This window comes from Roseateles sp. UC29_93, assembly GCF_042695725.1.
Taxonomy (GTDB): Bacteria; Pseudomonadota; Gammaproteobacteria; order Burkholderiales; family Burkholderiaceae_C; genus Roseateles; species Roseateles noduli_A.
In genome coordinates, this window is sequence record NZ_CP170545.1 from 6,230,720 (window position 1) to 6,286,128 (window position 55,409).

Consider the following 55,409-nt stretch of genomic DNA (forward strand, 5'->3'; position numbering starts at 1 on the left):
CCAGGTAACGTCGCGCCAGTTCGACCTCCTGGTCCAGCCGCACCCCTTCGGCGGTCGGCCCCGCGTCCGCGAGCGCCACCCGGAACAGCTCGGCCAGATCCTCCAGCACCTCCTCGGCGCGGTTCGGATCGACGCGCACCAGCGCGATCGCGGTGTTCAGCGTGTTGAACAGAAAGTGCGGCCGGATGCGCGATTGCAGTTCCACCAGCCGCGCCAGCGCGTCGGCCGGCGCCTGCGCGCGCTCGCGCAGCTTGAGCCAGCCCAGCAGCACCCCCCGCCGCCATCGCCCCCCGCCAGCACCGCCGCGGTGCGCTGCAAGGTGCCCAGCATGCCGATGTCCACGGCCTCCAACAGGAGCGCACCACCGTGTGCGCAGATCGCGCCGAGCCCGATCGGCAGCGTCCATTGCGCCCACTCGGGCAAGCGCGCCAGCACGCGCTTGGCCGCGCACACGATCAGCAGCCAGGCCAGCACGCCGCTCAGCGCCGCGACGGAGGCCCCGCCCATCGACCAGGTCCATTGCGCCACGGTCTCCGAGGTCATCGCCAGCCCCAGCGACAGCACCAGCTGCACGCCCAGCACCGCGCGCAACACCAGGCCGACATGGCAGACGTCGAAGCGCCGCTGCGCGTCGATCAGGCGCGGCGGCTCGGCCGCCCGCGCGTCCAGGCGGGTTTCCTCCCAGGCGGGCTGCATCGGCATCGGCCGGCTGTCCAGCGGTTGCGTGCTCATGGGTTGGGTGGACGGCGCCAGCGCGTCCATCGCCTCCGGCGACGGCTGGGTCGACCGCCACGGGTCCTTCCCGGGCGAGCTCCCGTTCCTTGCCTTCGTGGCCATCGGATCCTCCCGTCCCCGCACTGTCCTGTCCTCTGACTGCAGCCCCTCGGGCGCCACGGCGGCGCCCCTTTAGAATCGGCGGCTCATTCTCACCCAGGCGTCCGCCCGCTTCCCATGCGGATACGCCCGGGGCGCCGCGAAGTCGTAACGCCTTGCAAGCCGATGTCCTCCTCCCCCACTGACTCCTCGTCCACCCCGCCGGTCGCCGACAACCAGCTCGCCAACAAGACACAGGCCTGGTCCGCCCTGTTCTCCGAGCCCGTGAGCGAGCTGGTCAAGCGCTACACCGCCAGCGTCGACTTCGACAAGCGCCTGTGGGCCGCCGACATCCAGGGCTCGCTGGCCCATGCGGACATGCTGGCCGCGCAAGGGATCATCGGCGCCGAGGACCTGGCCGCGATCCAGAAGGGCATGGCGCAGATCCGCGAGGAGATTGCCTCCGGCCGCTTCGAATGGAAGCTGGACCTGGAAGACGTCCACCTGAACATCGAGGCCCGCCTGACCGAGCTGGTCGGGCTGGCCGGCAAGCGCCTGCACACCGGACGCAGCCGCAACGACCAGGTCGCCACCGACGTGCGCCTGTGGCTGCGCGGCGAGATGGACACGCTGGTCGGCCTGCTCGCCGAGCTGCAGCGCGTGCTGGTCGACCAGGCCGAGCGCCACGCCGACGTGATCCTGCCGGGCTTCACCCATCTGCAGGTCGCGCAGCCGGTGGCCTTCGGTCATCACATGCTGGCCTACGTCGAGATGTTCGCCCGCGATGTCGAGCGGCTGCTCGATGCCCGCAAGCGCGTGAACCGGCTGCCGCTGGGCGCCGCCGCGCTGGCCGGCACGAGCTACCCGCTGGACCGCGAGCGCGTCGCGCGCACGCTGGGCATGGAAGGCGTCGCGCAGAACAGCCTGGACGCCGTCAGCGACCGCGACTTCGCGATCGAGTTCAGCGCCGCGGCCGCGCTGATCATGGTGCACATCTCGCGCCTGTCGGAGGAGCTGATCCTCTGGATGAGCCAGGCCTTCGGCTTCATCGCGCTGCCGGACCGCTTCTGCACCGGGTCGAGCATCATGCCGCAGAAGAAGAACCCGGACGTGCCCGAGCTGGCGCGCGGCAAGAGCGGCCGCGTGGTGGGCCACCTGATGGGCCTGATCACGCTGATGAAGGGCCAGCCGCTGGCCTACAACAAGGACAACCAGGAAGACAAGGAGCCGCTGTTCGACACCGTCGACACGCTGAGCGACACGCTGCGGATCTTCGCGGAGATGATGGCCGGCCTGACGGTCAAGGCCGACGCGATGGAGCGCGCCGCGCTCAAGGGCTACGCGACGGCGACCGACCTGGCGGACTACCTGGTCAAGCAGGGCCTGGCCTTCCGCGACGCGCACGAGATCGTCGCGCACGCGGTGAAGACGGCGCAGGCGCAGGGCATCGACCTGTCGGCGCTGCCGCTGGAGTCGCTCCGGCAATTCGATCCGCGCATCGGCGAGGACGTCTACGAGGTGCTGTCGCTGCAGGGCTCGCTGAACGCGCGCAACATCCTCGGCGGCACGGCGCCGGCGCAGGTGCGCGCGCAGGTGGCGCACCACCGCGCGCGCCTGGCGACCACCGATGTGAAGGCTTGAGCATGAGCGCGCTGGCCTGGACCGACGAGCTCGTGCTGAATCAGCCGGAGCTCGACCACACGCACGAGGAATTCGTCGCGCTGCTGAACCGCTATGCCGACACGCTCGATCGTGGCGAGGACGCGCTGCCGGCGTTCAAGGAACTGCTGGCCCACACGGAAGAGCACTTCGCGATGGAGGAACGCTGGATGGCGGCGACCGGCTTCGAGCCGGAGAACTGCCACAGCAGCCAGCACGCGATGGTGCTGAACGTGATGCGCGAGGTCGTGCGCTACGCCGAGGACCTGGGCGACCGCGAGCCGCTGGCGATCGTGCGCACCGAGCTGTCGCAGTGGTTCCCCGGTCACGCCGAGATGATGGACGCGGCGCTGGTCTACACGATGGAACAGCGCGGCTTCGATCCGACGACCGGCGAATGCCGCGACCCGATCCGGGCCGCGGGAAGTGCCGAGGCCAAGGCCGCAGACACCGTGTCGGCCTGCGGGTCGACGAGCTGCGGACATTGACGCCTGCGTCATCGGCCATCGTCGTGTGATCGACGAGGCCCTGGGCGGGTGCCGGACAGGCGCCCGCCCTGCTGACAGCGAGTGTCAGCCGACACGCTCACAATCCCTCGCATGGCCGAGCCGACGCCAGCGTTGCCCGATCGCCTGATCGCCCATCTGGACATGGACGCGTTCTACGCGTCCGTGGAGCTGCTGCGTTATCCGGAGCTCAAGGGTCTGCCGGTGGTGGTCGGCGGCCGGCGCGCCCACACGCCGCAGGAGCGTCCCGACGGCACGCGCGAGTTCTTCAAGCTCGCCGACTACACCGGGCGCGGCGTCGTGACCACGTCGACCTACGCGGCGCGTGACCTGGGCGTGTTCTCCGCGATGGGGCTGATGAAGGCGGCGCTGCGCGCGCCGCAGGCGATCCTGCTGCCGGCGGACTTCGATTCCTACCGGCACTTCTCGCGGCTGTTCAAGGCGGCGGTGCGCGAGATCGCGCCGGTGATCGAGGACCGCGGCATCGACGAGATCTACATCGACCTCACCGACGTGCCCGGCGCGCGCGACGCGGTCGGGCACGACCCGCTGGGCGGCGTGCGGGGGATCGCGCGGGAGATCAAGAATTCGGTGCAGCGCGCGACCGGGCTGACCTGCTCGATCGGGGTGACGCCGAACAAGCTGCTGTCCAAGATCGCCTCGGAGCTCGACAAGCCCGACGGCCTGACGCTGATCATGATGGAGGACCTGCCGACGAAGATCTGGCCGCTGCCGGTCCGGCGCATCAACGGCATCGGACCGAAGGCCGGCGCGAAGCTGGAGAGCCTGGAGATCCACACGATCGGCGAGCTCGCGGCCGCGGCGCCGGAGCTGCTGCTGCAGCATTTCGGCGCGGGCTACAGCGCATGGCTGCACCAGGCGGCCTGGGGCCTCGACGAGCGGCCGGTAGTGACCTACAGCGAGCCGGTGTCCATCAGCCGCGAAACGACCTTCGAGCGCGACCTGCATGCCAAGCGCGACCGGCCGGAGCTGTCGCGGATCTTCACCGCGCTGTGCGAGCAGCTGGCATCGGACCTGCAGCGCAAGGGCTACCTGGGGCGCACGATCGGCATCAAGCTGCGCTTCGAAGGCTTCCGCACGGTGACGCGCGACCTGACCCTCGACGCGCCGGTGCAGGATGCGGCCTCGATCCGGCACGCGGCGGGGCTGTGCCTCAAGCGCGTGGACCTGAGCCAACGGCTGCGGCTGCTCGGCGTGCGGGTCGGCAAGCTCAGCCGGCCGGGCGATGTCGAACCGAAGACGCGGGGGCGAGCCGCGCCCGCACCGAAGGACGACTCGCCCGCGAGACCGAAGCCGGAGAACCTGACACTGTTCAGTTGAGGCGCAGTGCGACGCCAGAGTCACCCACCCATGCGCTCGGTCATGAGGATGTGGAAGAGGACGAACGGAAGTTGATATTTCGCAAGACTTGCGTCGACGCCTCCCCCATGCGACCGCGTGCTTGCATTTTGATACGCCCATGGACGCGCACAGTGATCGCTCCAGCAGTCATGAAGAGCGATCCATGCGCAGCCCACTTCCTTCAATTTCCAGCCATTTCCACTTCGAGGGAAAGTCCACCTACGACCGTTGGTTCGGCGTGATCCGAACCACCTTGGGAGGTGGCGGTTTCCTGAGCGTCTGCAGCGGCTTGTTCTTCCCCCAGGGCGTCTACCGAGACCTCGCGGCGATCGCGATCGCCGCAGTGATCACGCTCTGGTTGGACCGCAATGAGCGGAATCGTTGATATGAGAACGGAGCATCAGCAATGCCCGATTTCATCGACGCCTCCATCCACGACGTCCTTTGCGTGGCGATCGCCGCCTTGGCCACCGCCTGGGTCCGCCTTCTGGGAAAGGGATCCGCCGATCGCCCCATCGTGCGTGACCTCTGGGATGGACTCTCGCTCTATCCTTGTCTCTTGATGTCGACGGCCGTGTTGTCGACATCCGCCGTCAGCGCACTGATGACCACCAATCGCGTCTTCATCACCGTCGCCGGCCTTGTCGCTCTGGATGCGGCCATCAGGAGATTGGTGGGAACATCGTCTGTCGGATCAGGCAGTAGGCAAACGCCAGAGCCAGATGCCGACCGCCAGGCAGCAGACGGCGGGTAACCAGGGAACGACCGGCATGACGAGGGCCGAAATGATCGAGCTGATCGCCATCATTCCCCAGGCCATCTGCTTGGCCCGGAGGGGCACCGCACGATTGGCGCGCCACTGGACGATCATCGGCCCGAAACGGGGATGGCCGACCAGCCACGCCTCGCAGCGCGCAGACCCGCGCGCGAAGCAGAACGCGGCCAGCAGCACGAACGGGGTCGTCGGCAAGAGCGGCAGGAAGATGCCGATCACGCCCAGCACCAGGCTCACCGCACCGCCCACCATCCACGGCAGACGGCGCCACAGGGAAGCCTGTTCCAACACACGCACGGTCGCATCATCGACCGCGGCCCCGTAGGCGGCGTCGTAGGCCTCAGGGCGGAGCCCATCGCGAGCTTCGTGGCGGCCCTCGTCGGCAACCGCAGTCAGGCGTCTATCGGGAACTTCGGACATCGCGCCACTGTAGCCGTGCTGTGCGGCGCCGCGGGCGCCCGACATCCGTCGCCCTTGAGGGCCTGGGGTTCCGGACCGCTCCGGACGCTACAGTCGCGCCCATGAGCGACTCCTCGCGCCTCGCCCCTGACGAGCCCCTGGCCGACACCTTGCGCCTGCCCTCGATCGACGGCCTGCTGGCCTTCGAGGCCGTCGCGCGGCTCGGCAGCCTGGAGCGCGCCGCCGAGGGGCTGCACGTCAGCGCAAGCGCCGTCGGCAAGCGCATCGCGACGCTGGAGGAACGTCTCGGCCAGCCGCTGCTGACGCGCAACCCGCTGCGCCTGACCGCCGCGGGCAAGGAGTACCTCGCCCAGGTCCGGACCGCGCTCTCGCTGCTGGCCGCCGTGCCGCTGCACCGGCGCGAGCAGCAGCGTGTCGTCCGGCTCAGCATCTCCAGCCCCCCGACCTTCGCCCGCCAAGTGCTGGTCCCCGCCCTGCCCGGCTTCGAGGCCGAGCATCCGGACATCGAGCTCGAACTGCTGTTGTCCACCCCGTTCCTGGACCAGCCCGCGCCTCCCGCCGAGGTCGAGATCTTCGCCGGCACCGTCCCGGCGGGCGGCGATGTCCTGCTGGTCGACGTCATCACGCCGATGGCCGCGCCGTCGCTGCTCGCGCGTCTGCCCGCCATCCACGCGCCGGCCGACCTGGCCTCGGCCCCGCTGCTGCGCACGCCGCTGCAGCCCTGGCAGCCGTGGCTGCGCGCCGCCGGCCTCGACTGGCCCGAGCCCGCGCAGGGCACGCGCTTCGTCGACCTGGGCCTCACGCTGGAAGCCGCCGCCTGCGGCCAGGGCGTCGTGCTCGGCCGGCCGAGCCTGGCCGCGACCTACCTGCGCAGCGGCGCGCTCAAGCGCCTGTTCGATCTCGCCGTCCCGGCGGCGATGCCGTATGGCTTGGTGAGGCACGCGGACGGCGACGCGGCGCGTTCCTTCGCACGCTGGCTTGTCCAGCATTGCCGGTCGCTGAGCGCTGACGGGGGCACCGACGGGGGCGCCGGTGCGCACGCGGGCTCGGGCGCCGTCTGACCCGCACCGCCCCGGGAACGCCCTGAGTCCGTCGGAACGATCCTCCGACCCGGCCCGCGAAACTTTCCGGTCATGGTCCGCGCGGCTCGCCTAGCATGCGGCGCATGAACGTCATCACCTGCATCGAAGACCTGCGCGTACTCGCGCAGCGCCGTGTCCCGCGGATGTTCTACGACTACGCGGATTCCGGGGTCCTGGACCGAGAGCACCTACCGCGCCAACGAATCGGACTTCCAGTCCATCAAGCTGCGCCAGCGCGTCGCCGTGAACATGGACAACCGCAGCACGGCGACCACCATGCTCGGCCGCCCCGTCGCGATGCCCGTCGCGATCGCGCCGACCGGCATGACCGGCATGCAGCACGCCGACGGCGAGATCCTCGGCGCGCAGGCCGCCGAGGCTTTCGGCGTGCCCTTCACGCTGTCGACGATGAGCATCTGCTCGATCGAGGACGTGGCGGCCCACACGACCGCGCCCTTCTGGTTCCAGCTCTACGTGATGAAGGACAAGGGCTTCATCCACAGCCTGATCGATCGCGCCAAGGCCGCCAAGTGCGAGGCGCTGGTGCTGACGCTGGACCTGCAGATCCTCGGCCAGCGCCACAAGGACCTGAAGAACGGCCTGTCCGCGCCGCCCAAGCTGACGCTGCCCAACCTGATCAACATGGCGACCAAGCCGCGCTGGTGCCTGGGCATGCTGGGCACGCCGCGGCGGCAGTTCGGCAACATCGTCGGCCACGTGAAGGGCGTCGGCGACATGAGCTCGCTGTCCGAATGGACCGCCAAGCAATTCGACCCGCAGCTGAGCTGGAGCGACGTGCAATGGATCCGCGACCGCTGGGGCGGCAAGCTGATCATCAAGGGCATCATCGACGAGGAGGACGCGAAGCTGGCCGCGGCCACCGGCGCCGACGCGCTCATCGTCAGCAATCACGGCGGACGCCAGCTCGATGGCGCGGAGTCCAGCATCCGCGCGCTGCCGCGCATCGTCGACGCCGTGGGCGACCGCATCGAAGTGCACCTGGACGGCGGCATCCGCTCGGGCCAGGACGTGCTCAAGGCTTGGGCCCTGGGCGCGCGCGGCACCTACATCGGCCGGGCGTTCCTGTACGGCCTCGGTGCGATGGGCCGCCCCGGCGTGACCCGGGCGCTGGAGATCATCCACCGGGAACTCGAGCTCACGATGGCCTTCTGCGGCCACCGCGAACTGCGCAACGCGGGTCGCGACATCCTGCTGCCGGGCACGTTCCCGCAGTAAGCGTCCGAATGCAAACGCCCCGCGCGAGGCGGGGCGTTGATCGGAGCGACCGCGAGGATCGCTCAGCCGGAAGACCGCGCCATCACAGCGCGTTCATTTCCTTCAGCAGGCGGTCCGCCTTGTCGACGACCTTCATCTGCCACAGCATGTAGCGCGCATCCAGGCAGATGCTGCGGTTCATGTGGTCGTTGAAGTCCCAGTCGGAGATCACCGCGTCCAGCGTGCCGTCGAACAGCAGGCCGACGAGTTCGCCGTTGCCGTTCAGCACCGGTGAGCCGGAGTTGCCCCCGGTCGTGTCCAGCGTCGCCAGGAAGTTCACCGGCACCGAGTCCAGCGCCTTCACGCCGTACTTGTCGAACTGGCGCGCCTTGATCGCGGCGAGCTGCTCGGCGGGCGCATTGAACTCGCCCGTGCCGGTGTGCTTGGCCACGATGCCGCGCAGCGTCGTGAACGCGGTCCAGGTCGTGCCGTCCACGCCCGGCGTGCGGCCCTTCACCTGACCGAAGGCCACGCGCAGCGTGCTGTTGGCGTCCGGATAGACCGGCTGGCCGCGGCTGGCCTTGAAGTCGATCTCGGCCTGCATCGTCGCGGCATAGGCCTGCTGCAGCTTGCCGGCCAGTTCCTTGTCGCGGTTCTCGCGCGCTTCCTCGTCGGCGTGCAGCGCCACGGCGGCCTTGACCAGCGTGTCGGCGCTCGCCTCGAAGGCGGCGGCATCCCGCGACAGCCAGGCGGTGCGCTCGGCCTTGTCGGTCAGCTTCGTGCCCGCGTACAGCGCATCGACGCGCGCCGTCACGGCCGCCGCATCCATGCCGGCACGCACGCCCAGCGCGTTCAGGAACGCAGCGTTCAGTTGATCCGCCGGCAGGGCCAGGTATTGCGTCAGGAAGTGGCTGACCACCTTCTTCTCGGTGATCTCGTCGAAGCGGCGGTCCACCGTTTCCACGGCCTGCTTGCGACGCAGTTGGTCGCGGTCCTGGTAACCGGCCTTGCGCTCCGCATCGGGCTTCTTGCGCTGCAACGACTGCTCGTACAGGTCGCTCGCGCTCTTGACCAGCGAGGGCGTCGCGTAGCTCAGCAGGAACTCCCGGCGCACGATGGCCTGACGCTCGGCGATCAGGCGCTCCACCTCGACCAGCGACGGACCGTAGGCGGCGCGGCGCTTGGCGTCGGCGTTCACCCAGGTCTTCATCGCGTCGAAGGCCGCCTGCTTGCGCGCGAGGATGTCGCTGCCCGCGTAGCTGGCCATCTGGCCCTGGTAGTTCTTGTAGTAGTTGTTGACGCCGGCGACCGTGTTGGCCAGCTTGATCTCGGCATCGCGGCGGCCCGTGGTCGCCTCCTTGATCAGGTCGAGCTGCTCGCCCATCGCCTTGACGCGATGCGGGAAGTCCCACGAGAACGCGAAGTCGACTTCACTGGGCAGGCGATGACGGTTCGTGCGGCCCGGATAACCGGCCACGGCCACGAAGTCGTTCTCGTTCAGCGGCGTGCTCGCCAGCTTCAGGAACTGCTGCGGCTGGAAGGGCTTGTTGTCCTTGCTGAAGTCCGCCGGCTTGCCGTCCGGACCGACGTAGGCGCGGTAGAAGCTGTAGTCGCCGGTGTGGCGCGGCCACATCCAGTTGTCGGTGTCGCCGCCGAAGACGCCCACGCCTTCGGCCGGCGCGTGGACCAGGCGCACGTCGCGGATCTCGAGCTGCTTGGTCAGCTGGTACATCAGGCCGCCGTAGAACGCGCCCACCGAGCAGCGATGACCGGCGTCCTTCTCGCACGCGGCGACCAGCGACTTCTCGTTGGCCTCGATCGCATCGACGCGGGCCTTGCCCTGCAGCGCGGCGGTCTTCTTGTCGATCACCTTGTCGGTGACGTCGCTCAGCGCGACGGTGACCAGGATGCGGCTGCCGGGCGCGGCCGGCAGTTCATCGGCCAGCGACGCGGCCAGGAAGCCGTTCTTCAGCAGGTCCTTCTGCGGCGTCGAGTTGTACTGGATGCTGCCGAACGCGCAGTGGTGGTTCGTCACCACCAGGCCTTGCGGGGACACGAACGAGGCCGTGCAGCCGCCCAGGCTCACCACCGCGCCCATCGGATACCCCAGCGGCTGCGACAGCCGCGCCGGATCGAATTTCAGGCCCAGGGCCTTCATGTCCTTGGCCACCAGGGGCAGCTGCTGCGGCATCCACATGCCTTCATGCGCCTGGGCGCCGGCCGCGGCGTACAACGCCAGCGCGGCCCACATCAGTCGTTTCATTCGCGGGACTCCTGTCCACCTTCTGAGAAGGGGCGAACCATACACGAGCCCGCCGACCCGTCCCCCGTGCCAATCGGCACCCGGCCCCCATGCCGCATGGCGGGATAACCCGGAGTTCCACTCGGGCTCCACGAGCGTGGGATGGGGAAACCCTGACTCCAAACTTACACTTCCACCCGTCCGGTTTCCCACTCATCGAGGCCGTCCAGGCCCCCCTCTCCCGTCGTCCAGGAGCCCGTCATGACTCTCACGCAGCTCAGCCAGGTGAAGCGCTGGATGGTGATGCACAGCGCCCGCCACCCGGTGGAGCTGGCGGTCTGGAACGTCGTGCTGACGATCTGGATGCTGGGTTTCATGGGCGTTCCGGGCGCGTTATTGATCCAGGCGTGGATCGCACTGCCGTTGTGCCTGATGGCCTGGCTGCTGCCGATGGCCTACACCGGCGGCCGACGCCGGCTGCACCGATCGGGCCGCCTGCGCTGCGACTGGCTGACGGCGCTCTGACCGCCGCCGCACGTCACGCACGTCACGCACGACCCGCAGACCTCGGTGATTCGAAGCCGGCGGAGCCGGTGCCCCTCGGAGCGAATTCCGAGCGGCGAGGAGGAGATTGAGCGGAGAGGGGCACCGGCTCCGCCGGCTTTCGCTCGCCCGATCGACCGCCTCCCGCCTTGACATCATCGTCACTTCTGACGATGATCCGGCGCATGAAGTATCCAGGCGGCAAGGGAAAGACGTACCAGCACGTCATCAACCTGATGCCTCCGCACCGGGTGTACATCGAGACGCATGTCGGCGGTGGCGCGGTCCTGCGCCACAAGCTGCCGGCGGCGCGATCGATCGCCATCGACGCTGACGAGCGGGTCATCGCGCACTGGCAAGGCCTGGCCCTGCCCGGTGTCGAGCTGGTGCATGGCCGCGCGGAGGATTTCCTCGCGCGGCATGTGTTCGAGGGGGATGAGCTGGTCTACGTGGACCCGCCCTACCACCCCGAGACGCGTCGGCAGACGCGCATCTACCGGCACGAATACGACGCCGCAGACCACGAGGCGCTTCTGGCGCAGCTCGCGGCGCTGCCGTGCCGGGTGATCGTGTCGGGCTACGCGCATCCGTCGTACGACGCCCTCCTGCGGGGGTGGCGGACGGTGGCGTTCCGCGCGAAGACCCACACCGACGTGCGGACGGAGACGCTGTGGTTCAACTTCGAACCGCCTGAGATGCTTCACGACAGCCGGCACCGCGGAGCCACCTTCCGCGAGCGCCAGACCCACAAGCGGCGTCTCGAACGCCTTCAAGAGCGTGTCCATGCCATGGATCCGGTCGAGCGCGCCGCGTTCGCCCAATGGCTGAACACCACCTATCCAGCCGCCCAGAGAGGCGGCGTTCCCCTTCTCCCATGACCCAGATCGTTGCCCTCGTCTCCCGCCACGGCTCCCTCCAAAGAGAACTTCCCGATCCCCACCACCTCCTGCTGACCGGCGTGCGCTGGGGCGCCGTCGAGGAATTCCCACCCCCGCTTACTGGACGCAGCAGGCGCTGCGCCGTCGCCTGGAACGCCAGGATGCGACGGCGCCCGCGGCGTCCGGCCGCTCGCTGGCCGAGGAGGTCGGCGCGTCGCTGCTGGGCGGTCCGGGCATCCCGGCCGCCGTGGGCCTCGCCGCGTTCGCGCGCATCCGCGAGCGCGGGGCCTTCGTGCAGCCCGGCGTCTGCGAACTCACGCTCACCGCGTGGCTCAGCGAGCCGCTGCACGTCGAGGGCAAGGCGCTGGGTTTCCGCTTCGCGGCGCAGAAGGCCAGGCACCTCGCGGCGGTGATGCCCGCACTGCTCTCGGCGCCGGACTTCGAGGCCGGCCAGGACGTGCGCAACTGGCTGATGGAACTGCCGGGCGTCGGACCGAAGACGGCATCGGCGATCGTGCGCGGCTGGTCCGCGTCGGAGGACGTCGCGCTGCTGGACGTGCATCTGCTGCGCGTCGGCCAGGTGATGGGCCTCTTCTCGCGCAAGCTGACGGTGGAGCGGCACTACCTCGAGGCCGAGGCGCGCCTGCTCAAGCTGTGCGCGGCGATGGACGTGCGTCCGTCGGAACTGGAGGCGGTCGTCGCGGCGGAGATGAGCCGCTCGCCCGAGACGGCGCGTTTCCTGGTGGATCACCTGAAGGCGACCGAGCCGGGCGCGAAGGCCGCGACTTCGACGAAGGCCCGCGCCATGCGCGAGCCGGAGCAGATCGCGCTGGTGTTCACGGCGTAACCACAGCGCGCCTGCAATCATCCGCTGAGCCGCCGCGTCTACGCCGGCGACAGCCCGCTGACCCTCACCCCGCCAGCTGGAACCTCGCCACCACCTGGCTCAGGCGCGCGGCCTGTTCCTTCAGCGCCTCGGCCGCGGCGGCGGACTCTTCGACCAGCGCGGCGTTCTGCTGCGTCATGCCGTCGAGCTGCGTCACCGCCGCGTTGACTTCCGACAGGCTCTGCGTCTGTCCGCCGGTGGCCGAGGCGATCTCGCGGATCAGCTGACTGACCTGCGTCACCGCGTCGACCACCTGCGTCATCGTCGACCCCGCGTCGCCGACGGCGCGCGAGCCGGTCTCGACCTGCTCGACCGAATCCGCGATCAGCGACTTGATCTCGCGCGCCGCCTGGGCGCTGCGCTGCGCCAGGCCGCGCACCTCGGACGCGACCACCGCGAAGCCCCGGCCCTGCTCGCCCGCACGGGCCGCCTCGACCGCGGCATTGAGCGCCAGGATGTTGGTCTGGAAGGCGATGCCGTCGATCACGCCGATGATGTCGGCGATGCGCCGCGACGACTGCTGGATGCCCGCCATCGTCGAGACGACCCGCCCGACCATGTCCCCGCCGCGGCTGGCCACGCCGGCCGCGTCCTGGGCGATGCGGCTGGCCTCGTCGGCGCTGCTCGCGCTCTGGCGGGCGGCATCGGTCAGCTGGTGCATCGCCGCCGAGGTCTGCTCCAGGCTGGACGCCGCCTGCTCGGTGCGGCTGGAGAGATCGAAGCTGCCGGTGGCGACCTCGCGGCTGGACTCGGCGATCTGATCGGCGCTGGCGCGCACCGTCGACATCGAGGCATGCAGCGCGTCGCGCATCTTGCCCAGCGCCCGCAGCAGGTCGCCAAGCTCGTCCCGGCGAGACGCCGCGGCGATGTCGCGCAGGTCGCCGTCGGCGATCCGGTCGGCCGCGGCCGAGGCCGCGCGCAGCGGCAGCGTCAGCGACCGCGTCAGCAGCCAGCCGACCAGCGCGCCCAGCGCCATGGCGACCGCGACCAGTGTCCAGATCGCGGTCAGCACGACGCGGTAGTCGGCGCGCGCCTGCTCGTGCGCGACATGGGCACCGTCGGTGTTGATCTTCACGAGTTCCGCCTGACGCTGGGTCGCGCCCCGGAACGCGGCGCGTGAATCGCCGCGCAGCAGGGTCACGGCCTCGTCCCGCTGACCGGCACCCAGCGCCGCCACGTAGCGCTCCTGCGTCGTGCGATACACCTGGACCTGGCGTGCGAGATCGTCGAAGACCTGCCGCTCCTTGTCGCTGGAGATGAGCTTCTCGTAGGTCGACAGCAGACCGGGCAGCACGCGCCATTGGTCGGTGAGCCGCGCCGCCTCGTCCGCGATCGTCTTCGGATCGCCGCCGACGAGCATCTGCAACTCCGCGCGGCGCATCTGGTTCATCGATTCGCCCATGGCGCCGAGCGTGCGCGTGCTGGGCAGCCAGTTGGTGGCCAGGTCCTCCACCTTGCCCTCGACCTGCGCCACGCGGCTCGCCGAGAAGGCGCCCATGGCCAGCATCAGCAGCACCAGCAGCGCGAAACCCAGACCGAGCCGCATTCCCACCTTCAAGTCGGACAGCATTCCCATGTGATCCTCCCATCGGCGCCCGTTGTGGCGTCGCCCTCGGAAGCTAGCACCTGTCCGGCGGCATGCACAGCCCCGGTGACAGGGGGCAGCACCGGTCGCACCCGGGGTGGAACGCGCTCAGGGTGGAACACCCTCAAGGGGGAACGCCAGGGGGAACAACGTCGGCGGCATCCGGCTCCGGAACGCTCGCGGGGAGGTCGGCGGGCGACGGCAGGGTCGGGAGGTCCGGGCGGACACCCGGCGGCAGGCGCAGCCAGTAGCGCCGACGCGTCGCCCGTTCGCAGTCGTCGACCGGTGGTGACCAGCGGTCGCTGCGCCAGCGCCACGCGCCGCAGTCCACCGTGTTGAGCAGCAGCGCGTCCGCGGCGAGGTAGCGCGCCACGACGTCCGGCTTCGGATGACCGAAGCGGTTCAGATAACCCGACTGAACCGCCGCCACGCGCGGCGCGACCGCCCCCACGAACGCGACCGTCGACGAGGTCCGGCTGCCGTGGTGCGGCACGACGAGGACCTCGGACCGCAGGCCGTCCCCGCCCTCCTCGCGCACCAGGCGCGCCTCCTGCGGCGCTTCGATGTCGCCGGTCAGCAGCACACGCCGGCCGGACGCCTCGACGCGCAGCACGCAGGAACCGGCGTTGCGCCTGGTCTCCTTGCGCCTCTGGCCCGCGCCATCCGGCTCGCCCGGCTCACCGTCGGCGATCGGCCACAACACCTCGAAACGCACGCCGTCCCAGGTCCATCGCTGTCCGCGCCGGCAACCCTCCCCGCCGGGCACGGCGCCGAGCCGGCGCTCGACCGGCATCCCCGCGAGCAGGCTCGCGGCGCCGCCCACGTGGTCCTGGTCCGCATGGCTGACCATCAGCAGGTCCAGTCGCCGCTCGCCGAGTCCGTGCAGCAGCGGCAGCAGCACGCGCTGCCCGGCATCGGAGCCCGGCCCCCACGACGGGCCGGCGTCGAAGACCATCGTGTGGCCCTGCGTGCGCAGGATCGTGGCGCCGCCCTGGCCGACATCGGGTAGCCAGAGGTCGAGGTGCCCCGGCGCAGGCCGCTCGATGACGGGCCAGAACATCGGCACGCACAGCGCGAGTCCACCCAGCCGCAACCGCCATGGCCACGGCATTGCGAGGACGGCACCGCCGACCAGTCCCAGCAACTGCGCCCACGGCGTCGGCCACGGCAGGTGCCAGACCGCCAGCGGCAGGACGCGCAGCGCTTCCAGCATCGCGTTCATGAGCGCGACGCACCACGCGCCCAGCGTCCACAACGGCGGACACAGCGCGCCGAGCATCGCCAGCGGCGTGATCACGTAGGACACCAGCGGGATGGCGAAGGCGTTCGCCACCAGGCCTACGATGGACAGTTGCTGGAACAGCAGCAGCGTCAGCGGCGCGAGGCCGAGCGTCACCACCCACTGCGTGTGCCAGGCGTTGCGCAGCGCGCCGCGCCAGCCGGGATCGGCGCGGTGGTCCGCCGCCATCAGCAGCGCGACGGCCACGAACGAGAGCCAGAAGCCGGCCTGCGTCAGCGCCCAAGGATCGGCGGCGCAGACCCCGGCGGCGGCGGCGCACAGGCTCATCGGCCACGGCCAGCGCGCGCCGGCCTGACGCAGGAGCGCGAGGATCGCGAGCAGCCCGACCGTGCGCTGTGACGGCACGCCCCAGCCGGAGAACAGCGCGTACAGCCCGGCGGCGACCACACCGATCCACATCGCCGCGCGCGGCGCGGGCAGGCACAGGCACAGCCGCGCGCTGCGCCGCCAGGCCCAGCCGGCGGCGGCGCCGGCGAGCCACGCGAACATCGTCACGTGCAGGCCGCTCACGCTGAGCAGATGCGACACGCCGGCATCGCGGTACAGCGCCCAGTCGGCGGCGTTCACCGCGCCTTGATCGCCCAGGCTCAGCGCGGCGAGCACGCCGGCACCGCGGCGGTCGCGCCGCTCGCTCAGTTGCCGGTCGATCGCGTCGCGCATCGACTGCCGCAACGCGTCGACACTGAAGCCGCTGGCCGACAGCCGCTCCTGTCCCTTGCTGCGGCAACTGCCGGCGGCCGGCAGGTCCTGGTCGAGCATCCACAGCGCCTGATCGAAGCCGCGAGGATTCATGAGGCCGTGCGGACGGCGCAGCTTGACGTCGAGGCGCCATCGCTCGCCGGCGCGCGGCGGGAGCGGCATCTGATAGCAGGACAACAGCACGCGCGGCGGCGCACCGGCGCTGACCGCAGGCGACTCGACGTCGAGGATGAAGCGCCAGCCCTCGACGCCGCCGATGCCGTCGGTGCGCTGGGGAAGACTGCCGATGCGCCCGGTGAGGGTCATGACCTGGCCCTCGCGGTCGGCGGCCGGCACCTCGGCCATGCGCGCGCCGGCCCGCGCCGCGGTGAGCCCGGCTCCGGCGATCGCCGCGAGCAGCGACCAGGCCAGCCAATGCGTCGTCCAAAGCGTCGTCCGGTGGGTGGTCCAACGGGTGGTCCGACGGGCGGCCCGCAACACCATCGTGAACACCAGCATCACGGCGATCGCGGTCCCGGTCCGCCAGGCGGCGGGACCGGGCAGTTCCGGGAGGACATGGACCAGCCCCATGCCCAGCAGGGCCGCGAGCGGGACCAGTGTCCAACACCAGGCCGGGGTGTAGGATTCCCGGCGTTTTTTTCCACTTCCGCGCAGATCCTCATGAGCACTTCCGTCTACGACCGCCTGACCCAACTCGGCATCGAACTTCCGCCGGTGGCGGTGCCCGCCGCGGCCTACGTGCCGTTCGTCCGCACCGGCAACCTCGTGTTCCTGTCCGGTCATATCGCGAAGAAGGACGGCAAGCCCTGGGTGGGCCAGCTGGGCAAGGACACCGACACGAAGACGGGCCAGCAGGCCGCGCGCGCGATCGCGATCGACCTGCTGGGCACGCTGCACGCGGCGGTCGGCGACCTGAACAAGGTCAAGCGCGTCGTGAAGCTGATGAGCCTGGTCAACAGCACCGGCGACTTCACCGAGCAGCACCTAGTGACCAACGGCGCGTCCGAACTGATCGGCGAGGTCTTCGGTCCCGAGAAGGGTGCGCATGCGCGCAGCGCCTTCGGCGTGGCGCAGATCCCGATGGGCGCCTGCGTCGAGATCGAGCTGATCGCCGAGATCGCCGACTGATGCGTGCGCTGACCCCCTCGCGCGTGCTGGCCTTCAGCGCGCTGGTGTCGCTCGCCGCCGTGGCGGCGGCGTTGGTGGCGCAGTACCAGTTCAACGTCAAGCCGTGCCCGTGGTGCGTGATGCAGCGGGGGATCTTCCTGCTGATCGCGGTGGTCAGCGCCCTGGGCTGGGTGCTGCAGCGCGTGGGCTTCGTGCGCGTGCTGTCGCTGCTGCTGTCGGCGGCGCTGGGCGTGGCGGGGCTGTTCGCCGCGGGTTACCAGCACGAGGTTGCCTCCAAGCTGGCCAGTTGCGACATGACCTTCGCGGATCGCGTGCTGACGATGTTCAAGCTGGAGGATCGGATCCCGAGCATCTTCATGGTCACGGCCAATTGCAGTGAAGCGTCCGCGTACACGCTGCTCGGTCTGCCCTACGAGATCTGGAGCGGCGCCCTGTTCACCCTGATCGCGCTGCTGTGTCTGCTGACGCTCAAGCGCGGAGCGGTGCATCGTCGGTGAGACGACCGTCGATGTCTTTGAGATCGATCAACCTGTCGGGAGTTCCCACATGAAGCGAGTCACTGGCATCGGCGGCATCTTCTTCAACGCCAAGGACCCGGCGGTCCTGCGCGACTGGTACCGGACGCATCTGGGCGTTGACGTCCAGCCGTGGGGCGGCGCGGCGTTCACGTGGACGGACGACGCGGGCCAGCCCACGGGCGGCTCGACGATCTGGTCCATCGGCGCGGCCGAGGGCGGCGACGGCTTCGGGCCGAACAAGGCGCCCTTCATGATCAATTACCGGGTGGCGGACCTCGCGTCGCTGCTGAAGGCGCTGCGCGACGAGGGCTGCAACGTCCTCGAGAAGACCGACGACTCGGAGTACGGCAAGTTCGGCTGGGTCATCGACCCGGAAGGCAACAAAGTCGAGCTGTGGGAGCCGCCAGCGGGGCAGTGAGGACAGTCGGCTGACGCTGGCCGGTCACCGCCTCGTCACACCCTCCCGGCAGCATCGCGGGCTTCGCCTTTCTGATCTCTCCGGGAGACCCGCATGGACCGCCGCCGCTTCCTCCACGCCAGCACCGTTCTTGGAGGCGCCTCGCTGCTGACGCTTCCCAGCGTCCATGCGCAGGCTCCTGCCGTCATCACGCGCGACGCGATGCGGCCGCAGATGCCGCACGGCATCCAGTCCGGCGATCCGGTCGCAGACGGCGCCATCGTCTGGACCCGCGGCGACCGCCCGAGCCGCCTCTGGCTCGAGTGGTCCACCACCGCCAGCTTCGCCAACCTGCAGCGCGTGCGCGGACCGCATCTGCTCGAGGACTCCGACTTCACCGGCCGCATCGACCTGCGCGGCCTGCCCGCCGGGCAGGAGATCTTCTATCGCGTGGTGCTGCAGGACCTGCACAACGAGCGCGTGCTGTCCGAGCCCGTCGCCGGACATCTGCGCCTGCCGGCCGCCTTCGGCGCGAAGGGCCTGCGCGATGTCCGCTTCGCCTGGAGCGGCGACACCTGCGGCCAGGGATGGGGCATCAACGAGCAATGGGGCGGCATGAAGATCTATGAGCAGATCCGCCGCATCAATCCCGACTTCTTCCTGCACAGCGGCGACACCATCTACGCCGACAGCCCCATCCCCGCAGAGATCAAGCTCCCCGACGGATCGCTCTGGCGCAACCTCGTCACCGAGCAGACCAGCAAGGTCGCCGAGACGCTCGACGAGTACCGCGGCCGCTACCGCTACAACCTGATGGACGCCAACGTCCGCCGCATGTCGGCCGACGTGCCGCAGATCTGGCAGTGGGACGACCACGAGGTCACCAACAACTACTCCGACAGCAAGGACCTCTCCGGCGACGCCCGGTACACCGAGAAGAACATCCCGCTGCTCGTCGCCCGCGCCACCAAGGCCTTCCAGGAATACGCGCCGATGCGCCGCTTCGGCGACGTCGAGAGCGAACGCATCTACCGCCACCTGCCGCAGGGGCCGCTGCTGGACGTCTTCGTCGTCGACATGCGCAGCTACCGCGGCCCCAACAGCGCCAACCTCCAGACCGAGGAGAACGCCGACAGCGCCTTCATGGGCCGGCCGCAGATCGCGTGGCTGCTCGAAGGACTGAAGCGCTCGAAGGCTGTCTGGAAGGTCATCGCCGCCGACATGCCGATCGGCCTGCACGTCAACGACGGCAAGGACGCCGAAGGCCGCGACAAGTGGGAGGCCATCGCCAACGGCGACGACGGCGCGCCGCGCGGCCGCGAGCTGGAAATCGCGCGCCTGCTCAGCGAGATCAAGCGCCACCAGTTGCACAACATCGTCTGGCTCACCGCCGACGTGCACTACACCGCCGCCCACTACTTCGATCCCGCCAAGGCGAAGCACACCGACTTCCTGCCCTTCTGGGAATTCGTCTCCGGCCCCTTGCACGCTGGCGGCTTCGGCCCCAACAAGGCTGACGGCACCTTCGGCATGCAGGTCGCGTATCAGAAGGGGCCAGGCATTGCCAACGCCGCCCCGGCGCCCGACACGCAGTTCTTCGGCCAGGTCGACATCGACGCAAAGACACGTGCGATGACGGTCACCCTGAAGGATCTGGAGGGCTCGACCCTCTACAAGAAGACGCTGGAACCGAAGCGCGCCTGAAGCTCGTTGCAGTCCCCGGTATCAAAACCGGGCAAGTACGGTGATGGTTGGGGACGGGAGGTCGAGGGGTTTTGGCGCTTGACGCCAAGGCCCCTTGACCTCGCGGCCAACGCACGATCCTCAGCAGGAAGGCAGGCAGGCAGCCTCAAACCCGCTCGATCACCCGCAACACGCCCTGCATCGGCGGCAACTGCGCCACCATCGACACCAGGTCGCGGATGCTTTCCGTCGCCGTCTTCGCTCGCACGCTCGCGATCTGCGTGCGCACGGTCGAGATGGCGACCCCGTGGCGATGCGCGATCTCCTGCGGTTGCAACCCGGAGCAGAGCGACTGCAGCACCTGCAGCTCCGCCGCCGTCAGTTGATGTTCACGTGCGAAGGCGAGCATCGGCAGTTCCCCGCACAGATTGCGTTTGCCGAGCACGACCATCGCCTGCGACGGCCGTCCGTGCCCGTCCTGCAGCGGCAGCACCGACAGCGACAGGCGCCCCGGCCCGCGCCCGAGACAGATGAGATGCCGCAGCCCGCGCTGCACGTCGGCCAGCGCGCTTTCCAATCGCAATTGATCGTTGCGCTGCGCCGCGATCAGTTGACCGTCGACGATCTGCAGCGGCGACGTCTCGTCGAGCTGCCGCCGCGCGGTGCTGTTGGCATAGAGCAGCAGCCCCTCGCCGGCGACGAGACAGACCCCGAGGTCGATCTCTTCCAGCGCATGGCGCCACCACCGATCCGGCGATCCGCGCCGGCGTTCCGGTCCTCGATAGGCCATCAGCCGACCCAAGTCCGGGGTCCTCCCCAACATTCCGTCCATCTCAGCCTCCCTGATCGGGCCATGCGTGGATCGCCGCCCTCGACTGCGCACGGTCTTGTCGCCGTGATCGATGTGCGGGGCGTCGTCGAGATGTTAGGAGAACGTCAGGGTCTTGCGTAGCAGAACTCGACCGGCGGCGCCCCCTAGGGTTGGGGGAGCGGGCATGTCGGTTTCCGGGCCGATTTGCCGGGAGCCCGCCGGATCGCGGAGAAACCCCTATCCATCGGGGTCATCTGCGATCCACGATGGTGCGTCAGGACATGAAGCCGAGATCCGTGCCGGCGAAGTTGCCGATGTTGGGCAGCACCGTCCGCAGCTCCGAAGGCGGCACGCCCATCCACAGCGCCAGCGTCGACGCGAGCTGGTCCACCGAGGTGGTCGGCAGCAGCCGGCCCTGGCCGACGTCGCCCGGCCCGTTGACGCTGACCGACGGCGCCGTGCCGTAGAAGCGTCCGCCCTTGACCGCCCCGCCCATCACCAGGTGATGCGCGCCCCAGCCGTGATCGGTGCCGTCGCCGTTGCTGCTGAGCGTGCGGCCGAAGTCCGACGCGGTGAAGGCCGTCACCTGATCGGCCATGCCCAGCTCCCGCAGCGCGGCGTCGAAGCTTGCCATCGCCCCGCCGACCTGCTGCATCAGCGCCGGATGGCGCGTCGTCAAGCCGTCGTGCAGGTCGAAGCCGCCCAGGCCGACGAAGTAGACCTGCCGCGTCATGCCCAGCGAGGAACGCGCGGCAATCAGGCTCGCCACCATCTTCAGCTGTCGCGCCAGCGCGTCCGCCGCGAAGGCGGTGGACAGCGTCGCCCCGCCGGTCAGCGCGGTGCTCAGCGTCGTCTGCAGATCGATCGAGCGGGCGGTCACGCGGTTGAGCTCCGATTCCATCGGGTGGGTTCGCTCCTCGGTGATCAGCGCCCGCAGCAGTTTGGCGCAGGAGGTCGACCCGAACACCTGGCTGCCGATGCCGGTGATCGGCTTCTTGCCGCCCGGGCCGGTCAGGTACTGGAACGCGGCGTCGCCGGCCTGGAAGACCGCGTTGCCGTAGACATTGATGCAGGTCAGCCCCGCGCGGCCGTTGCCCGACAGCATGAGGTCGGCCATGCGACCGCCCCACCCGGTCCGCGCGCCCTCGACGTTGGAGGACTGCCAGAGGCTGGACTGGTCGTTGTGGGAGAACAGCTTGGGCGGCGCCGGCACCGCGCCGGACTTGAACTGCGCCAGCGTCATCGGCGCGGTCAGCGTGCCGATGTTCAGCATCACCGCGAGCCGGCCAGCGTCGAAGACGGGCTTGATCGCCGAGAGCCCCGGCGCCAGCGCCATCTGGCGGCCGTCCGGCAGCGCCACCGTCGGCGCCAGTGCGGTGGCCGCGAGCGCGTCGCGTCCGATCGCCAGCGTCGGGCGGATGGCCGTGTAGGCCTGGTGGCTGACGGCGTCGTACGGGATCACGGTGTTGCCGTGGTCGTTCCCGCCGTACAGGAACACGCACACCAGCGCCTTGTAGTCGCCGCCCGTCGTCGCGGCGGCGGCGTCGCCGATCGCGGCGAGCTGCAAGGCCCACGGCGCGGCAGCGCCCACGGCGGACGCGACCGAAGCGCGCTTGAGGAACTCGCGACGATGCAGCGAGGACAGCTTGGACACATGAGCCACGGAAGTTCTCCGGTGAACGTCGCCGCACGGCGACGTCGTCATTTCTGGATCTGGTATTCGGGGCAGGCGAGCAGCAGCATCCAACCGGCGCGAGCACGGTTGATCTTGCCGTCGTCGGTGTTGGCCGCGATCGTCGTGACCGCGGCCGCGATGCGCTGCTGCGTCGCGTCGGAAACCGCGCCGCCGCCGAGCAGCAGCGCCTGCCGCGCCACCATCGCGCGTGCGTCGGTGGAGAGCGCCATGTCGTCCGTCAGGTCCGGCTTCGCATCGCCCTGCCCGGTCGTCAGCAGCGTCTGCATGAAGTTCAGGTAGCCGGTGACCGTCACCTCGTTGAGCAGCTGGAACTCCGGCGCGGTGACGCCGGTCGCCGTCATCGACGAGTTCGGCGGCACGTAGCCCGGCCGATAGAAGTTGAAGACCGACGGGCTGAAGAACGGGCTCTGGCCGAGCCGGGTCTCGGGGTCGCTGGTCTCGGGGATGGTCCACTGGCCGGCCGAGCTCAGCTTGACCGACCTCGCCACCTGGACGAAGCGCAGTACCGGCTCGCGCAGCTTGCCGGAGCTGCTCACGCCGGCCTCGATCAGGCGCGCCTCGGGATCCAGCAGCACGGCGCGCAGCACCGCCTTCAGGTCGCCGCGCACCCCTTGGCCGTTGTTGTTGAACACCTGCGCCACGCGCTGCACGTAGGCGCCGCTCGGGTGGGAGCAGACGAAGCGCTGGATCAACTGCCGGCCGAAGAAGGGCCCGACGTTCGGATGATTGGCCAGCGTGTCCAGCGCCTGGCGCAGCGCGGTCGGGCCGTCGACGCCCGCGGAGATGGTGCTGCCCAGCACCGACTTCGCGCCGCTCGAGAAGTTGGCCGCGTTGTGCACCATCGGCCGGCGCATGAAGGAAGGATCGGCACCCGCGGCGTTCGCGGTGTCGAAGTCCCACCCGGTGAAGGCGCGCGCCAGCTGCGTCACCGTGGTCTGGTCGTAGGTCTCGATCGGCCGGCCGGCGGCGGTCTGCACGGAGCCGTCCAGGTTCAGCTGCACCAGTCCGATGGTGAACAGCTGCATCACCTCGCGGGCGAAGTTCTCGTCGGGTTGGCGGCCCTCTGCCGTCGTCGTTCCGGCTGCCGCGCATGGCCAGGAAGGTGCCCATCGCCGGCGACAGCGCCACCGCCTCCAACAGGCCGCGGAAGGTGCCGAACGCATGGTCCTCCAGCACGTCCGCGTAGGCGGCCAGCATCATCGTGCGCCACGGCAGCGTCGCGCCCACGGCGGAGACGACGAAGATCTCCGACAGCGCCAGCACCATGCGCTGCCGCAGTTGGTCCGGAGAAGCGATGAGCTTGCGCCACACGCTGTTGGGGAAGCCGTCGAAGTTGGCGTTCTTCCTGGCGTCGGTCGCGTAGCCGTTGCGCGTGAGCCAGTCCCAGTGCGACTCGGTGCGCGGCGCGAGGAACTGCAGGTCCAGCCAGTTGTTGTAGCCGACGGACTTCAGCGTGGCGATGTCGGCCTCGCTCGCGGCGAAGCCCGCCTGCGCGAGGAAGCGCGAGGCCTGGACGTCGTTGGGCAGCGGCAGGACGATGCTGGCCGCGGGAGCGGGCGACGGGGCCGGTGCGGGGTCCGGCGCGGGTGCGGGCGGGGGTTCAGGAGCAGGCGCTGGTGCCGGCGCAGGCGTCGGGCCCGGCGCCGGCGAGGGCGCTGGAGCGGGCGAGCCGTCGGGCGTCTGCCCGGAGCCGGACGGGGCTGCGGACGAATCGCCGCCGCCTCCCCGCCGCCGCAGGCGCTGAGGGCAGCGGCAGCAACCGTGACGGCTGCGGAAGACCAGGGGAAACGGAACATGGTGGGGGTGCGTCGTTACTGCTGACGGCCGCGACTCTGAGAGTCCCGCCCCCGAAATCAGCATCCGATCCGCAACAGCGGAAAGGCCCGGAAACGCATCCGGTTACCGTGCCGTTCGACCTCGACAGTCGCCCGTTTCCCCCGTGATCATCGGCGCTCCCGGCGATCGACCGGTATTTGTTCCGGCTTCCTCGAACGGCCCGTGCGACTTCTCACGACCTGACCCTCCGGTCCCGTCCCGATCCCGTCGACGCGGTCCCGACGCGTCCTCGATCCCCTGTCCCGGCGACCTCGCCCGATGTAATTGGCGCGTACAAACCGGCCAGTCCCGGCGATCGCCGCCGAGATGTTCGAAATCAGGCCGCAAAGAGCCCGAGGTCTTTCTGGTTGAAGTTCACGATCCCCGGAAGGATCCCCGGCAGGTCGGTCGCGGGCACGCCCATCCACAGCGCCAGCGTCGCGGCCAGTTGGTCGACCGAGGTGGTCGGCAGCAGCCGGCCCTGGCCGACGTCGTCGGGTCCGTTGACGGCGACCGTCGGCGCCGTGCCGTAGAAACGACCGCCCTTCACCGCGCCGCCCATGACCAGGTGGTGGCTGCCCCAGCCGTGGTCGGAACCGTCGCCGTTGGAGCTCAGCGTGCGACCGAAGTCGGAGGCCGTGAAGGTCGTGACGTTCTGGGCGACGCCGAGCTCGACCAGCGCCGCGTCGAAACTCGCCATCGCGCTGCCGACGTTGCCCAGCAGCACCGGCTGCTGCGACATCAGGTTGTCGTGCAGGTCGAAGCCGCCGATCGACACGAAATACACCTGCCGCTGCACGCCCAGCGAGGCGCGGGCGCCGATCAGGCGTGCGACCGTCTGCAGCTGGGCCGCCAGGCCGTTGCCGTTGGTCTCGAACGGCGTCTGCAGCGTGGTGGTGGACAGCGCCGTGGTGATGGTGCCCTGCGCGTTGACCGAGCGCGCGGTGACGCGGTTCAGCTCCTGCTCCATCCAGTGCTGGCGCTCGCCGGTGATCATGCCGCGCAGCGCTTCCGCACACGCGGCGGAGCCGAACAGCGAGCGGTTCGCGCCATTGATGGCGACGGCGCCGCTGCTGCTCATCTGGTACTGCACCGCCTGGCCGCCCGACATGAAGACGGCATTGCCGGAGACGTTGATGCAGCTGAAGGTGGCGTTGCCGTTGCTGGAGAGGAACTGGTCGGCCACGCGACCGCCCCAGCCGGAGGTCGCGCCTTCGGGCCGCGACGATTGCCAGAGGCTGGACTGGTCGTTGTGCGAGAACAGCTTGGGCGGCAACGGCACGTTGGCGGCCTTGTACTGGGCGAGCGTCGTCGGCTGCATCAGCGGGCCGATGTTGAGCATCACCGCGAGCCGGCCCGCGTCGAAGACCGGCTTGAGCCGGTTCATCGTCGGCGCCAGCGCCAGCTGCCGGCTGTCGGGCAGCGCGAGGGACGGCGTCAGCGCCGTGGCGGCGAGCTGATCGCGCGGGATCGCCAGCGCCTGGCGGATGTTGGCGTAGGCCTGGTAGTTCGCCGTGTCGTACGGGATCACCGTGTTGCCATAGTCGTTGCCGCCGTACATGAACAGGCAGACGATGGCCTTGTAGTCGCCCGGCGCGGCGGCCGCGGCGGCCTCGCCGATGGCGGCCAGCTGCAGCGCCCAGGGCGCGGCGGTGCCGGCGATGGAGACCGCCGAGGCGCGCTTGAGGAATTCGCGACGGCGCAGCGAGGGAAGCTTGGAGAGGTGGGTCATGGTCGGCACTCCGCTCACGGCTGGTTATTTCTGGACCTGGTATTCGGGCGCCGCCAGCACCATCAGCCAGGAGGCCTTGACGCGGTTCAGCTTGTTGGTATCGGTGTCGGCCTTGATCGTGGCGACGGCGGTGGCGATCGTGGTGATCGTGGCCTCCGAGATGTCGCCGCCGCCCATCAGCTGCGCCTGGCGCCGCACCAGCGCCGGGACGTCGGCGACCAGCGCGAGATCGGCGGTGTAATCGGGCTTCATGTCGCTGACGCCGTTGCCGATCAGGCCTTGCATGTAGTTCAGGTAGCCGGCGACGGTGCTCTCGTTGCAGAGCTGGAACTCGGGCGCGGTCACGTTGTTGGTGCCCAGCTGCGAGTTGGGCGGCACATAACCGGGCCGGAAGAAGTTGAAGACCGAGCCGCTGCGCATCGGGCTCTGCCCCAGGCGCGACGACGGGTTGCTGGTGTCGCCGACGGCCCAGAGGTCGCCGGGCGAGCTCAGACCGACAGTGCGCGCCCACTGGATCATGCGCTGCAGCGGCTCGCGCAGCTTGCCGGCGCTGGGCGCGGTGGACCGCGTGCGGGCCTCGGTGTCGAGCAGGATCGCGCGGATCACCGCGCGCATGTCGCCGCGCACGCCCTTGCCGTTGTTGTCGAAGACCGCGGCGACGCGCTGCACGTAGGCGGGGCTCGGGTTCGAGGCCACCAGACGCTGGATCAGTTGCCGGCCGATGAACGGGCCGACATTGGGATGCGCGGTCAGCGTGTCCAGCGCGACCTTCATCGCGGCGGCGCCGTCGGCCGTCGCGGGGATGACGGCGTCCAGCACCTTCTTCTCGCCGGTGGAGAAGCGCGAGGCGTTCTGCCGCATCGGGCGCTTCATGTAGCTGAAGTCGAGCCCGTCCACGTCGGAGGAGTCGACGTCGAAGTCCCAGCCCGTGAACACACGCGCCAGATCGGTGATCTGCTGCAGCGTGTAGGTGTCGACGGTCTTGCCGTTGACCATCTTGGGCGTGCCGTCGGCATTGAGCTGGTTCAGGCCGATGGTGAACAGCTGCATCACCTCGCGGGCGTAGTTCTCGTCGGGCTGGCGGCCGCTCTTCACGTCTTCCTTGCGGTTGCCGCGCATGGCCAGGTAGACGCCCATCGCCGGGGACAGCGTCACGCCCTCGATCAGCGCGCGGAAGCTGCCGAAGCAACGCTCTTCCAGCATGTCGACGTAGCCGGCGGTCGCGAATTGCGGCCACGCGATCGGCAGGCCGTTCATCGAGACGACGAAAATCTCCGACAAGGCCAGCACCACGCGCTGGCGCAACTGGTCGGGCGAGCCGATCAGCTTGCGCCACAGCGTCGCGTCGACACCGTCCAGGCTGTAGCGGTTGGCCTCGGCGCCCTTGCCCTTGGCCACGAGCCAGTCATAGTGGCTCTGCGTGCGCGGCGCGTCGAACTGCTGGTCCAACCAGCGCGCGAAACCGACCGTCTTGACGCTGGTCAGGTCCGCCGCGCTGGCGGCAAAACCGGCCTGGCCGAGGAAGCGCGCCGCCTCGGGCTCGGTCGTGGGAACGTTGGTCTGGGGATCGCTGTCCGGGCCGGCGGTGCTGTCGCCGCCCCCACCGCCGCCGCCGCAGGCCGCGAGCAGTGCCGCAGCAGCAGCCGCCGCCAGGGCGGCCGTCGTGCCGACGGTGGTGGTGTCTTCAACGACGCGATCGTCGTCGGGCAGTGCGGGCGGTGCAAAGTGGGTAGTGGCGGCGGCAGTCATCTCGGCATCGGCTCCAGGCAGCGGATGCGGGATGGTGGCGAGGACCGGACTTCAATTCACCGTCATTCGTACAACTTGTGAAAGGCGCGGCAACAGGCTGTTGCGGCGTGATTTATTCACGAGTCGAACTTGTCGGGGTGGGATATGCGCGAGAAACGAACTGGAAATACATCGCCCGCGCGTGGCACATGAGATGCCTGGACTGCCATTTTCCTGCGCGCGGCACGTGTGGCGTGACTCCCTCTCCTGCTTGCGGGAGAGGGTAGGGGTGAGGGCCAGCGGCGGTGGAAGTGCTGAAGCCCTCAGCCTCTGGGTGAGGTCGTTGCGCAGTCCCCTGCGAGAAGCCAAGCGCGGGCGCTCCAGGGTGCAGGGGGCATCCCTCCGGGAACCCCCAGCACCCTTCCGGCCCCACCCGCTCTCGCTGCCCAAGGGCCTGGGGAGTGCGTGTGGCAGGTCTTGCCACACGGGGGGCCAGGTCTTGCTCAGACCAGCGTCACGCCGGTCTTGCTCTGGACGAACTCGCGGGTCACTTCGGGGGCAAGCTCGACCAGCTTCAGGCCCTGCGGGGTCACGTCCATCACGGCCAGGTCCGTGATGATGCGGTTGACCACGCCCACGCCCGTCAGCGGCAGGGTGCAGGTCGGGATGATCTTCAGGTCCTCGGTGCCGTCCTTCTTGCGGGCGACGTGCTCCATCAGCACGATCACGCGCTTGACGCCGGCGACCAGGTCCATCGCGCCGCCCATGCCCTTCACCATCTTGCCGGGGATCATCCAGTTGGCGAGGTCGCCACGCTCGCTGACCTGCATCGCGCCCAGGATGCTGAGGTTGATCTTGCCGCCGCGGATCATCGCGAAGCTGTCATGGCTGCCGAAGATGGACGAGCCAGGCATCGTCGTCACCGTCTGCTTGCCGGCGTTGATGAGGTCGGCGTCGACCTCGTCCTCCGTCGGGAACGGGCCGATGCCGAGCATGCCGTTCTCGCTCTGCAGCCACACTTCCTTGTCCGCCGGCACGAAGTTCGCCACCAGCGTCGGAATGCCGATGCCGAGATTCACGTAGAAGCCGTCTTCCAGTTCCTGCGCGGCACGTGCCGCCATCTGGTCTTGGGTCCAGGGCATGTCTCTCTCCTCAAGCCGCGGGGCGGATGGTGCGCTTCTCGATGCGCTTCTCAGGATTCGGGTTGTGCACGATGCGGTGCACGTAGATCCCGGGCAGATGGATGCTGTCGGGATCCAGCTCGCCGACCTCGACGACCTGCTCCACCTCCACCACCGTGACCTTGCCGGCCATCGCGCAGGCCGGATTGAAGTTGCGCGCCGTGCGCCGGAAGATCAGGTTGCCGCTCTTGTCGGCGATGTGTGCCTTGACCAGCGCCACATCCGGATTGAGCGCGCGCTCCATCACGTACTGATGGCCGTCGAACTCGCGGATCTCCTTGCCCTCGGCCACCAGCGTGCCGACGCCGGTGCGCGTGAAGAAGGCCGGGATGCCCGCGCCGCCGGCACGCAGCTTCTCGGCCAGCGTGCCCTGCGGCGTGAACTCGAGTTCGAGCTCGCCCGCCAGGTACTGGCGCTCGAACTCCTTGTTCTCGCCGACGTAGCTGGAGATCATCTTCCTGATCTGCCGCGTCTCGAGCAGCTGGCCCAGGCCGAAGCCGTCCACGCCCGCGTTGTTGCTGATGACGGTCAGACCCTTGGTGCCGCTGTCCCGCAGCGCCGCGATCAGCGCCTCCGGAATGCCGCACAGGCCGAAGCCGCCGACGGCCAGCAACTGGCCGTCCGCCACGATGCCGTCCAACGCCGCCTTGGCATTGGGGAAAAGCTTGTTCATCCGATGTCTCCTGCTTGCCGTTGATCCACGGGTTTCAGAACTGGTCCAGAACTGGTCGAGCAATCTACTACGTAAGGCATTAGGTAAGCGCTACGTAGAATTGATTAAGCATCCGCCGCTGCCTCCCCGCGCAGCCATCCCGCCACCGAGTCCCCGAAGGAAGCCCGATGACCCTGCCCCGGACGCCCTGTCCCTGGACGCGCTGCGCGCGCAGATCCCGAAGATCTTCGCGCCCTGGATCGTCGCACTCGGCCTGGAGCCCGTCCATGCGGAAGATGGGCTGCTGCGATTGACGATGCCGGTCGCGCCCGAGCTGGTCCACGTCGGCGGCGTGATGTGCGGGCAGGCGTCGATGGCCGCGGCCGACACGGCGATGGTGTTGCTGATGATGCGCGAGCTGGGCGAGTTCCGCCCGATGACGACCGTCCAGCTGCAATCGACCTTCATCCGCCCGGTCTCCGGCGCCCGCTGCACGATCGAGGCGCGCCTGCTGCGCCGCGGCAGGAACCTGGCGTTCGGGCAGATCGACCTGCTCGACGAGCAAGGCCGGCTGGCCGTGCAGTCGACGACGACCTACGCGCTGTTGTGACTGTTGCGGCCCGTTCCGACCTGCTTCCCATGAGCCTCGACTACCGCACCGCGTTCGACCAGGCCCCGATCGGGCTGGTGATTTCCGAGAACCGCCTGATCAAGGACTGCAACCGGCTGGTGCTGGAGATCTTCGGCGCGCAGCGCGAGCAGCTGATCGGCCACAGCTTCGCGCTGCTGTATCCGAGCCCCGTCGAATTCGAGCGCACCGGCGAGCGCATCGTCGCGAGCCTCGATGCCGCCGGCTATTACGCCGACGAGCGCGTGATGAAGCGCGTCGGCGGCTCGCGCGCGGGCGAGCTGTTCTGGTGCCACGTGTCGGGCCGCGCGCTGGACCCGTCGCAGCCGCATGCGAGCGGCATCTGGAGTTTCGAGGACCTGTCCGCGACACGCCAGCTCAAGGCCGACCTCACGCCGCGCGAGCGCGAGATCGCCGCCCTGCTGATCGAAGGCCTCACCAGCAAGCTGATCGGCCGCAAGCTCGGCGTCAGCCCGCGCACGGTCGATGTGTACCGCGCACGCTTGATGAAGAAATACGGCGCGGCGAGCACGCCGGACCTTGTCCATCGCCTGCTCGTGTCATGAGATTCCTTGCGTGACGTATTGCCGGGCAAGGCCTGAAGCCTGGGAGAATTCACCTGGAATGCCCCCTTGGCAACAGGATGGAAACCTCGTTGCAAGCGCTCACAAGATCCTCAGAAGCACCGATGGATACGGCAATCGAGCAAGACGTGACCCCGGATAGGCGATTTCATCGATGATTTGCGGGGCAACCCGGGGATGCGCGCGTGATTTCTCACGCACAATACGCGCCGTCCGGCGTGAAGCCGGGCCTTAACCGCAGAGTCAAACGAATGAACAAGACTGAACTGATCGAACACCTGGCTTCCAAGCACGAACTGACCAAGGCCGAAGCTGGCCGCATCCTGGAAACGCTGCTGGACGCGGTGGTGTCCACGGTGAAGAAGGGTGGCGCTGTCTCCATCCCGGGCTTTGGCGCCTTCAAGCAACACGCCCGTGCCGCCCGCACCGGCGTGAACCCCAGCACCGGCGACAAGATCAAGATCGCCGCCGCCAAGCTGCCGAAGTTCACCCCGGGCGCCGGCTTCAAGGCCGCCGTGGACCCGAAGGCTGCCGCTCGCAAGGCTGCCGCCAAGCCGGCCAAGGCTGCCGCCAAGCCCGCCAAGAAGGCCGCCAAGAAGTAATCCACTTCTGGCGCACGCCGATCGCCAGGGTCGCTTCAGCGATCCGGGCGGTACCGAACAAACCCGGCTTCTGCCGGGTTTGTTTTTTTGCTCCTACAGTTCCGACATGTCCGCCCCCGCGCCCACCGCCGCGTCCGCCCCGACGCCCGCCCTTGCGCCCTCCCCGCGCGTGCTCTCGCTCATCCCCCCGATGACGCAGCTCAACACGCCCTACCCGTCCACCGCGTACCTGACGGGTTTCCTGCGCTCGCGCGGCTTCCAGGCGGCGCAGCGCGATCTGGCGCTGGCGCTGGTGCTCAAGCTGTTCTCCCGCGACGGCCTGGCACGCGTGCGGGCCGCCGTGCAGGCGATCCCGCTGCCGGACCGCGGCATCGCGTCGCGCCATTTCGACGAATCCTTCGACCGCTACTTCGCCACGATCGCGCCGGCGATCGCGTTCCTGCAGGGGCGCGACCCGACGCTGGCGCACCGCATCAACACGCGGACCTTCCTGCCCGAAGGCGCGCGATTCCAGACGCTGGAGGTCTATGTCGCCGATGACGGCGAGGATCCGCTGGCCTGGGCCTTCGGCGCGCTGGGACTGCAGGACCGCGCGCGGCACCTGGCGACGCTGTACCTGAACGACCTCGCCGACGTGCTGCGCGAATCGGTCGATCCGCGTTTCGAGTTCGTCCGTTACGCCGAGCAGCTGGCGACCAGCCAGCCGACCTTCGATCCGCTGCACGACGCGCTGAGCGCGCCGCCCAACCTTGTCGACGACCTGCTGCGCGAGCTGACGCTCGCCGCGATCGATGCGGAACAGCCCGACGTGGTGCTGCTCTCGGCGCCCTTCCCCGGCGCCGTCTACGCGGCGCTGCGCATCGGGCAGACGATCAAGCGCGAGCGGCCCCACATCAAGATCCTGTTCGGCGGCGGCTTCGTCAACACCGAGTTGCGCGAGCTGACCGAGCCGCGCCTCTTCGACTACGTGGACTTCGTGTCGCTGGACGCGGGCGAGCGCCCGCTGCTGGCGCTGCTCGATCACATCGCCGGCAAGCGCAGCCGGCAGCGGCTGGTGCGATGCTTCATCCGCGAGGACGACGGCGAGGACGCGGAGCGCGCCGGAGGCCCGCGAGGCGGCCAGGTCCGCTACATCAACTTCGTCGAGCCGGACGTCCCCTTCGAGGACGTCGGCACGCCGACCTGGGACGGCCTGCCGTTGCACGACTACCTGTCGCTGCTGGACATGCTGAACCCGATGAACCGGCTGTGGAGCGACGGCCGCTGGAACAAGCTGACCATCGCGCACGGCTGCTATTGGAAGAAGTGCAGCTTCTGCGACATCACGCTGGACTACATCTCGCGCTACGAGGCAGCCTCGGCGAAGACGCTGGTGGACCGCATCGAGGCGATCGTCGCGGAGACGGGCCAGACCGGCTTCCACTTCGTCGACGAGGCGGCACCGCCCAAGGTGCTGAAGGCGCTGGCGCAGGAGCTGATCGATCGCGGCGTGTCCATCAGCTGGTGGGGCAACGTGCGCTTCGAGAAGACCTTCACCCCCGAGCTTTGCCAGTTGCTCGCCGACAGCGGCTGCATCGCGATCAGCGGCGGGCTGGAGGTCGCGTCGGATCGTCTGTTGAAGCTGATGCAGAAAGGCGTGTCCGTCGAGCAGGTGGCGCGCGTGACGCGCGCGTTCACCGAATCCGGCATCCTCGTGCACGCCTACCTGATGTACGGCTTCCCGACGCAGACGGTGCAGGACACCGTCGATGCGCTCGAGTACGTGCGCCAGCTCTTCGAGAACGGCTGCATCCAGAGCGGCTTCTTCCACCGCTTCGCCTGCACGGTGCACTCCCCGGTGGGACAGGACCCGAAAGCCTTCGGCGTCGAACTGCTGCCGCTGCCGCCGTCGCCGTTCGCGAAGAACGACGTCGGCTTCGTCGACCCCACCGGCACGGACCACGATGCCATGGGGGAAGCACTCAAGAAGGCGCTCTACAACTTCATGCACGGCATCGGCGTGGAGCAGGACGTGCGACGCTGGTTCAGCGTCAGGGTGCCGAAGCCCAAGGTGTCCAAGCAGTTCATCGCCGAGGCGTTGGACGCGTGAGGATGCCGGCGTCCGCGCTGCCAGGCGCGGGCTCTCCACGGTGCATGGGGATCCCTCCAGGACCCCCAAGCACCATTCCGGCCCCACCATCACTCGCTGACTTCGGGCCTTGGTTGGCGCTGGTCAGCGCATGCCGGCGGGCGCGATCATCGTTGCGGCCGGGACCGCGTTCGTCGTGGGACCCGCACCAGGATCGGGCAAGCGCACCGGGCGGATGTCGAGCCGCACATCGAGCAGCGTGACGTCCTTCGCGTCGCCATCGGTGTCGATCCATCCCTGCGTGTCCGCACCGCGATAGAGCCGGAAGACAAAGCCGGTGCGGTCGCGATCGCCGGTGGCGTCGGGACGGATGCGCGCCGCCATCGCGCGCACCTCGGCCGCAGGCGAACTCAGCAGTTCAGTCATCGCCTGGACGATGCGGTTGTCGCCCAGGATGTCCGGCTGGAAGCTGTCCACCGGCCCGCGTGAGGAAGCAGCCCCTCCCTGCATCGAGGCACGGACCGGCACGGGGGATCCGGCGGCGGTCTTTCTGGGCGCCGGCATCGTGACGCCGGAGCGCAGGTCGTGGCGGTCGCCGTTGTCGAGGTAGCTGAGCCGCGCGCCGCGCACGTTGAACATGCCCAGCGACGGATCGCTGCGCGCATCGCGCAGGTCGACGAACAGCGCGCCCCGTCCACCGATGACATCGATGCGATCGCCATGCACGACGGCGGCGCTGTTCTCCTCGACGCCGAGCCCGAAGCGGTAGCCCTTGGCCATCATCAGCGGCAGCATGCGGCCGATGCGCCCGCGCTTGAGGAAATGCTGGTCGACGAACAGCTCGCTGCCGACGAAGCCGAGGCCCTGGTCGATCTCATGGCCCTCGCGCAGCGTGCCGCGCATGACCTCCATGACGTTGAGCGCATCGCGGAACATCACGCGGCTCATGATGGCCGCGCCGGCGCTGGTGCCCGCGACGACACCGCCGCGCCGATAGACATCCCAGATGGCATCGAGCATCGCCGTGCGCCGCCCGTCAGGCTGCAGCGTGTCGACGATGAAGCCCTGCGCGCCGCCCGAAAAGAAGACGGCATTGGAAGCGCGGACCTTCGCGATCAGCTCGGGGTCGTTGAGGTTCTTCTGCAGGTCGGCGCCTTCGAGTCGCGGCGCCACGGGGATGTGCTCCGCCTGCGCGCCGTGTTTCCTGAGCACGTCGATGATGAGCTTGGCGGAGAGCTCCGGATTGGCCGCGGCGGTGGCGAGCACGGCGAAGTGCGCCTTGCCGGGGCCGCCGGCCTCCTGGACGATGCGCTGCCAGACAGCGTCGTTGTCCATGCGCAGCGCACCGCCGATGACGATGGCGGTCTGGGCCGAGGCGGCGCCGGCACCCAGCAACGCCGCCGCGGCGAGCAGCGCGCGGACCCGGATCGAGAGGAGTCGGAAGGCATGCATGCCGTCTATCTTGCATATCGCATGCCAGATGGGAAGCAGGCTCCGCCTTCAACCTGGGGATACGAACGGGCATTCCGGCCCGCCCTCCCCTGAACGGATGGGTATCGATCGGGGCGGACACCGCACGGCAGAAGCGGGCACGGGAGTGTCCGAGCGCGTCCCCTCCATGTGGGATGACGCATGACAAGCGCGTTTCCATACTCGTCCACGGTCCGATCCGGGCCGAGGAGACACGCGATGACGACGAAGATGTACTCGAACGAGGACCTGAGACAAGGGCGGACCGATTTCAACCAGTTCGTCCCGGTGATCGCGCACGGCGACTCGTGGGGCTCTTTCGGCTCATTGCCGACCTGGCTGACGGGAAGCCTGTTCAACGCCCTGGACTTCGGCAAGGACGTCGGCATCGTCAACTACGCCATGCCGGGCCAGTTGCTGCGCGACCTGCCGGACGCGAAGAAGTTTTCGAAGTTCAATCAGGCGATGACGGCGAGAGGCGCGCCCAACTGGCGCGCGCTGATGATCTCAGGCGGCGGCAACGATCTGATCGACTGGATCCGTCGCAGCCCCGGCTTCGATCTCTCGCAGCGCATCCTGCGCCGGCAGGACGAGTGGCAGGACGCGAGTCTCGGCGTCGCGCGCTACCTGTCGCAGTCCGGCTGGACCAACCTCTGCGAGGAATTGATGGAGGCCTACGTGAAGCTGGACGCGCTGCGCGACGGCAACTTCGCCGGCATGGTCATCATCACGCATGTCTACGACTACATGACGCCGCGCTTTGCGCCGGTGATCGGCGGCGGATCGAACGCCTGGATGGCGCCGGCGTTCGAGATGGCCGGCATTCCGAAGGGCGACTGGAACGCCGTGGCCCACGTGCTGGTGGACTGGTTCCACGACTTCCTCGAGCATCAGGTGAAGGCACGCATCGGCGGTTTCCTCGTGCTGGACACGCGCGGCGGCAGCACCCCGGCGGCGCCGGGCACGACCGGCGTCAGCAATGACTGGGCGAACGAGATCCACCTGACAGCACAGGGTTACAAGAAGCTCGCCGCGGCGACATGCAACGCCACCTTGACGGCCTTGGCCCAGACCTGGACGACCGGTGAAATCGCGGCGTCCGACACCCCACCGGCAGCGGCGGGACTCCGCGCGCTGGAGTCGGCGCTGCGCGAGTCGGGACAAGCGTCGCCGAAGTCCGCAAAGGCGATGAAGAAGGCGCCGGACGCTCCCGCGAAGAAGGGGAAGAAGACGGGGCAGAAGACGGCGACGAAGGCGGCGACGAAGGGGGCGAAAAGGCCCCGCTGATGCCGATCGAAGCGGAGCTCCGCTTCTTCGCCATCGCCGGAAGCATCGTGACGGGGCGTGCTACCGGGTCGTCAACGCGGCGAACTCCTCCGGCGGAGACCGCGTTGCTACGCGGTCCGGCGCCGTCTACCGACGCGCCGGGTGAGCGAGCTCAGGCCCGACCCGCGAGATCGATCAATCGCTTGAACGCTGCAGCGACGACCTCGTCGCCCAAGGCGAGCAGGTTGTCGCCGACATAGATCTCCGTCACTGCCCGACCCGGAGAACCCGTTTCGCGCGCGGCATTGAACAGCCAGAGGCCGTCGTTCTCGGCGATCGCGTTGCGCGCCTCCACGAGACGTTGCACCTCGCCGTCCATGTGGACATGGAACATGTTCGCGTGCGGCGCGGTGGGATTGATCCGGAGGCCGTCGACCTGGCTCAGCGCCTGGACCACCTGCACCGTGCGCTCGAACAGGCGAGGCATCAGCGCCAGGCGCTCGTCCAGACGGCAGGCCGCCGATGCCGCGAGCGGCGCCAGTTGATAGATCGTTCCGCCCATGCGTCGCCGCCACAGGCGCGCCTGGGCCATGACGCGTTCCTCACCCGCGAGCAGCGCGCCCGAGAATCCGCCGAGTCCCTTGTAGGTCGAGACATAGACGGTGTCGAAGCCGGCGACGATATCGGCGTAGTCCTTCCCGTACCACGCGGCCGCCTCCCACAGGCGCGCGCCATCGAGGTGGAGTCTTGTGTCCGTCTCCATCCCCCAGGCCTTGATCGCGACCAGTTCCTCCCATGTGGGGACTGCCCGCCGATCACGCGCGCCGGGAGTTCGAGCACCACGGCGGCCAAGGCCTCCGCGGGCCGTTCCAGATCGCTCCTGTTGAGCGTGCGGTGGGACTGCCCGAGGAACGCCGCATGCAGCCCCATCACATGGGAATAGGCCTGTTCCTCTTCCGTTGCCAGATGGCAGGTCGCGTGCATGCCGAAGCGCGGCAGACGCTTGTCGTCCGCGTGGAGGCGCAAGGCGATCAGCTGCGCCATGACGCCGCTGGGCATGAAGACGGCGGCCGGCTTTCCCAACAGACCGGCGACGCGCTGCTCCAGCAGTGTGACTGCGCCACCGTCGCCGTACACGTCGGCAGCGACGTCGTTCGCCCGCGCCCAGGCCGCGACAGCTTCCAGATCCTCGGCGAACGATCGTGGCGCAAAACCTGACACCCACCGGGTGCAGCGCTTCTTCAGGGCTTGGATCTCAGAGGGCGTCATCGCTGTCTCGCTCGCGGCAATCGGATCGCGATTGAATCACGATCGCAGATTCGCGGACTCGCGAACTCGCAGCGCGCGGCACGGGGCTCGACGAGGCGCCGTCTTCGTGCCTCGCCCCGCTCCGGTCCGCCTCGCCCCACACCGCCTGGCTTACAGCTTCGTGCCGCCGCTCGCGTCGACGATCTGCCCGGTGGTCCAGGCACCGTCCGGCCCCGCCAGGAAGGCGACCACGCCGGCCACGAATTCCGGCTTGCCGACGCCCGGCAGCGCCTGCACCTGCGCCAGCGTTTCCTTGCCGCCCGGCTCGTTGATCCAGGCGCTCATGCGGGTGTCGATGGCGCCGGGCGCCACGACGTTGACCGTGATGTTGCGCGGGCCCAGCTCAGCCGCCAGTTGCAGCGTCAACGCGTCCACAAAGCCCTTGCTCGCGGAGTAGGCCGTGATGCCCGGGAACGCGATGCGCGTCGCCGCCGTGCCGATGTTGATGACGCGGCCGCCGTCGGGCATCACCGGCACCACGCCCTTCGTGACGTGGAACAGGCTGCGCATGTTGACGCTGACGAGGCGCTCGAAGTCCTCGACGCTGGTGTCGGCCAAGCCGGCGAACACGGCGATGCCGGCGTTGTTGACGAGGATGTCGACGCGCGGCAGCTTCAGCGCCGTTACGCGCTCGACCAGTTGCTGGCCGCCGTCGACGGCCGACAGGTCCGCCTGGACCACATGGGCCTTGCCGCCGGCAGCGCGCACCGACGCTGCCAGCGTTTCCACTTCATCGCGGCCGCTGCCGTAGTGCAGCACGACCTCCGCGCCGTCGGCGGCGAGACGCTGCGCGATGGCGGCGCCGATGCCGCGCGAGGCGCCGGTGACCAGGGCGATTTTTCCTGCAAGGGACTTGCTCATGATGTGCTCCAAATAGACCGATCGGTCAAAATAGGGGGAAAGAAAGGCCGCTCACGCGGCCGGTGGGAAATCGGGGTGGAGGGGCGGTGTTCAGCGGCGGATCACGCCCTGTCGAGCACCGCCGTCGCGAGCGCCACGGAGCGCTCCATCTGTTCGCGGCTGCGGCCCGCCTGTGCGGCCACGCGCAACCCGCTGGTCAGCGCAATCATCAGTTCGGCGAGCTCCGCCGACGGTGTCCTGCTGGCGATCGAGCCATCCCGCTGACCGCGCTCGACAGCTGCGCGCAGCATCTCGTGCGTGGCCTGCCAACGGCTCGTCAGCGCCCACGCCAACGGTGCATCGGACAGGCCTTCCAGCAGGCCGCTGGTGACGATGCAATGCTTATCGACGGGGTTGGGGCTGCTGCAGCTGGCGACCATCGCCTCGAAGTACACGTCGATCGCCAAGCGGCCGGTCTCCGCAGCCTGCACCGCGGCGACGGTATGCGCGGCGCGTTGCACCGCGCAGTCGATGGCCTGCAGGTACATGGCCTGCTTGTCGCCGAAGGTGTTGTACAGGCTCTGCTTGCCCAGGCCGGTCGCTTCCTGCAGGAGCGCCAGGCTCGTGCTTGCATAGCCGTGCGTCGCGAAGACGTCGGTCAGACGCTCCAGGACTTCGGCTTCGGAAAAGCGGCGTTCGCGTGGCATGGGACGGATCCTACGGCGTATTGGACCGATCGGTCAATAGCCGTGGTGTCCGTCCGGTCTCACGCCGATCGCCGAGCTCACGCCTTCGACAGATCCGTGTCCTTCAACGGCAACTGCCGGATCCGCTTGCCGGTGGCCGCGAACACCGCGTTGAGCACGGCCGGCGCGGCCACCGCGATCGTGGGCTCACCGACGCCGCCCCAGAAGCCGCCCGAGGGCATGACGATCACCTCCACCGCCGGCATGTCGTACAGACGCATGACGCCGTAGGTGTCGAAGTTGGTCTCCGCGATGGCGCCGTCCTTCACGGTGTTGCCGCCGAAGAGCGCCGCGCCCAGCCCGTACACGAACGAACCCGCCACCTGCGCTTCCACCTGCTGCGGATTGACGACATGGCCGGGGTCGGTGGCCGCGACGATGCGGAGCACCTTGAGTTGCCCGTCCTTGACGGACACCTCCGCGACCGCGGCCGTGTAGCTGCCGAAGCCCATGTACTGCGCGATGCCGCGGAACACGCCCTTGGGCGCGGGCTTGCTCCAACCGGCGCGATCGGCCACGGCCTGCAGCACCGCCAGGTGCTTGGGCCGCTTGGCCATGTGCTGCTTGCGGAACTCGAAGGGATCCTTGCCGGCGGCGTGCGCGAGCTCGTCGATGAAGCACTCGCTGTAGATCGCGTTCTGGTTGGTGTTCACGCCGCGCCAGTAGCCGGGACGCACATGCGGATTGCGCATCGCGTGGTCGATCAGCAGGTGCGGCACCTCGTAGCCGAAGTGACCTTCAGGCGAATCCGCGAGCAGTCCCTGGAACACGGTCGCATCGCCGTTGGCGGTGATCGCCTTCGGGTTGACGAAGGACGTGATGGACTGGCCGGCGATGCGCATGTGCAGCGCGGCGATGCGGCCCTGCCCATCGAGCGTCGCGCGCAGTCGGCACTGCGTCACCGGATGGAAGCGGCCCTGGAGCATGTCCTCCTCGCGCGTCCACATCATCTTCACCGGCACGCCCGGGCGCTGTTTGGCGATGCGCACGGCCATCGCCAGATAGTCGGTGGCGAGGCGTCGTCCGAAGCTGCCGCCGATGCGCATGGGGTGGACCTCGCAGGCGGTGACGTCGAGCCCCGCGGCGTCGGCCACCGTCGCGAGCGCCGCTTCGGCCACCTGCGTCGGCGCCCAGACGTCGCAGCGCTGCGGCGTCCACTGCACCGTGGCGGACAGCGGCTCCATCGGCGCGTGGTTCTGGAACGGCGTGCCGTAGTCGGCCTCGATCACGCGCGAGGCGCCCTGCAGCTGGCTCTTCGCATCGCCCTGGCGGTTGCCGACGAACGGCGTGTCGCCTTGCAGTCCCTCGCTGATCAGCGCGGCGATCGAGGCGCTGTCGACCTTCGCATGAGGTCCCTTGTCCCAGACGATCGGCAAGGCGTCGAGCGCGCGCTTGGCCTGCCAGAAGCGGTCGGCCAGCACGGCGACGGTCGCGTCGTCGACCTTGATGACATCGCGCACGCCCGGCATCTTGGCCACGGCCTGCTTGTCGAAGCTCACCAGCGTGCCGCCGTGGACCGGACAGGCCTTGGGCAGCGCGACGATCATGCCGGGCAGGCGCAGGTCCATGCCGTAGACCAGGGAGCCGTTGAGCTTGTCGGCGGTGTCCAGACGCTTCAGCGGCTTGCCGGCGATGCGCCACTGCGACGGATCCTTGAGGACGACGTCCTCGGGGATCGGCAGCTTGTTCGCCGCTGCGGCGACGGCGCCGAAGGTGGTCTGGCGCTTGGAGGCCGCATGGCGGATGGTGCCGCTGTCCACGGTGCATTCGGCGACGGGCACGGCCCACTGCTGGGCGGCCGCGCTGACCAGCATCGAGCGCGCGGCCGCGCCGGCCTTGCGCACGTAGTCCTGCGAGCCCCGGATGCCGCGCGAGCCGCCCGTGCCCATGTCGCGCCAGATGCGGGCACGCGCCCGGTTGGCGCCTGGCTTCACCAGCTCGAAGCGGACGTTGGCCCAGTTGCATTCGAGCTCCTCGGCCACGAGCTGCGCGAGCCCGGTCAAGGTGCCCTGCCCCATCTCCGCCCGCGCGATGCGGATGACGACGGACTCATCGGGATGAATCAGCAGCCAGGCCGTCACTTCGCCCGCCGGCGCCGCGCCCGACGACGGTGCCTGAGCCGGCGTCTGCGCTTGCGCCATCGCGCCGGTCACGGGCAGCGTGAACTCAAGAGCGAGGCCACCCGCCGCGAGGCCGGTCGCTTTCAGGAAATGGCGTCGCGTCGCGCCCGTCGCGGCGGCGTTGGTGGTTGCGGCGCTCATCGCTGGGCTCCCGCGCCGCGCAGGCGTTGGGCGGCCAGCTTGGTCGCGGCCAGCACCCGCGGATAGGTCCCGCAGCGGCAGATGTTGGTGATGCCCGTGCGGATGTCTTCATCGCTGGGATCGGGCGTCTGGGCGATCAGGGCGGCGGCGGCCATGATCATCCCGGGCTGGCAGTAGCCGCACTGCGCGACGTCCAGTTCGGCCCAGGCTTCCTGCACGACCTTGAGCCGCGTCTGCCCCAGCCCTTCGATGGTCACGATCTTCGCGGTGGCTGGCAGCGCGCTGACCGGCACCACGCAGGAGCGCATCGCCACGCCGTCCATGTGCACTGTGCAGGCGCCGCACTGCGCGACGCCGCAGCCGTACTCGGTGCCGGTGAGCTGCAGCTCTTCGCGCAGCACCCCACAGCAGCGGCGTGTCGCCGTCGACGTCGGCGCGCAGCTGGCGGTTGTTGACGTTCAATTCGGTCATGGCTTGCCTCCCTGCTCCAGGATCCAGGTCGAGAGCACCTGCGCGTCCTCCGCGCTCAGCTGCGGATTGGCGGGCATGGGCACGGGACCCCAGCGGCCCGAGCTGCCCTTGACGATGCGCGAGGCGAGCTCCGCGGCGGCGCCGTCCTGCTTCGCGTACTTCGCGGCGACGTCCTTGAACGAGGGCCCGACGAGCCGCTTGTCGACGGCGTGGCAGGCCATGCAGTTCTTCTTCTGCGCGAGCGCCGGGGTTGGCCAGGGCAAGACCCGGCACGGCGACCAGCAGCGCACAGCACGCGAGTGCGGACAGCTTCCTCATGAATGGCTTCTCCGGAGTGGCTTTTCGAGGCGGCGTTGGCGCCGTGCAGGCACTCTAGGCGCGAGAGCAGCCGCCCACAATGCGCGAAAGCCTGCTTTGGGCGGCGGGCGCCCCGCACCGCAGTGCACGGCGCGGAGACAGTGAATGCCCCAGCCGGAAGCCTCTCGGCATGCGTCTACCGGCACGACATCACGGGTAAGGCCTTCTGACGTGAAGGCGGCAGGCCGTCTGGTCGCTTGCTCGCCCTCGCTGCTCCATGGAAGGTCTGCAAAACCTGGTTCATCGGCCAGTACGGCGATTCCTGGCTTGCCTTCACAGCCTTTGCCGCAGAGTGACTTGCCAGGGGCTCACGACCAGCGCCAGTGCAGTCTCCATCGGCCAGCCAGGGGCAGTTTCGATCAGATGCAGCAGCGACCAAGCCAGGCCAAAGCAGTCATCAGGACCAAAGAGTCCGCAGAGTACCGTGGCCTCCGTGTCGGATACGGGCCTGCTGACCTGCTGCAATAGTCGCTCGAACATCTCCAACGTCGGCACTTCCGCCACGGCAGAGGCAGGGAGTGGCCCCAGCCCGACTATCGCTTCAACCGCTGCTTGCATTTGCGCTTCCTTCGTCGACGCTGGCCTGAACTCCTTCGTCATGCTCGCGTTAGTTTCCCAAAGCGGCTTCTCTATCGTCAGCCTGACTGGCGCAGGACGTCCCGCACGATGCGAACATGACCCGCTTCTACCGGCGAGTGGAACCCCAACTGACGTTCGATCAGGTGTGGTTCCCCATCCTGTTCGGCAACAACAGCCGCTACGTCCACATCGGCAATGTCTCCGATGGGTGCGTGACGGTCATGGACTTCGCGCGTTGGCCGGCGATTCACGAAACGCTGCTCAGCCATCGCACCGCCGACGGACGCGGGGTCGCTCTGTTGACCGTCAAGGGCAAGCCGGAGCGTGAACGATGAGTACGAAGGCACTCTCGCGGTCCGCGCTCGCCCCCATCCTCGCCTCGCTGCTTGCACTTCCTCTGGCATGCGCCGGAGGACCCAACGCCGCGGCCGAAGAAGATCGGAAGGCCGCGGCTGCGCTCAACCGCGAGGGTGACCGCGCCTATCAAGAAGGTCGATTCGACAAGGCGCTGAAGGCCTACATGAACTCGTATCCCAACCACGCGACTTCGCACGCCTACCTGATGGCTGGCGACGCCTACTGGCGAGCTGTTCTTGCGGCCAACCAGACGCTGGCGTCGTCGAAGGGAAAGGATGCCTGTCCGCTGACAAACGCCTACTTCGCGCAAGACGCAGGTCGAAGCCTGGATCAGTACTACCGTCCGGGATTGGCGTTGATCGACAAGGAAACTGCCGACGCCCAGGGCCTGAATCAACTCCGCGAACGCTCGCGTACAGCAGCGAGCTGCCTGGCCGCCGTTCAGGCGAAATATGCAGCGTTGCCCAAGACTGCCTGCGTGGACCTGCGTGACGTCGCCTCGTGTGTGGGCGAGCCGCTCAAGCCCTAAGGTCAGGTGTTGTTCGACTTGCTCAGGTTCTCGCTTTCGCTCCTGCCACGGTCACGGTAGCGCAATGACCATTCCGAAGTTCAGCCGCAGCCCAGTACCCGAGCGCCACCACGCCGATCCCCGCACCGAGCAAGCACACCGCCGTCCATCCCCCCATGGCATAGACCATCGTCGATGCCATCGCCCCTGCCCCACTGCCGACCGCATAGAACAGCATGTAGCCCGCGATGAGCCGCCCGTGCGACTCCGCCGGCCCGCGCAGGATCAGCGCCTGGTTGGTGACGTGCAACGCCTGGCACCCCAGGTCGAGCACGACGACGCCCACCATCACCCACCACAGCGACGCTCCCATCCCGGCCAACGGCGCCCACGCGAGCACCATCAGCAACAGCGCACCGGCGCTCGCCTGTCGGCTCCAACCGCGGTCGACCCACCGCCCTGCCCTGCCGGCGGCCAATGCCCCGACCGCACCCAGCAGCCCGAACGCGCCCACCGCCGAATGCGAGAGCGAATACGGCGCGGCGGTCAACGGCAGCGACAGCGCACTCCAGAAGACGTTGAACGCGGCGAAGAGCAGCAGGCCGAGGATGCCGCGGCGAAGGAGCACGCGATCCGTTCCCAGCAGCGCCAGCGTCGAGCCGACCAACTGCGGATAGCTCAAGCTCGACCGGATCGTGGGCAGCGACGGGAAGCGTCGCCAAGCCACGATTCCGACACCCGCCACCACGGCCGCTGACGTCAGATAGACGCCTCGCCATCCGAGCAGGTCCGCGATGCCGCCTGCCCAGACGCGGGCCATCAGCAATCCGATGACCACGCCGCCTTGCGTGGCACCCACCACACGCCCGCGTTCATGCGGCGCCGCGGCGCTGGCCGCATACGCCAGGATGCCTTGCGTCATCGCCGTGCCCAGCGAGCCGACGAGCACCATCGCGCCCATCAGCAAGACGTAGTGGCCGGCCATGGCGACCGCCAGCAGGGACAGCACGAGCCCGATCAACTGCAGCCGCATCAGCCGGCCTCTGGCGTACCGGTCACCGAGCGGCACCACCAGCAGCAGTGCCAGCACCGACCCGACCTGCGTCGCCGTCACGATCGAGCCGATCGCACCCGGCGCCACGTTGAAGTCGGTCGCCAGACTGTCGAGCAGCGGCTGAGCGAGATAGACGTTGGAGACGCTGACGCCGCCCGTGAGGGCGAACAGCACGAGCTGCCGCGCGGGCATCGATTCTGAAGACGAGCCCGTGGACGAAGGATCTGGCATGGCGCTACTGGTTTTGTTTTGAAACCAGTCCAGCATATCAGCTGGTTTTAAAATGCAACCTGATGACCGGACTTGCCGATGGGAGATCGAGATGGCTGAACGCAAGCGCATGAACGACGCGACGTGTCCCGTGGCCCGCGCGGTGGACATCGTGGGGGACCGGTGGTCGCTGCTCATCGTGCGCGACGCCTTTGATGGCATCACCCGCTTCGGAGACTTCCAGACCAGCCTGGGGGTCGCGAAGAACATCCTCGCGACGCGCCTGAAGACGCTGGTCGCGGAAGGCGTGCTGGAGGTCCAGCCTGCAACGGACGGATCGGCCTATCAGCAGTACGTGCTGACCGCCAAGGGAGAGACGCTCTTCCCGATCGTGGTGGCGCTACGCCAGTGGGGCGAGGACCATCTGTTCCGCCGCGGCGAACGTCATTCGCGCCTGGTGGAGAAGCAGACGGGACAGCCGGTCGGCAGGCTGACGGTCACGAACAAGCGCGGTGAGGCCTCAGGCTTCGACGACTTCGAGGTCGTGGGCAAGACCTGACCCGAGGCCTGCTCATCTCCCAACCAGCTTGAAGTCGAAGTTGATCGACAGCTTGTTGTCCCCGGCCTTCACCGCGTCGATCTTGAGCGCCTGCACCTCTCCTTGGAGGCGGCTCCCTGAGCCCTTGAGCATCTCCTCGACCGCCTTCTTCACATCGAACTCGACGGCGCCAGGCAACGCCGGCGCGAGGCCCAGGTTCAAGAGGTTGCGCGTGTTGGGATCCTCCACCTCGTCCACGCGGATCTCGGTCAAGCGCACGACGTGACCCTGGGCGACCGGAGCCGCCGACACGGTCGCCCAGCTCGCCAACGCGACACCGAGGCAGTCCCGTCCCGAGGGAACACCCAGCTTGCTGTTGAGATGGACCCGGATGATCACGCGCCCGTTCTGGAGCGACACCTTGGGATCCTCGAGATAGGCGTAGCAGGCGCCCTTCTGCAGATGGAGCCGCCCTTCCTCCTTGAACATCCCTTCGAGCAGCAACGACTGGACCGCGGACTGCTCCAGGACGATCTCCGCGCACCGACCGATACCGGGCACGCCGAGCAACGCGGCGGCGAGGCTTCCACAGATGAGGAGTTTCTTCATGGTCTCCCCAGTCTGCCACGGCACACCGAAACGGCGTCCCAACGAAAAAAGGCCGTGGCATGCCGCCACGGCCTTCGTGTCGATGAACGGGCGCGCGAAGCGCCCTGCCCGTTCAACCCATCACAGCGTCCGCAGCCACGCCAGCAGCGCGTCGCGATCCGCCTTCGACAGCTGCTCGAAGCGCTGACGCGACTTCTCGCCTTCGCCGCCGTGCCACAGGATGGCTTCGGTCAGGTTGCGGGCGCGGCCGTCATGCAGGTAGCCGACCGGTTGACCCTGGGCCACCTTCTCGGTGTAGCCGATGCCCCAGAGAGCCGTCGTACGCCACATCGCACCTTGCGCCTGGCCTTCCGGCAGGTTGTCCGCCAGGGCCGGGCCCATGTCGTGCAGCAGCAGGTCGGTGAACGGACGGATCGTCTGGTCGCGCAGTTCCGCGAACGGATGGTTCTTGCCCGTCTTCATCTCCGCCGTGTGGCACGCCGCGCAACGCAGCGCGTCGAACACCTTGCGGCCGTTGGCCACCTGGACCGCATCCACGCGATGCTCTTCCGTCGGCGCCACACCCTTCGGGAATCCGCTCGGGATGCTCCGTTGGGCCGGCACGGCCAGCAGCTGCATGTACTGCGTCAGCGCGGTCAGATCGGCTTCCTGGATGCCCTTCTGCGCCGGCGCCGTGCGGCAACCCTGCGGGTCGGTCGCGCAGCTGCGGTTCGGGTACACCGGCGAGGTCACCGACATGTCGTTCAGCAGCGCGTTGGCCACCTGGTGACGGATGCTGGCCTTGGACGCCTTCCAGCCGAAGCGGCCCAGACGCGTCGCGCCGGTCTCCGGATCGAAGGTGTAGTTGGCCTTGCCCACCACGCCGTCCTGGTCCGGCGACGTGCGCGCACGGGCCAGGATGTCCGCTTCAGGCACCGCTTCCAGCAGGCCGACACCCAGCAGCGGCAGGGCGGCGCGCGCCGACCACAGCTGCGGCGTGGGACCGTCGAAGGCGAACTTCGGCTTGCGCAGCTCGATCTTCGTGCCGTCCGACAGCGTGACGCTGCTGGTCTCGAAGCCCGCGACCTTGACCGCGTTGCCCCAGTCCTGCGGCGCGCCCGTGGACGACGTCGAGTTCATCTGGATGGCCGAGCCGTAGCGCGGGTCCGGACGGATCGAGCCGTCGGCGGCCTTGACCGCGACGTGGAAGGCCATCTTGTCCAGGCGCTGGTCCACCGTGAACGGCGCGGGACTGCGACCGTTGTTGGTGTGGCACTGAACGCAGGCCGTGGCGTTGAAGCGCGTCCCCGCCAGGTTCTGGATCGAGGTCATCGGATCGTTGCCCGGCTCGATGTGCTGCCCGGTCACGAAGCTGCTGTGCACCGCGCGGCGACCTTCAACGAAGCGCTGCAGGTTCTGCATGCCGATGTTGTTGAAGGGCTGCTGGAACATGCGCCAGCCTTCGTCCGAGTAGTTGTACGACACGGAACCGATGCCGCCCGACAGGACGGCATCCGGCAGCGGCACGCTGTTCAGGCGCGGCTGCACGCCGTACCACGGACGCAGGCCGGTGCCCATGACGTAGATGACTTCGCTGGTGTAGTAGCGGTAGTCGCCCTTGTCGCCGATCGCGTCCATCGCGGCGCGGCTGGAGAAGAACGAGCCCGTGAACTCGATCGCCTCGCCCAGCTGCAGCGGACGCGCCGGGATGTTGACGCCGTTGGGCACCAGCACGCCGTTGGCGTTGGGCGCCAGGTCGGTGTGACCCGGCATGTTGTCCAGCACCACGGAGCAGCCGTCGTTCGCGCCGATCACGCCCTTGAAGCCCGAGTTGGGGTTGGCCAGCGCGTTCTGTGGCGGCTTGGGCACGACCGGGCAGGAGGTCTTGTCGACGAATCCGTCCGTGTAGGTGGTCGGGTCCAGCAGCTGGCCCGGCGACATCCAGCCGTAGCCGGTGACGTTCGGGTCGTCGATGCGGCGGAAGAAGGAATGGCCGCCGCCGCGCTGCGCCTGCGGGAAGTACTGGTTGACGATCAGGCGGGGCTTGGTGACGCCCGCGACGCGGCTGTTGTCGATGAACTCCACGCCCCACGTGCGATTCTTGAAGTAGTTCGCGACGAAGTTCATGTAGTTGCCCGGGCCCTTGTCCACCGGGTTGCCGTTGGCATCCACGGTTTCATTGGGGCCGAAGCCGATCTCGTTCCAGTCCTCGCCGCGCTCGCGACCGTGACGGCCGACGCCGCGTTGGCCGAAGCGCGTGATCAGCGTGCCGTCGGGCAGCGTGATCTGGATCTGCTCGATCGGGGCCTGCGGGTTGTACAGCGGGCCCACGTTCGCGCCGTTGGCCGGGAAGGCGAACGGCGTCGTGGTCGTCGTCGGGATGCTGTTGTCGCTGCCGACGGTCTTGAACTCGACCTCGAACAGCGAGTAGCCGTAGTTCGTCGCCCGGGTCACGCCCTGGATGCGGACGAAGCGCGTCTTCACGCCGAGGTTGAAGTACTCCTCGGTGCCGCCCTTGCCGGCCGGCTGGTTGCGCAGACGGGTCCAGGTCTTGCCGTCGTCCGAGATCTGGATCTCGTAGGCCTTGCCGTAGGCGTTCTCCCAGACCAGCTTCATGTAGCCCAGCGCTTGCGCCGTGCCGAAGTCGTACTGGATCCAGGCGCCGTCTTCCGGCTTGGACGCCCAGCGCGACGCCAGGTTGCCGTCGATCGTGTTCTTCGCGGACAGGCCGTCGTTCTCGGGCGTCGACGAGATCGCCGCCACGGGCTTGATCGCCACGCCCGGCTTGCTCGTGTCACCCACGGGTTCCGTCGGCTGCGTGGGCGTGGTCGGATCGGTGGGGGTGGTCGGCGTCGTCGGATCGGTGGGATTCGTCGGCGTGGTCGGGTCCGTCGGGGTGGTCGGCGGGACCGGCGTGCCGGTGAAGGCCTGGATCTCGAAGATCGAGTAGCCGTACTGGGTCGAGCGCGTCACGCCCTGCACGCGCAGGTAGCGGCCCTGGCCGCCGAGGTCCTTCAGGTCCTCGACGCCGCCCGGGCTGTTCTCGACCGTCTTGATCGTGGTCCAGGTCTTGTTGTCCTCGGACGTCTGCAGCAGGTACTTCTTCGCGTGGGCGTTTTCCCAGTTGATGCGGACCCGCGTGATGGTGACGCTGCTGCCGTAGTCGAGCGTCAGCCATTCGTTGTCGGTGAACGCGGAGCCCCAGCGGCTGTTGTCGTCCTTGTCGATGGCCTTGGCGCCGTTCAGGTCGCCGCGCTCCATCGAGCTGCCGGTGGCGGAGACGGGCGTGAGCGCCGTCTCCGTGCCGCTGTCGCCGGCCATGCGCTTGGCGCGTGCCGCGGAATCGGCGCTGCCGCCGCTGTCATCCGAGGCGATCTGGACGCTGCCGTCCTGCTGGCCGTTGCCGCCGCCGCATGCGGCAAGCAGCGCACTGCCCAGCAGGGCAGGGACAAACGCCCTGCCCATCAAGATGCCGAGTTGCTTGAACTCCATGGTGGTTCCCTCCCGTGCCTGTGGGTGCGATCGGTGCCGCGGAGGGTGGTGTCCGCGGCCGCTCTCATGTGGACCTGGTCTGGTCCGGCGCACGTGCCGCCCATCGGCACGCGTCGCAGCTTGTCCCTCCTGAGAGGGGCAGGCGGCGGCAGTGTCCGCGTTTGTTTTGCCGGGCGGCAAGTTTTAATGTGTGTCGAATTGATGCCCCTCTTGATGCCGGCGCAACGGTATCGATACCAACGCACCAAGACGGGCAACACGGGCGATACGCAATTGAAATTCAAGCTCGAAAGCTACCTCCGCCGAGGTAGTACGGCGCGCGACGAAGGCATGATGGCGGACATGAGCACTCCGGATACTTCCACGCCCCGCCGCCGCGAGCAGCAGCGCTCGGCCGACACGAAGCAGGCGATCCTGAAGACCGCGCTGAAGGAATTCGCCGAGCGCGGCTTCGAGGCGGCGAGCATGCGCGCGATCGCGGAGCAGAGCGGGCTGACGCATCAGCTGATCACCTACCACTTCCAATCGAAAGAGGTACTGTGGCAGGCGGTGGCGACGCTGGTCTATGAGGAGCTCGCCCGGGCACGCGAAGGAATGATCCGGCAAGCGAAGCCGGCGACCGCGATCGGGCAGCTGCGGCAGGAGTTCATCGCGTATTTCCAGTTCACGCTGGACCAGCCGCACCTGCACCGCTTCATGATGCAGCGGCGCGAGGGCGCGCACAGCGAGGACCGGCAGGAGTGGCTGGCGCAGCATTTCCTGCGGCCGCATTTCGAGCTGGCCAAGCCGCTGATCAAGGCGGCGCAGAAGGCCGGCGACCTGCCCAAGGGCGAGCCGGTGCTGCTGTACTACGCCATGGTCTCGCTGGCCAACTCGCTGGCGGTGATGGGGCCGGACATCGCCGCCACGACGGGCGTGCGGACCGACGACGCGAAGACGGCCAAGGCCTACATGAAGGTGATGGACGCGGTGCTGTTCAGCCGGGCGGGAAACGTCACCTGATCAGTCAGGCCAAGTGCGCATTCAGCCACTTTGGCAGCGGCTTCGACTTGTGCACCGTCGCAGCCTGCGACTCGGTCGCGACACCTCCCAACGCGCAAATGAAGCTGGGCTCAACAGGTGTAAGCGGCTGGCAAAGTCGGGCTGACACTGCCCTGCGCGGCCAGCCAACGAAGGAACATCTGGCTGCCGCGGCCGTTGGTGTGGGTATCGGCTTCAACAAGCGCCGGCTATCAGTGCGGCGATTAGGCGTATTCGCCTTCCCGAAAAGGCATAGGCCAATGCTGCAACCCTTCCGCGCCGTACTCTTTGATATGAGGATCGGAGTGGGTCGCCAGAGCCTCCAGCGCGGCCCTTGACTCAAGGGTGTCGATGCGCGCCAACGCATACGCACATTTGCGCTGGAACTCGTGAAGGTTGTCCCAATCAATCATGTACTTGTGGGGCGTGGTCGCCGCCTCGAAGATTGCGGGGACGGTACGCGGATCGCCTATGAGCCCGAGTTCAAAAACAATGTCTTCATGGGACTCATGCCATTCGCCCCAACAACGCCTGAGCGAGAAACGGGGCCCCCTCACGCTTGCTGACCTGTGCGAGTGCGATCCATAGGGCGTCAATGTCTTTGGACTGGCATGCGGCGTGCAAATCGTTGTCTTCGTTCATGCTTCTTGTTCCTTTGTAGCCGTGTTTACGATCCGCGTCGCTAGAGGTGTCGCGACCGCCGCCTGAGACTGACGGCTCTGGCCGAAAGGACGCAGGTAGCCAGTTCGCGAGGAACGCTGGTTGCCAATATACGGGGCCGAACTAAGAGCTATCTCCACCGGTGGGGCAACAGTGCATCGATGTCACAGGCCCGCTGCGTCGGCAACCGCTGCAGGACGTCCTTCAGGTAGGCATATGGATCATGCCCGTTCAGCTTCGCCGTCTGGATGAGGCTCATGATGGCTGCCGCCCGCTGCCCGGCAAGCAGGGTCCCGGCGAAGAACCAGTTCTTGCGCCCCGTGGCCCATGGCCTGATCTGCTGTTCGTCGAAATTGTTGTCGATGGGCAGAGCTGGATCGACGAGGTAGCGCGTGAGCGCCGCCCAGCGGTTCAGGCTGTAGTCCATCGCTCTGGCGGTCGCCGAGCCATCGGGCACCTTCGGCCGGAACTCCAGCAGCCATTTGTGCAGGGCCTGCGCGACCGGCGCCGCGCGCGTTCGTCGTTCTCGCAAGCGATCCTCTGTTGCCAGGCTATTCGCTTCCCGCTCGATGCCGTAGAGCTGTCCGATGAACTCGATGGCAGTAGCCGCCAGCGTGCTCTTGTTGGCCGTGCAGTTCCACGAACTTGCGGCGAGCGTGGGCCATGCACTCCACCTCAGTGATGCCGCCGTCGAGGAAGAGCGCCTTGTAGCCGGAGTAGTCGTCGCAGACCAAGCTGCCCTTCCAGGCGCTCTCGGTGCCGTGACCCAGGAAGGTCCGCGGATGTTGACCCGAACGGCTCTCGGTGAAGTCGTAGACCACCGCACGCATGGTCTCGAAGGCTCCGCTGGCGTAGGCCCAGAGATAGGCGCGATGGGTCTTGCCTGTGCCGGGTGCCAGCATGGCCACCGGCGTCTCGTCGGCGTGCAGCACGGGCAGGCGCAGTAGATCGGCCTTCATGGCGTCGACTAGCGGCTGCAGGCGCACACCGCACACGCCCACCCTGGCTGCCAACGTCGAGCGCGGGATGGCGAGGCCAGCGCGCTCGAAGATCGCTTCTTGGCGATAGAGCGGCAGGTGGTCCGAGTGCTTCGCGACCAGCACATGGGCGAGCAGCCCCGACGTGGGAAGGCCCTTGTCGATGATCTCTGCTGGCACGGGCGCCTGGGTCAACGTGCGGCACTTCGCGCAGGCCCACTTGCCGCGCACATGGCGCTCCACCGTGAAGCTGCCCGGCGTGTAGTCCAGCTTCTCGCTGACGTCCTCGCCGATGCGTGTCATCTGGCAACCGCAGAGGCACGTCGTGTCGCTGGGCTCGTGGTGCCGCTCGACACGCGGCAGATGGGCCGGCAGTGCGGCGCGCTTGGGCCGCTCGGGCGCGGGTTCGTTGTCCTTGCGCTTGGCGGCCATCATCTCGGCCAACTGCGCTTCCAGCGCGGCGAGGTCAGCATCGACAGCCTCGTCGAAGAGCGCCTTCTGCTCGGCGTCAAGCTGCTCGCTCTTCTTGCCGAACTTCGCCCGGCGCAGCTGCGCCATCTCGAAGGTGAGCTTCTCGAGCTTGGCGTCGCGCCACTCAATCTCGTGACGGTCGTGCGCCTGGCGGTCCAAGAGCGCTCGCACCTTGGCGCCGATGTGCCCGAGCCCCGCGGCTTCCAGCGAGGCGATGTCTTCGAGACTGAGGGGCGCTGCGACTGCCATGAAGGCAGTGTGGAGCGCCAGCGGGCCACGCGCATCGGCGCGAGCACCGATTGGGTCACAGCAACCGGATCACGCCGTCGTCTTCCACGCGCTGCCACGGCAGGCCCAGCATCATGGCCTGCAGCTGGGGCTGGGTCAGCGGCATCTGCTCCAACGTGACTTCGCGAGGCCACACAAAGCGGCCTTGGTGCAGGCGCCGCGCCGCCAGCCACACGCCGATGCCGTCATGCACGAGCACCTTCATGCGTGTGGCGCGGCGATTGGCGAACAGGTAGGCATGGTGCGGCTTGGCGCCGCCGAAGACTTGAACGACGCGAGCCAGCGCGGTCTCGGTGCCAGCGCGCATGTCCAGTGGCTCCGTCGCAAGCCACACGGCGTCGATGCGAATCAACGCAGCAGCTCGCGCATCCAGGCCGCGCACGCATCGGCAGCGCTTGCGGGCCACGTCACCGCGATGGTGGTCGAACCGCGGCGGACCTCAATACGGATGGGCTCTGCGCTCGGCGCTGGCGGCGCGGGTTGCGCCGGCATCGGCAGTTCGATAAAGCCTACTGGTTTGTCGCTGACGGCCACTGCATCGACGGGCGGCTGAGCCCTCTCGTGACCCCAGCGGCGGAGGAGGTTGGCATTGATGCCGTGGGCCATCGCCACAGCGGCCATCGACACGCCCGGCTGCTGAGAGGCCTGCACGGCCTGAGCCTTGAACTCGGCGCTGTGAACTCGCCGTCGACGGCCTGGCGATGCTTGGTCCATAGTGCGCACGTACCCATCAAGTCGTTGATGGACACGAGCATCCTAGGCACGGCTCAGCGGATCAACATGACTTGCCAGGACGCTTACCAACAGGTCGCCGCAGCGCAATGATCAAAGAGGAGTTATGGAAGGCTCTCCGCCTCGTTACCGAGAAGAGGAGCTCATATCACGACCATCATCGTAAGCGCCACGGTGTAGGCGAGGACCGAAGTCTTGGAGTGCATCACTCTGACCGTCTGTCCGAGGTGGGCGCCCTCCGCTTACGGGCATACCAGCCGACGGTCCGCGGATCTACCCCATCAGTCCCGCACGATGTCGGCGCGCCCTTAGCTACCGGACCCGTCGCGCTTGGTCTTCTTTGAACGACTCGCCTTTACGGTCGCTGGAGCTCCGGTGGGGTGGTCAAGGTCGAGCGACTGCTGACCTCGTTCACCGAGCTCGCCGTCAGTGGATCCCGAGGCACGGACAGCGACTCTGATGATTTGATTCAGCGCATCAACAAGCGAGCGCTCTCGGACCGATACCGCAGGTGCTGCCCGGGATTCCTCGACCGTGCCATGCCCCAAGCGGACCTGTAGGACCACGCCAGGCACCACTTCAACACCCAGCGTACGCGGCAACATCTTTGGCAACGCGACCAGATGATCGATATCGTCAAACGTGCCGGCTAGCCAGCTGAACTCAGCCCATCCAATGTCTGCGGTCGGAGCGTCGGTCCACGCGAAATCGGGGCGCAACAAGCGCTCAGCACCCTTCACCGCCCGCAGCCAAGCAATGTCCACGCGCGCGGTCCCGCCAGCGCGGCCATAAGACCGAACCACGCAAACGCGGTCGGGGCTAGCTTCTGGAATCGGTTAAGCAGAAACGCATGTGATGTGCTCCGTCCAACCATGAAGCAGCCTGCCGCAAGCAGCGTCGCGCCAAGTCCGCCTAGTTCTACTGCGGGGAGCGCCGCGATTGCTTGCGCCAGCTCGGTGAATGCCATCACACGATGCTCCACAGAGTCGCTTCGAAGCCCCGGGAAGCGGCTAAGGAACTCCACATCCTGTAAGCGTGCGTTTGGAGCGCTATCCCGCAAATGCGCAATGCAAGCATCCACCACCAACTGCGCCGCTTCGTGAGGCTCAAGATGCCCAGCGACGGTGGCGGTGCATAACGCCCAAATCGGCGCCAGATGGTCCACACCAATTGCTCTTCGGCCCAAACGGGCGTCGTCACACAGAATTCTCAATCTATCGACGCAAACGCGTGTCGGCTCGCCATGCCCGAAGAGGCTCGCAGTCCTGCCCACGGGAAGACTCAATGAGCTAGCGATTCGCGACAGCGGCATCGCCTGAAGGTCTACTTCGGAATCTGCTTGTGCAAGCGTCTCTCCAACGGCCACCGATGCCCAGCGCTCGGGTCGGAAGCTGTACTCGGACGTTGAACTACCGATGCGCCCAAAGATGTCCCAGTCGGTCAGGCGTGCCACCCGTGCAAACTGGCTGATAGGGAAGGCTTCTTCGGCATACACCCGCAGCCATGAGAGCGTCTCGACCGCCGAGTTGTCCGGGATGACAACCGCCGTAGGCTGCGATGCCGTCCTTGCTCCATACGACAGAGGCCTATAGCCGAGCGCCAACGCACCATGTCGCAACTCGAGATCGGCGGGGCTCAGCGCGCCGCCCCCCCTCGGCTCTTCCTCTCCGAGCAGTACGTCGATGAGATCCTCTCGTGCAACGGCAAACCAGCGGACGTCTTGCTTCATGCCTTCTCCTCAAAGAGGTCGTCGAGGTCCACCAACTTTTGCTCTGCAAACGCGTTTTCTAACGCCTTGCTAGTTTCTCCGGTCCGGTACACATTCAGCGCTGTTTTTGCTCGGGTAATTCCCGTATAGGCGAGTTTTGTCCTGCGAAGAGGATAGCCAGCCAACTCCTCAGCGCCGTAGATATGTACCGCACGAAACTCGGTACCTTTAGCGCTGTGCAATGTCATTACATGAATGCGCTTGTCGGACGAGAAGGAAGCCTCACCGTCGCCATTGTGGTAGGCCACCAAATCTGAAAG

General features: G+C 68.2%; 49 protein-coding genes and 6 pseudogenes (1 of these 55 cut by a window edge). 22 read left to right on the forward strand and 33 right to left on the reverse strand.

Features of this window, described 5'->3' with window-relative positions; genetic code table 11:
* Positions 1–28: 28 nt before the first annotated feature.
* A pseudogene (locus ACFJIX_RS28820) lies at positions 29–271 on the reverse strand (sensor histidine kinase); the annotation flags it as partial.
* Positions 157–732, reverse strand: a complete 576-nt coding sequence (locus ACFJIX_RS28825) for a hypothetical protein (RefSeq protein WP_377156239.1) — start codon at positions 730–732, stop codon at positions 157–159. The gene ACFJIX_RS28825 and the pseudogene ACFJIX_RS28820, both read right to left, overlap by 115 nt.
* Before the next feature lie 267 nt (positions 733–999).
* Here ACFJIX_RS28825 and argH point away from each other — a divergent pair, with 267 nt between their 5' ends.
* From argH to ACFJIX_RS28845, 4 genes are all read left to right on the forward strand, one after another.
* Positions 1,000–2,454, forward strand: coding sequence for an argininosuccinate lyase (argH, locus tag ACFJIX_RS28830; RefSeq protein ID WP_377156241.1), 1,455 nt, complete (start codon positions 1,000–1,002; stop codon positions 2,452–2,454).
* 2 nt (positions 2,455–2,456) lie between these two features.
* Entirely contained in the window at positions 2,457–2,960 is a 504-nt protein-coding gene (locus tag ACFJIX_RS28835; RefSeq protein WP_377156243.1) for a hemerythrin domain-containing protein, read from the forward strand.
* 111 nt (positions 2,961–3,071) lie between these two features.
* A complete protein-coding gene (dinB, locus tag ACFJIX_RS28840; RefSeq protein ID WP_377156245.1) occupies positions 3,072–4,319 on the forward strand; it encodes a DNA polymerase IV in 1,248 nt (415 codons plus the stop codon).
* A 139-nt stretch (positions 4,320–4,458) separates the two neighbouring features.
* A complete protein-coding gene (locus ACFJIX_RS28845) occupies positions 4,459–4,725 on the forward strand; it encodes a hypothetical protein (RefSeq protein WP_377156247.1) in 267 nt (88 codons plus the stop codon).
* A gap of 309 nt (positions 4,726–5,034) precedes the next feature.
* On the opposite strand, the gene ACFJIX_RS28850 is transcribed toward ACFJIX_RS28845, so the two are convergent.
* Positions 5,035–5,535, reverse strand: a complete 501-nt coding sequence (locus tag ACFJIX_RS28850; RefSeq protein WP_377156249.1) for a YbaN family protein — start codon at positions 5,533–5,535, stop codon at positions 5,035–5,037.
* Between the two features lie 101 nt (positions 5,536–5,636).
* On the opposite strand from ACFJIX_RS28850, the gene ACFJIX_RS28855 reads away from it, so the two are divergent.
* Positions 5,637–6,596 carry a LysR family transcriptional regulator gene (locus ACFJIX_RS28855; protein ID WP_377156251.1) on the forward strand — a complete coding sequence of 320 codons (960 nt, stop codon included), beginning with the start codon at positions 5,637–5,639 and terminating at the stop codon, positions 6,594–6,596.
* Between the two features lie 104 nt (positions 6,597–6,700).
* Positions 6,701–7,853: pseudogene (locus tag ACFJIX_RS28860) on the forward strand (L-lactate dehydrogenase).
* An 82-nt stretch (positions 7,854–7,935) separates the two neighbouring features.
* Here ACFJIX_RS28860 and ACFJIX_RS28865 read toward each other — a convergent pair.
* A complete protein-coding gene (locus tag ACFJIX_RS28865; protein WP_377156252.1) occupies positions 7,936–10,095 on the reverse strand; it encodes a S46 family peptidase in 2,160 nt (719 codons plus the stop codon).
* 240 nt (positions 10,096–10,335) lie between these two features.
* Between ACFJIX_RS28865 and ACFJIX_RS28870 the strand changes: the two genes are divergently transcribed.
* From ACFJIX_RS28870 to ACFJIX_RS28880, 3 genes are all read left to right on the forward strand, one after another.
* A complete protein-coding gene (locus tag ACFJIX_RS28870; RefSeq protein ID WP_377156253.1) occupies positions 10,336–10,599 on the forward strand; it encodes a hypothetical protein in 264 nt (87 codons plus the stop codon).
* A 191-nt stretch (positions 10,600–10,790) separates the two neighbouring features.
* Positions 10,791–11,495, forward strand: a complete 705-nt coding sequence (locus tag ACFJIX_RS28875; protein WP_377156255.1) for a DNA adenine methylase — start codon at positions 10,791–10,793, stop codon at positions 11,493–11,495.
* 247 nt (positions 11,496–11,742) lie between these two features.
* Positions 11,743–12,342 carry a hypothetical protein gene (locus ACFJIX_RS28880; protein ID WP_377156256.1) on the forward strand — a complete coding sequence of 200 codons (600 nt, stop codon included), beginning with the start codon at positions 11,743–11,745 and terminating at the stop codon, positions 12,340–12,342.
* A 64-nt stretch (positions 12,343–12,406) separates the two neighbouring features.
* Here ACFJIX_RS28880 and ACFJIX_RS28885 read toward each other — a convergent pair whose 3' ends face one another.
* Positions 12,407–13,951: a methyl-accepting chemotaxis protein gene (locus tag ACFJIX_RS28885; RefSeq protein WP_377156257.1), complete on the reverse strand. Its 1,545-nt coding sequence runs from the start codon at positions 13,949–13,951 to the stop codon at positions 12,407–12,409.
* Between the two features lie 139 nt (positions 13,952–14,090).
* On the reverse strand, positions 14,091–16,535 hold the full coding sequence (locus ACFJIX_RS28890) for a DNA internalization-related competence protein ComEC/Rec2 (protein ID WP_377156259.1): 2,445 nt from the start codon (positions 16,533–16,535) through the stop codon (positions 14,091–14,093).
* A 90-nt stretch (positions 16,536–16,625) separates the two neighbouring features.
* Between ACFJIX_RS28890 and ACFJIX_RS28895 the strand changes: the two genes are divergently transcribed.
* The 4 genes from ACFJIX_RS28895 (at position 16,626) to ACFJIX_RS28910 (ending at position 19,712) form a co-directional block, all read left to right on the forward strand.
* A complete protein-coding gene (locus tag ACFJIX_RS28895; RefSeq protein WP_377156260.1) occupies positions 16,626–17,093 on the forward strand; it encodes a RidA family protein in 468 nt (155 codons plus the stop codon).
* Positions 17,093–17,590, forward strand: coding sequence for a disulfide bond formation protein B (locus ACFJIX_RS28900; RefSeq protein ID WP_377156261.1), 498 nt, complete (start codon positions 17,093–17,095; stop codon positions 17,588–17,590). Before ACFJIX_RS28895 ends, ACFJIX_RS28900 begins: the two co-directional genes overlap by 1 nt.
* A 49-nt stretch (positions 17,591–17,639) precedes the next feature.
* The gene (locus ACFJIX_RS28905; RefSeq protein ID WP_377156263.1) at positions 17,640–18,029 is read left to right on the forward strand and encodes a VOC family protein; all 390 of its coding nucleotides are present in this window, start codon (positions 17,640–17,642) and stop codon (positions 18,027–18,029) included.
* A gap of 93 nt (positions 18,030–18,122) precedes the next feature.
* Positions 18,123–19,712 (forward strand): alkaline phosphatase D family protein, encoded by a 1,590-nt coding sequence (locus tag ACFJIX_RS28910; protein WP_377156265.1) that lies wholly within the window; start codon positions 18,123–18,125, stop codon positions 19,710–19,712.
* A 145-nt stretch (positions 19,713–19,857) separates the two neighbouring features.
* Here ACFJIX_RS28910 and ACFJIX_RS28915 read toward each other — a convergent pair whose 3' ends face one another.
* The 8 genes and pseudogenes from ACFJIX_RS28915 to ACFJIX_RS28950 all read right to left on the reverse strand — a co-directional run bounded on the left by ACFJIX_RS28915 (position 19,858) and on the right by ACFJIX_RS28950 (position 29,327).
* The gene (locus tag ACFJIX_RS28915; RefSeq protein WP_377156267.1) at positions 19,858–20,523 is read right to left on the reverse strand and encodes a helix-turn-helix transcriptional regulator; all 666 of its coding nucleotides are present in this window, start codon (positions 20,521–20,523) and stop codon (positions 19,858–19,860) included.
* A 253-nt stretch (positions 20,524–20,776) separates the two neighbouring features.
* Positions 20,777–22,165 carry a DUF1501 domain-containing protein gene (locus ACFJIX_RS28920; protein WP_377162035.1) on the reverse strand — a complete coding sequence of 463 codons (1,389 nt, stop codon included), beginning with the start codon at positions 22,163–22,165 and terminating at the stop codon, positions 20,777–20,779.
* 38 nt (positions 22,166–22,203) lie between these two features.
* Positions 22,204–23,223, reverse strand: a complete 1,020-nt coding sequence (locus tag ACFJIX_RS28925) for a DUF1800 family protein (protein ID WP_377156268.1) — start codon at positions 23,221–23,223, stop codon at positions 22,204–22,206.
* Between the two features lie 106 nt (positions 23,224–23,329).
* Positions 23,330–24,058 (reverse strand): annotated as a pseudogene (locus ACFJIX_RS28930) (DUF1800 family protein); the annotation flags it as partial.
* 292 nt (positions 24,059–24,350) lie between these two features.
* Positions 24,351–25,745, reverse strand: a complete 1,395-nt coding sequence (locus ACFJIX_RS28935; protein ID WP_377156270.1) for a DUF1501 domain-containing protein — start codon at positions 25,743–25,745, stop codon at positions 24,351–24,353.
* Positions 25,746–25,769: 24 nt separating this feature from the next.
* On the reverse strand, positions 25,770–27,494 hold the full coding sequence (locus tag ACFJIX_RS28940) for a DUF1800 family protein (RefSeq protein WP_377156271.1): 1,725 nt from the start codon (positions 27,492–27,494) through the stop codon (positions 25,770–25,772).
* A gap of 482 nt (positions 27,495–27,976) precedes the next feature.
* Positions 27,977–28,615, reverse strand: coding sequence for a CoA transferase subunit B (locus ACFJIX_RS28945; protein WP_377156273.1), 639 nt, complete (start codon positions 28,613–28,615; stop codon positions 27,977–27,979).
* A 10-nt stretch (positions 28,616–28,625) separates the two neighbouring features.
* A complete protein-coding gene (locus ACFJIX_RS28950; RefSeq protein ID WP_377156275.1) occupies positions 28,626–29,327 on the reverse strand; it encodes a CoA transferase subunit A in 702 nt (233 codons plus the stop codon).
* Here ACFJIX_RS28950 and ACFJIX_RS28955 point away from each other — a divergent pair.
* From ACFJIX_RS28955 to ACFJIX_RS28970, 4 genes are all read left to right on the forward strand, one after another.
* Positions 29,284–29,916, forward strand: a complete 633-nt coding sequence (locus ACFJIX_RS28955) for a PaaI family thioesterase (RefSeq protein WP_377156276.1) — start codon at positions 29,284–29,286, stop codon at positions 29,914–29,916. The genes ACFJIX_RS28950 and ACFJIX_RS28955 overlap by 44 nt on opposite strands.
* 29 nt (positions 29,917–29,945) lie before the next feature.
* Positions 29,946–30,500 carry a LuxR C-terminal-related transcriptional regulator gene (locus tag ACFJIX_RS28960; RefSeq protein WP_377156278.1) on the forward strand — a complete coding sequence of 185 codons (555 nt, stop codon included), beginning with the start codon at positions 29,946–29,948 and terminating at the stop codon, positions 30,498–30,500.
* 269 nt (positions 30,501–30,769) lie between these two features.
* On the forward strand, positions 30,770–31,120 hold the full coding sequence (locus ACFJIX_RS28965) for an HU family DNA-binding protein (RefSeq protein WP_377156279.1): 351 nt from the start codon (positions 30,770–30,772) through the stop codon (positions 31,118–31,120).
* Between the two features lie 106 nt (positions 31,121–31,226).
* Positions 31,227–33,209: a B12-binding domain-containing radical SAM protein gene (locus ACFJIX_RS28970; protein WP_377156281.1), complete on the forward strand. Its 1,983-nt coding sequence runs from the start codon at positions 31,227–31,229 to the stop codon at positions 33,207–33,209.
* 123 nt (positions 33,210–33,332) lie between these two features.
* Here the strand turns inward: ACFJIX_RS28970 and ACFJIX_RS28975 are convergent, their stop codons facing one another.
* Positions 33,333–34,640, reverse strand: a complete 1,308-nt coding sequence (locus tag ACFJIX_RS28975; RefSeq protein ID WP_377156282.1) for a cyanophycinase — start codon at positions 34,638–34,640, stop codon at positions 33,333–33,335.
* Between the two features lie 237 nt (positions 34,641–34,877).
* Here ACFJIX_RS28975 and ACFJIX_RS28980 point away from each other — a divergent pair, with 237 nt between their 5' ends.
* A complete protein-coding gene (locus ACFJIX_RS28980; protein ID WP_377156284.1) occupies positions 34,878–35,945 on the forward strand; it encodes a hypothetical protein in 1,068 nt (355 codons plus the stop codon).
* A gap of 151 nt (positions 35,946–36,096) precedes the next feature.
* On the opposite strand, the gene ACFJIX_RS28985 is transcribed toward ACFJIX_RS28980, so the two are convergent.
* The 8 genes and pseudogenes from ACFJIX_RS28985 to ACFJIX_RS29020 form a co-directional block, all read right to left on the reverse strand.
* Positions 36,097–36,687: a beta-eliminating lyase-related protein gene (locus tag ACFJIX_RS28985; RefSeq protein ID WP_377156286.1), complete on the reverse strand. Its 591-nt coding sequence runs from the start codon at positions 36,685–36,687 to the stop codon at positions 36,097–36,099.
* 161 nt (positions 36,688–36,848) lie between these two features.
* Positions 36,849–37,193, reverse strand: a pseudogene (locus tag ACFJIX_RS28990) (beta-eliminating lyase-related protein); the annotation flags it as partial.
* Positions 37,194–37,343: 150 nt separating this feature from the next.
* Complete coding sequence (locus ACFJIX_RS28995) at positions 37,344–38,093, reverse strand: SDR family NAD(P)-dependent oxidoreductase (RefSeq protein ID WP_377156288.1); 750 nt, start codon at positions 38,091–38,093, stop codon at positions 37,344–37,346.
* Between the two features lie 101 nt (positions 38,094–38,194).
* The gene (locus ACFJIX_RS29000) at positions 38,195–38,779 is read right to left on the reverse strand and encodes a TetR/AcrR family transcriptional regulator (RefSeq protein WP_377156290.1); all 585 of its coding nucleotides are present in this window, start codon (positions 38,777–38,779) and stop codon (positions 38,195–38,197) included.
* 77 nt (positions 38,780–38,856) lie between these two features.
* The gene (locus tag ACFJIX_RS29005; RefSeq protein WP_377156292.1) at positions 38,857–41,079 is read right to left on the reverse strand and encodes a molybdopterin cofactor-binding domain-containing protein; all 2,223 of its coding nucleotides are present in this window, start codon (positions 41,077–41,079) and stop codon (positions 38,857–38,859) included.
* Positions 41,076–41,550, reverse strand: a pseudogene (locus ACFJIX_RS29010) ((2Fe-2S)-binding protein). The gene ACFJIX_RS29005 and the pseudogene ACFJIX_RS29010 overlap by 4 nt, the downstream one beginning before the upstream one ends.
* Positions 41,547–41,771 (reverse strand): c-type cytochrome, encoded by a 225-nt coding sequence (locus tag ACFJIX_RS29015; protein WP_377162037.1) that lies wholly within the window; start codon positions 41,769–41,771, stop codon positions 41,547–41,549. Before ACFJIX_RS29015 ends, ACFJIX_RS29010 begins: the two are co-directional and overlap by 4 nt.
* 409 nt (positions 41,772–42,180) lie before the next feature.
* Entirely contained in the window at positions 42,181–42,507 is a 327-nt protein-coding gene (locus ACFJIX_RS29020) for a hypothetical protein (RefSeq protein ID WP_377156294.1), read from the reverse strand.
* A 74-nt stretch (positions 42,508–42,581) separates the two neighbouring features.
* Between ACFJIX_RS29020 and ACFJIX_RS29025 the strand changes: the two genes are divergently transcribed.
* Positions 42,582–42,821 (forward strand): hypothetical protein, encoded by a 240-nt coding sequence (locus ACFJIX_RS29025; protein ID WP_377156295.1) that lies wholly within the window; start codon positions 42,582–42,584, stop codon positions 42,819–42,821.
* Positions 42,818–43,372, forward strand: a complete 555-nt coding sequence (locus ACFJIX_RS29030) for a hypothetical protein (protein WP_377156296.1) — start codon at positions 42,818–42,820, stop codon at positions 43,370–43,372. Before ACFJIX_RS29025 ends, ACFJIX_RS29030 begins: the two co-directional genes overlap by 4 nt.
* Positions 43,373–43,394: 22 nt before the next feature.
* Here the strand turns inward: ACFJIX_RS29030 and ACFJIX_RS29035 are convergent, their stop codons facing one another.
* Positions 43,395–44,672, reverse strand: a complete 1,278-nt coding sequence (locus ACFJIX_RS29035) for an MFS transporter (protein WP_377156297.1) — start codon at positions 44,670–44,672, stop codon at positions 43,395–43,397.
* Between the two features lie 55 nt (positions 44,673–44,727).
* Here ACFJIX_RS29035 and ACFJIX_RS29040 point away from each other — a divergent pair, with 55 nt between their 5' ends.
* Complete coding sequence (locus ACFJIX_RS29040) at positions 44,728–45,174, forward strand: winged helix-turn-helix transcriptional regulator (RefSeq protein ID WP_377156299.1); 447 nt, start codon at positions 44,728–44,730, stop codon at positions 45,172–45,174.
* A 12-nt stretch (positions 45,175–45,186) separates the two neighbouring features.
* Here the strand turns inward: ACFJIX_RS29040 and ACFJIX_RS29045 are convergent, their stop codons facing one another.
* Complete coding sequence (locus tag ACFJIX_RS29045) at positions 45,187–45,762, reverse strand: hypothetical protein (RefSeq protein ID WP_377156301.1); 576 nt, start codon at positions 45,760–45,762, stop codon at positions 45,187–45,189.
* Between the two features lie 120 nt (positions 45,763–45,882).
* A complete protein-coding gene (locus ACFJIX_RS29050; RefSeq protein WP_377156303.1) occupies positions 45,883–49,233 on the reverse strand; it encodes a di-heme oxidoredictase family protein in 3,351 nt (1,116 codons plus the stop codon).
* A gap of 342 nt (positions 49,234–49,575) precedes the next feature.
* On the opposite strand from ACFJIX_RS29050, the gene ACFJIX_RS29055 reads away from it, so the two are divergent.
* Entirely contained in the window at positions 49,576–50,235 is a 660-nt protein-coding gene (locus tag ACFJIX_RS29055; RefSeq protein ID WP_377156305.1) for a TetR/AcrR family transcriptional regulator, read from the forward strand.
* 525 nt (positions 50,236–50,760) lie between these two features.
* On the opposite strand, the gene ACFJIX_RS29060 is transcribed toward ACFJIX_RS29055, so the two are convergent.
* The 7 genes and pseudogenes from ACFJIX_RS29060 to ACFJIX_RS29090 all read right to left on the reverse strand — a co-directional run.
* Positions 50,761–50,895, reverse strand: a complete 135-nt coding sequence (locus ACFJIX_RS29060; protein ID WP_377156306.1) for a hypothetical protein — start codon at positions 50,893–50,895, stop codon at positions 50,761–50,763.
* A gap of 148 nt (positions 50,896–51,043) precedes the next feature.
* Positions 51,044–52,610 (reverse strand): annotated as a pseudogene (gene tnpC, locus ACFJIX_RS29065) (IS66 family transposase).
* A 55-nt stretch (positions 52,611–52,665) separates the two neighbouring features.
* The gene (gene tnpB / locus ACFJIX_RS29070) at positions 52,666–53,055 is read right to left on the reverse strand and encodes an IS66 family insertion sequence element accessory protein TnpB (protein WP_377156308.1); all 390 of its coding nucleotides are present in this window, start codon (positions 53,053–53,055) and stop codon (positions 52,666–52,668) included.
* On the reverse strand, positions 52,998–53,363 hold the full coding sequence (gene tnpA / locus ACFJIX_RS29075) for an IS66-like element accessory protein TnpA (RefSeq protein ID WP_377156310.1): 366 nt from the start codon (positions 53,361–53,363) through the stop codon (positions 52,998–53,000). The genes tnpB and tnpA overlap by 58 nt, the downstream gene beginning before the upstream one ends.
* 326 nt (positions 53,364–53,689) lie before the next feature.
* Complete coding sequence (locus ACFJIX_RS29080) at positions 53,690–54,145, reverse strand: hypothetical protein (protein ID WP_377156312.1); 456 nt, start codon at positions 54,143–54,145, stop codon at positions 53,690–53,692.
* Positions 54,118–55,110 carry a hypothetical protein gene (locus ACFJIX_RS29085; RefSeq protein WP_377156314.1) on the reverse strand — a complete coding sequence of 331 codons (993 nt, stop codon included), beginning with the start codon at positions 55,108–55,110 and terminating at the stop codon, positions 54,118–54,120. The genes ACFJIX_RS29080 and ACFJIX_RS29085 overlap by 28 nt, the downstream gene beginning before the upstream one ends.
* Positions 55,107–55,409 carry the final stretch of an ATP-binding domain-containing protein gene (locus ACFJIX_RS29090; RefSeq protein ID WP_377156316.1) on the reverse strand. 822 nt of this gene lie beyond the right edge of the window, so the window shows 303 of its 1,125 coding nt (coding positions 823–1,125); the start codon falls outside the window, past its right edge; it ends in the stop codon at positions 55,107–55,109. Before ACFJIX_RS29090 ends, ACFJIX_RS29085 begins: the two co-directional genes overlap by 4 nt.

What these genes read in the sequence shown, in the direction of transcription:
- ACFJIX_RS28825 (WP_377156239.1), bottom strand. Translation starts at nt 732, where the DNA reads ATGAGCACGCAACCGCTGGACAGCCGGCCGATGCCGATGCAGCCCGCC.
- argH (WP_377156241.1), top strand. Translation starts at nt 1,000, where the DNA reads ATGTCCTCCTCCCCCACTGACTCCTCGTCCACCCCGCCGGTCGCCGAC.
- ACFJIX_RS28835 (WP_377156243.1), top strand. Translation starts at nt 2,457, where the DNA reads ATGAGCGCGCTGGCCTGGACCGACGAGCTCGTGCTGAATCAGCCGGAG.
- dinB (WP_377156245.1), top strand. Translation starts at nt 3,072, where the DNA reads ATGGCCGAGCCGACGCCAGCGTTGCCCGATCGCCTGATCGCCCATCTG.
- ACFJIX_RS28845 (WP_377156247.1), top strand. Translation starts at nt 4,459, where the DNA reads ATGGACGCGCACAGTGATCGCTCCAGCAGTCATGAAGAGCGATCCATG.
- ACFJIX_RS28850 (WP_377156249.1), bottom strand. Translation starts at nt 5,535, where the DNA reads ATGTCCGAAGTTCCCGATAGACGCCTGACTGCGGTTGCCGACGAGGGC.
- ACFJIX_RS28855 (WP_377156251.1), top strand. Translation starts at nt 5,637, where the DNA reads ATGAGCGACTCCTCGCGCCTCGCCCCTGACGAGCCCCTGGCCGACACC.
- ACFJIX_RS28865 (WP_377156252.1), bottom strand. Translation starts at nt 10,095, where the DNA reads ATGAAACGACTGATGTGGGCCGCGCTGGCGTTGTACGCCGCGGCCGGC.
- ACFJIX_RS28870 (WP_377156253.1), top strand. Translation starts at nt 10,336, where the DNA reads ATGACTCTCACGCAGCTCAGCCAGGTGAAGCGCTGGATGGTGATGCAC.
- ACFJIX_RS28875 (WP_377156255.1), top strand. Translation starts at nt 10,791, where the DNA reads ATGATCCGGCGCATGAAGTATCCAGGCGGCAAGGGAAAGACGTACCAG.
- ACFJIX_RS28885 (WP_377156257.1), bottom strand. Translation starts at nt 13,951, where the DNA reads ATGCTGTCCGACTTGAAGGTGGGAATGCGGCTCGGTCTGGGTTTCGCG.
- ACFJIX_RS28890 (WP_377156259.1), bottom strand. Translation starts at nt 16,535, where the DNA reads ATGGGGCTGGTCCATGTCCTCCCGGAACTGCCCGGTCCCGCCGCCTGG.
- ACFJIX_RS28895 (WP_377156260.1), top strand. Translation starts at nt 16,626, where the DNA reads ATGAGCACTTCCGTCTACGACCGCCTGACCCAACTCGGCATCGAACTT.
- ACFJIX_RS28900 (WP_377156261.1), top strand. Translation starts at nt 17,093, where the DNA reads ATGCGTGCGCTGACCCCCTCGCGCGTGCTGGCCTTCAGCGCGCTGGTG.
- ACFJIX_RS28905 (WP_377156263.1), top strand. Translation starts at nt 17,640, where the DNA reads ATGAAGCGAGTCACTGGCATCGGCGGCATCTTCTTCAACGCCAAGGAC.
- ACFJIX_RS28910 (WP_377156265.1), top strand. Translation starts at nt 18,123, where the DNA reads ATGGACCGCCGCCGCTTCCTCCACGCCAGCACCGTTCTTGGAGGCGCC.
- ACFJIX_RS28915 (WP_377156267.1), bottom strand. Translation starts at nt 20,523, where the DNA reads ATGGACGGAATGTTGGGGAGGACCCCGGACTTGGGTCGGCTGATGGCC.
- ACFJIX_RS28925 (WP_377156268.1), bottom strand. Translation starts at nt 23,223, where the DNA reads ATGCAGCTGTTCACCATCGGACTGGTGCAGCTGAACCTGGACGGCTCC.
- ACFJIX_RS28935 (WP_377156270.1), bottom strand. Translation starts at nt 25,745, where the DNA reads ATGACCCACCTCTCCAAGCTTCCCTCGCTGCGCCGTCGCGAATTCCTC.
- ACFJIX_RS28940 (WP_377156271.1), bottom strand. Translation starts at nt 27,494, where the DNA reads ATGACTGCCGCCGCCACTACCCACTTTGCACCGCCCGCACTGCCCGAC.
- ACFJIX_RS28945 (WP_377156273.1), bottom strand. Translation starts at nt 28,615, where the DNA reads ATGCCCTGGACCCAAGACCAGATGGCGGCACGTGCCGCGCAGGAACTG.
- ACFJIX_RS28955 (WP_377156276.1), top strand. Translation starts at nt 29,284, where the DNA reads ATGCCGTCCAACGCCGCCTTGGCATTGGGGAAAAGCTTGTTCATCCGA.
- ACFJIX_RS28950 (WP_377156275.1), bottom strand. Translation starts at nt 29,327, where the DNA reads ATGAACAAGCTTTTCCCCAATGCCAAGGCGGCGTTGGACGGCATCGTG.
- ACFJIX_RS28960 (WP_377156278.1), top strand. Translation starts at nt 29,946, where the DNA reads ATGAGCCTCGACTACCGCACCGCGTTCGACCAGGCCCCGATCGGGCTG.
- ACFJIX_RS28965 (WP_377156279.1), top strand. Translation starts at nt 30,770, where the DNA reads ATGAACAAGACTGAACTGATCGAACACCTGGCTTCCAAGCACGAACTG.
- ACFJIX_RS28970 (WP_377156281.1), top strand. Translation starts at nt 31,227, where the DNA reads ATGTCCGCCCCCGCGCCCACCGCCGCGTCCGCCCCGACGCCCGCCCTT.
- ACFJIX_RS28975 (WP_377156282.1), bottom strand. Translation starts at nt 34,640, where the DNA reads ATGCATGCCTTCCGACTCCTCTCGATCCGGGTCCGCGCGCTGCTCGCC.
- ACFJIX_RS28980 (WP_377156284.1), top strand. Translation starts at nt 34,878, where the DNA reads ATGACGACGAAGATGTACTCGAACGAGGACCTGAGACAAGGGCGGACC.
- ACFJIX_RS28985 (WP_377156286.1), bottom strand. Translation starts at nt 36,687, where the DNA reads ATGGAGACGGACACAAGACTCCACCTCGATGGCGCGCGCCTGTGGGAG.
- ACFJIX_RS28995 (WP_377156288.1), bottom strand. Translation starts at nt 38,093, where the DNA reads ATGAGCAAGTCCCTTGCAGGAAAAATCGCCCTGGTCACCGGCGCCTCG.
- ACFJIX_RS29000 (WP_377156290.1), bottom strand. Translation starts at nt 38,779, where the DNA reads ATGCCACGCGAACGCCGCTTTTCCGAAGCCGAAGTCCTGGAGCGTCTG.
- ACFJIX_RS29005 (WP_377156292.1), bottom strand. Translation starts at nt 41,079, where the DNA reads ATGAGCGCCGCAACCACCAACGCCGCCGCGACGGGCGCGACGCGACGC.
- ACFJIX_RS29015 (WP_377162037.1), bottom strand. Translation starts at nt 41,771, where the DNA reads ATGGCCTGCCACGCCGTCGACAAGCGGCTCGTCGGGCCCTCGTTCAAG.
- ACFJIX_RS29020 (WP_377156294.1), bottom strand. Translation starts at nt 42,507, where the DNA reads ATGACGAAGGAGTTCAGGCCAGCGTCGACGAAGGAAGCGCAAATGCAA.
- ACFJIX_RS29025 (WP_377156295.1), top strand. Translation starts at nt 42,582, where the DNA reads ATGACCCGCTTCTACCGGCGAGTGGAACCCCAACTGACGTTCGATCAG.
- ACFJIX_RS29030 (WP_377156296.1), top strand. Translation starts at nt 42,818, where the DNA reads ATGAGTACGAAGGCACTCTCGCGGTCCGCGCTCGCCCCCATCCTCGCC.
- ACFJIX_RS29035 (WP_377156297.1), bottom strand. Translation starts at nt 44,672, where the DNA reads ATGCTGGACTGGTTTCAAAACAAAACCAGTAGCGCCATGCCAGATCCT.
- ACFJIX_RS29040 (WP_377156299.1), top strand. Translation starts at nt 44,728, where the DNA reads ATGGCTGAACGCAAGCGCATGAACGACGCGACGTGTCCCGTGGCCCGC.
- ACFJIX_RS29045 (WP_377156301.1), bottom strand. Translation starts at nt 45,762, where the DNA reads ATGAAGAAACTCCTCATCTGTGGAAGCCTCGCCGCCGCGTTGCTCGGC.
- ACFJIX_RS29050 (WP_377156303.1), bottom strand. Translation starts at nt 49,233, where the DNA reads ATGGAGTTCAAGCAACTCGGCATCTTGATGGGCAGGGCGTTTGTCCCT.
- ACFJIX_RS29055 (WP_377156305.1), top strand. Translation starts at nt 49,576, where the DNA reads ATGAGCACTCCGGATACTTCCACGCCCCGCCGCCGCGAGCAGCAGCGC.
- ACFJIX_RS29060 (WP_377156306.1), bottom strand. Translation starts at nt 50,895, where the DNA reads ATGAACGAAGACAACGATTTGCACGCCGCATGCCAGTCCAAAGACATT.
- tnpA (WP_377156310.1), bottom strand. Translation starts at nt 53,363, where the DNA reads ATGGACCAAGCATCGCCAGGCCGTCGACGGCGAGTTCACAGCGCCGAG.
- ACFJIX_RS29085 (WP_377156314.1), bottom strand. Translation starts at nt 55,110, where the DNA reads ATGAAGCAAGACGTCCGCTGGTTTGCCGTTGCACGAGAGGATCTCATC.